Raw genomic sequence first — 57,671 nt, 5'->3', positions numbered from 1 at the left:
TCATTAAAAGCATATTTTGACCTTATAGTCCGGACGAAAAAAACCTTTGCCTATGGCACCGATGGAATAAAAGGGCTGCTGGCCGGTAAAAAAGCATATCTCATTACGGCACTGGGTATTCTTCAACCTGCTTCTCAGGAAAAAAATCCTATTGAAATTCAGGTCACAAGCATATTAAACCAACTGGGTATCTTAGATATAAGTTATTTTCCGATGGACGGAATGGTAGATCCCGAGCAAGCAGCTATAAAAATCCAACAACAAAGAAAGCGGATTAATCAACATTTAAATCAATCAGATTATGCAACAGATAAAACAGACTATAGAAAAATTCATTAAAGCAGGTGACACCAGTGATACGAATCTTATGGACGAAGTTCTTCACAAAGATTACCAGAATATTCAGGATGGATTTTTCGAACAAAAAGGGATTTTTATTATTTCCAAAGAACAATACATTGAGTACATCAGCAATAAAACCTTTGGCGGAAAACCTAGAACCCTTGCTTTTGACTCAATTGAGCAAAAAGGGAATATTGCTATTGCAAAACTCAGCCTGGAGAGCGATGTGCTCCGCTTTTCATCTACCATTACATGTGTACAGGAGGATGAAAAATGGCAGGTCATTACCAATATTCCGGTGATTGAAAAGAAGTAAATTTCACCGTAACCTTACTTACAGCCAGTGTAGAAAATATCGATACCGGCTGTAAGTATAATAATGGTTTTTAAACTATAGAAATTATCCGGGGCAATATGTTTAGGAATTAAAAAAAATTAAAGAGATTTGCAATAAAATTTACTCCATCATTTGAATGTTAAACTGAAATTATAATGACTGCCCAACCTGTTATAGCCATTCTTTTTCCCGGAGACATGGGAACACAAATCGCCAAAACCTTAATCAAAAATAAATATACGGTTATCACCGCAGGTGAAGGAAGATCGCAAGTGACGCTCCAAAATATTAAAGATTCGGGAATCCATGATGTGAATACTCTACAAAACATAGCAGAACAGGCAGATATTATTATTTCATTGGCAAATCCTGAAGCAAGTCCGAAGGTGGCAGAAAATATAATCGGCCATCTCAAAAACACGGATAACCGACCTGTCTTTATAGACCTCAATTCCAATACCCCTCAGATTGCTTTAGCTATTGAAAAAATGTGCAGTACGGGGAATATCAGATTTGTAAACGGAGCGGTAATGGGTGCTTCCAAAGATGTTCCGGACCAGGCAACGTTCGTTGTAAGCGGTATCTGGAGAAACTTATTTGCAGAACAATTCGGCGGGATATTTAAAATAAAAGATGCCGGTGAAAAAACAGAAGCAGCTTCAGCTTACAAGCTTCTGTTTTCAATGGTCAATAAAGGAATGAACGCTTTGTTTTTTGAAACAATGATCGCTGCAGCCCATTATGGCATTCTTGATGAACTGAATGAAAGCCTTCAGGCATTTCTTCCGGGAACCTATCAGGATCTGATTAAAACAACTCCTACTTACCCACAGCATATTTCAAGAAGGATTGATGAAATGAAAGGTCTGACCGATATGCTCAGAAGTGAAGGACTTCCCCATACAATTGCTGCCGGTACCGCTGAAACTTTTGAAAGGGTTGATGAATCCGGTATTTTTAAAAACGAAAAATTTGATGGTGTTACAGAAGCTTTTAGGAGTTTTAAAAAATTAAAATAAAATTCAACCAGCTGTCATTATTATTTATACGTCCCGAATATCCTGTCCCAGATGGAAGTGTAGAAACCAAAGTTTTTAGTTTCATCTACATGATGTTGGTTATGGAATTGTGTTGTTCCTACAAAATACTTGTTAAACTGAGGTGGGAAAAACTCTTTATTCAAATGACCGATTGTTCCCCAAATAAGATTGATAAAAAGATACAGACTAATGGAGAGAACAGAAAAATCGTAACACACCAATACGGCCAGTATCATCAATCCAAATCCTATTGTTTCTGCCGGATGCAATACAAAAAGGCTTAAGAAGTTGGTGTTAACATGTTCATGATGTCTTCCATGCAATCTTTTATAAAAGTAAGGTGTATGGGCAATGAAATGAAAAAAGTACATACAGAGATCCATTAATAGGATTAATACCAGGACCTCTAAAAAAACGGAAACCGCTGAAAACCTATTTCCTAACGTAATCCAATTATTTTTCCAAAGGAAAACACCGCACAGCATTACTAAGCAATTACAGAGAATGGTTACGAAGCTCAGATAATAATCCGACCGCATGACAGGATGATTATGCTCCTGGAGCTTATTTTTGGGACAGGTCTTTTCAATACACAGATAAAGACCTATTGAAAAAAGATACAAAGCGATATTTACAGCCAGGCTAGCCCCTACCCAATCCAACCAGGTCAACCGTTCCAATATTTTTATATATTCGGGAAATCCCAATCCGCTGAAATTCAAAAATCCGTTCTCTATCATGAAGTATAAAAGTATGAATTTCAGGGCAACGGACGAAATGAAATGCGTAGTAATTTTACTGCTGAAATATCGCTTCTTATATTAAGAATTTTTTATTTGCTTATTTCCCGAGCCAGCTTTCAAGATCATGTAAGCCAAACCTAAACCCAGTCCCGCTGCAATGGCTAATTTTGTCTTTTTGGAAGGGACGGGCAGCATGGTTTCCCCATAAATACGGTGAGGCTCTGACGAAGGCTTTAAAATATTACCCGAATCAGGTGGAGCATTTTTAGCTTTCATCATCATTCTCATCCCTGCAGAAGCTACATTAATGATCGGTTTCGGAAATAATCCGTAGATATTTTTAAGAAGTAAGGAGGTAAAATCGGGAAACAGGTCTTTTCTGGGGTTTTTAGCCAACTCCACAATTTTTTTGGCTGTGTCACGGGGATCTGCTGCAAACGGCGGAATTTTAAAATCCAGTCCGGAATATTTTGCCGAATGCATATTTCCGGTGGATCTTTGAATCTGAGGATAAATATTACAAATATGAATATCCGGATAATCGGAAATCTCTCCCTGAAGACAATCCATCATACCGCGAATTCCGAATTTTGTTGATGAATAAACAGCACTATACGGAGCCGGCATAAAACCACCGATAGAAACATTATTAATTAAGATTCCCTCCTGCTGCTTTTTGAAGATGGGGAGCGCACTGTAAGCCCCATGCATATATCCGAACAAATTTGTTTTGATGACCTGCTCATTGAGTTCCATGGGTATTTCTTCAAATTTTCCGCTTGCCATGACACCGGCATTATTTACCCAAATGTCAATTCTTCCGTTAAATTGAATGGCTGTTTCAGCAAGATGAGCAACTTCTTCAGCATTTGAAACATCTGTAGGCACCCCTATTACCGCCACTCCAAGATCCCTGCAAAGGCTCACGGTTTCATCCAGACCTTCTTTACCCCGGGCAGCAACTACAATATTACATCCTTCCAAAGCAAATGCTTCCGCAGTAGCTTTACCAACTCCACTACTTCCTCCGGTAATGACTACGGTTTTCCCTCTTATACTCTTTTTTAATTTAGTCTCAGATTTCATTTTGTAATTGATTTGGTTAATGCTTATAATCAACCTATTATCATGCCATAAAAGGTAATCTAGTCCATTAATATTACAATTTCTCTATGTTTTTTATAATTAAAAAGTTCAAAATAACTATACTACAACTATAGATTAAAATCGAGTAAAGCAGCTTTACTATAGTGTATACTGATATAAACAAAAGGTATAAAAACTTTTGTATCTTTTAATATACTACGTAATTGATTTTATCCACTCCGGTGTTTCCTGTTTTGGGATCAAAAGCATAAACAATGATCTCATAATTTCCCGGTGCAGAAATAGAAGTGTTCCCTTCAAAGAGGTTGGTAGAGACTAGTGATAAATTGATTTCACTTACCCGTTTTCCATCTTTATTAACTAAGGCTTTAGTTTCAAACTTATCGGAATCCCATACACCACCTTTATCGATGACACAACCGCACATCATAACAATATTGGCCTGTATCTGAAAAGGTTTTCCACTGATTGAGCTTAATCCGATATATTGATGCGTTCGGGGCTTTAAAATATCAATAATAAACCCGGGTATTTCCAGGATGATCCCGTCGCCCAGAATATCTTTTCCAGGAATAAGCCATATTTCTGTGCTTACTTTCGCCTGTGCCTGTTTATGATTGAATGGTGAAAACACTTCTATACTTACAAAAGTAGGTTCATCAATATTAACCGTGGCCAGAAATTTACCGGTTGCATCATCAACAATAGAACTATCTCTATGTTTTGGAGCTTTCATGATCAGATCAGTATTTCCTGTACTGCCACTGGTTTTTCCTTCAGCCAAAATGGTATTATTGATCTTATTCCTTACAATCACATACGCTCCTCCCAGAGAACTTCCGATGAATTTAGCATCTTTAGCCTTCGCTCTGATGGTTATTCTGGTCTCTTTTGCAAAGGAAAATACGCAAAATACCGAGAGAAGAATGATAAGGTATTTTTTCATGGGTTTTTATTTTAATTGGTTTTTATACTCGTGTTTGAAGCGATAATAAAAGGAGGTCTCCTCCAAAGAGGCTTCAATAGTATCAAGGTATTTTAAGATGGTGAGATCTTCCTGCAATACTTTGAGAATGGCAGCCTCACAGCTGTTCCAGAGCATTTCAAATTCGGGCATTAATCTTAATGCTTTGGGAGAAAGTGATACGATCTGTTTTCTTTTATCCGAATCATCTTTTTTTACATCCAGATAATCTTTGGCCGCCATTTTTTTTACCGTGACCACAACAGACGGATGGGAATACCCCAGACTTTCAGCAATATCTATCAGAGATAATTCTCCTTTATCCCTTAGGATCATAAATATCAGATACCAGTTGGGCTCTATGTCGTAATCAAGATCTTTATAAAGTTTCTTCACACTGTAAGCCATCTTTTCACTGATCCTTTTAAACCGGGAATCAAGTGCCTTATAGCCAAGCTCTTTTATGAAATCATTGTTCATGGAATTGTACATATTGGACATTCAAATATATAAAAAATATATACAACTATATAGGCGACTATATATTTTTTTTTTAAAAAAAGTACAAGACCATGAATAGAAATAAAAAAATCCTTACTTTGTCAGGTAAGGATTTTATACATCCGGTATGATAAACACGCTTTTTTATCCGGTTTATCCTTTCAGGTATTTAGCTACCTTTTCTTCAAGATCATCCAGGTTGAATGGCTTGGCAATATAATCATCAGCCTGAGCGCTTTCCGCCAACGCATTGATATCATTGTTAGCCGTTATGTAGATCACAGGGATCTTTTTGAACTCTTCATGGTTTTTTAGAAGTTTCGTCGCCTCTACTCCCCCGATATTGGGAATCCAGTTATCCATCAGAATCACATCCGGCTGAAACTGTGATACCTTATCGATGATATCATGCGACGTTTCTGAAATCCCTACTTCATAACCACTTTCTTCAAAAATGATGGTTGCAACGTCCAGGATCGTCTTGTCATCATCAAAAATTAAAATTTTCTTCTTACTCATATATATTAGCTTTAATTTAAAACCGGTTTAATTGATTAATGCACTCTGCAAGATTTTCAGGAGTAATGATGAGATCATAGCTCACTCCTTCCACTGCATGTTTGGGCATATAGTTAACCTCCGCGGTATCCGGATCCTGGATCCACACCCTTCCATGATTTTTTTTAATATACTGTAAACCTTCTACTCCATCGGCATTAGCACCGGATAACAATATTCCGACAAGACTTTTCCCATATATTTCTGCAGCTGACTTAAAGGTTACATCAATCGATGGACGTGAATAATTCATTTTTTCCGAACTATCAAGAGATACCAGCTCTTTGCTTTCAAATAAAAGATGATAGTCGGCCGGCACAATATAGATCTGATTCTTATTTATTTCTGTTTTATCTTCAATTTCCGTTACTTCTAAAGAAGAAAACTGCTGCAGCAAAGTCGGTAAAATGCTTACGGATTGAGATTTACGGTGAACAACCAATATAATGGGAAAGCTGATCTTATGATCCAGCTTTTTCACCATATCCAGTATCACCTCTAAGCTTCCCGCAGAACCTCCTATAACAACGAGTTCAATATTCTCTTCTATTTCTTTCATATAAATATTAATGATGGTCTACTTTCTTCCAGATCCGCTGATCATCGGCCTGATGATAATATCTGTTCAGATTCGAAAATCTAAGAGTTTCTTTCGAACCTAAAGCAAGATAGCCCAGATTTTCAAGGCTATCGTCAAACAGCTGAAAAACACGCTCCTGTAAAGCTTTATCAAAGTAGATGAGCACATTCCGACATATAATCAGCTGAAAACTGTTAAAGGAGCTGTCTGACACCAGATTATGGGTAGACAAAATCAACTTTTGCTTGAGACTTGAATCAAACATTGCACTATCATAATTGGCCGTATAATAATCTGAAAAATCTTTTTTACCTCCTGAAAGTATATAATTCTCTGAATACAATTTCATCTGTTGCAGAGGAAAAACTCCGGCACGAGCTGTTTCCAGCACAGAAGGGTTAATATCCGTAGCATAAATCAGTGATTTCTGATAAAGACCTGCCTCCTTCAATAATATGGCCATGGAATAAGCCTCTTCCCCGGTTGAACAACCTGCCACCCAGATTCTGATTAAAGGATAGGTTCCCAATTGGGGTAAAATATTTTCCCGTAATGCTTTGAAAAAATAGGGATCACGAAACATTTCCGTCACATTCACCGTAATTTCCTCGATGAAGTGCTTCAGATAATCCGGATCATTAAGCACAGTATATCTTAACTCTGCAAAACTTGTAAACTTATCGATCAGGCAGATCCTGTTTACCCTTCGTTTAAACGAAGCCCTGCTGTACATGGAAAAGTCATAACCATACAGTTCATAAACATCTTTTATCAGATGCTCTACCTCTTCATCCTTTACAATACTTGGTTCCAGCATCTACGACAGTTTTTCAATGGCAGTTAATAAAAGATCGACATCGATAGGCTTTTTCACATAATCCTGTGCTCCAACATCAAGACATTTCTGGCGGTCTTCCTTCATGGCTTGTGCCGTCACGGCAATAATGGGAACCTTACTGATCGAAGGCGTTTCGCGGATAATCCTGATAGCTTCATAACCATCCATTTCCGGCATCATCATATCCATCAATACAACCCCGATCCGGTCGTCTTTCTGTAAAAGTTCAATGGCTTCCTGCGCCATTGTACAGCTCTCCATTTGATATCCTCTGGCTTTCAGAGTAAGTTTAAGTGCAAATATGTTTCGCGGATCGTCATCCACGATCAAAATCTTTTTTTTCATCAGAAGTGAGTTTTTTTAACTTTCATATAACCAAACACGCAACAAAGATAATAACTGATCTACATCCACAGGCTTTGATATATAATCTGATGCCCCGGCGGTAATGCACTTTTCACGGTCGCCTATCATGGATTTTGCCGTAACGGCAATGATCGGTAATCTGCTGAACGCCTGTTTTTTTCTTATTTCCTGTATGGTTTCATAGCCATCCATTTCCGGCATCATCATGTCCATCAAAACAGCATCAATATCCGGATGCTCTTTAATCTGTTCTAAAGCCTGCTTCCCATCCATCGCCAGGATGACTTCTACTTTGTATTTTTCCAACGTTTTGGTCAGTGAAAATATATTCCGTACGTCATCATCCGTAATCAGAATCTTTTTTCCACTTAATACTTCAGTAAGTGATCCGAGATTTTTGTTTCGCGGTGCTTCGGTACTTTTCTCTTCAACCAAATGTAAGAATAAACCGACTTCATCCAATATCCTTTGGTATGAATGTGCCGTTTTAACAACAATAGAGTCAGCATATTGTTTGATCTTCAACTCATCAGAGGAAGACAGGTTGTTTTCTGTAAAAATAATGATCGGAAGGTTTTCAAGGCCTTCATAGCTTTTGATTGACTCTATGATCTTATATCCTTTTCCTCTTGCCGGTCCCACATCCAGGATCACACAATCTACCTCAGCTTCCGTAAGCGCCTTTATACTGTCCTCCACATTATCTTTCACCGCCAGAGAAATATCAAAATTGCTTAAGAAATATGACAATGCGCTGGCATGTTTAGCATTCTCCTCTACAATAAGAACTTTTTGAGGTGATTTTCGAAGGGCTTCTTCAATTTTTTTAAATACATCCGTCATCTGTTCAAGGGCCACAGGCTTGTTGATAAAGTCAATGGCTCCTCTCATGATACTTTCCTGCTTTTTAATATGCAACGAAGACATCATGTGCACCGGAATAGGTTTGGTTTTTGGGTTGGATTTCAACTCATGCATTACCTGCCATCCATCTTTGACCGGCAGCTGAATATCGAGTAAGATAGCTAAAGGATGATATTGTAATGCTGCAGAGAGCCCATGGTCTCCTCTTACAACCACTACTCCTTTATAATTTTGTCTGTGGGCATACTTCAGAAGTGCCTTTGCAAAGTTGGTATCGTCTTCGATGATCAATATAACTTTGTCATCCTCCGTAATATTATCCCGGTCATCTTCTATTTCTTCAGGAATTTCTAAAACCGTAAGCGGTTGTTCCGGTTCTTCTTCATATCCTGCAATGTTCTTAATCTCCTCTACATCTTCTTTTATGATCTCTACCAATTCTTTATCAAGTGATACCTGGACCGTTTCTGAGACCGCTTTTACCGGAATTGTTAAACTAAATTCACTTCCTTCGTTAACTGCACTGGTAAGCGATAATTCCCCACCCAATAATTTGGCAATCTCACGGCTTATGGATAATCCTAAACCTGTCCCACCGAATTTACGCTGGGTAGATCCGTCTGCCTGCTGGAATGCTTCAAAAATAATTCTTTGCTTATCTTCCGGAATTCCGATTCCCGTATCTTTTACGCTGAAGGTAATAAAGTCTTTATTTTTAGGATCTTTTTTAATATACAGCCCCACGCTTCCTTCCTGTGTAAATTTGAAAGCATTGGAAAGCAGGTTACGTAAAACCTGATCCAATCGTAACCGGTCCGTTTCTATAGACTTTTGAAGGCCTTGTTCTATTTCAAGATCAAATCTGATCCCTTTTTCATTAACCAAAGGATTGAACAGGTTTCGCAGGTCATTCACCACATCTTCCAGGGCAACGTCATCATATTCCAGAACCATTTTCCCGGATTCAATTTTAGCAAGATCCAGGATCTCATCGATCAATGTTAGCAAACTTCTTCCTGAACTCTGGATTACTTTCGCTGACTCTACCTGGTCCTCATTCAGATTTTCTTCCGGGTTCTCCACCATTAAACGGGAAAGAAGCAGGATAGAATTAAGAGGGGTCCTCAATTCATGCGACATATTGGCTAAGAATTCTGATTTGTACTGCGTACTTAAAGCCAGTTCTTCCGCTTTTTTCTGGATCTCTATATTACGTTCTGCAATGAGGTGATTTTTTTCTTCCAGTAACTTTGAGCGTTCTTCAAGTTCTGCATTCGTCTGCATAAGCTCTTCCTGCTGAACTTTCAGTTCTTCTTCTGAAGCCTGAAGCTTTTGTGTCTGCGCCTCGAGTTCAGTATTCAGGTTTTCAAGTTCTGCATGCTGTACCTGAAGTTCTTCTGATTGTGCCTGCGTCTCTTCCAATAAACGCTGTTCCTTTTCACGACCTTTTGCCGCACTTATGGCAGTTGCTATATTCCTGCAGCTATCTGCGAAATAATTGATTTTATCCTGATCGAAATTTGTGGTTGAGCCCACTTCCAAAACTCCGATACTCTGCCTGTCCAGAGTAATAGGAATTACTACGAGCCCATTAATCTTTAATTTGCTGCTGGCAAATGTTGCCGCAAAATCTTCGTCATTAAGGTCGTTATATATCTTTGTTTTCTTCTGAAGAAAGACCTGTCCTACCATTCCTTCTCCCGGTTCGAAAGATTTTTTCATATTATCTTCCAGCGCTACAGCACTGTTCAGGAATAATTTACCTTCATCAAGCAGGTAGATGGCACCATTGGTTCCTCCTCCGTATTCGATAATATGATTCAGGGAATTGGTAACAACCTCTTTAACAGACTTATTCCCAACCAGAGATTCATTCAGTAAAGCCAATCCTTTCTGGTGCCAGTCGCTTCTGTTTATTTTATCAAAGGATTTCTTTAGGGAGTCCGTCATATTATTCAGTGATTCCACAAGATCTCCAAGATCATCCTGTACATTATCCACAGCCCTTTGACTATAGTCTCCGTTGGCAACTCTATTGGCAATCTGCTGGATTGCACTTACCCGTTTTGTGATTTCCAGATCTTTTGCTTTCAGCTCTTTTTCAAGCTTATCTCTGCGGAGAAGGTCACTTCTTAATTTAAGATAAAAGAAAGTAGTTACCACTATGGCTGCAAGTGCTGAAAAAATGATAAAAATAACAGTGGTGTTTGAGGAACGGTTAAGATCTTTGTTTTTTATTTCAAGCTGAATTTCTTCATACCGTACAAAATCACGAACGATCTTTCTGCATTTGTCCATATAGGATTTGCTTAAAATAAGCTGATCCTGCGTCATTACGATTCCTTTGCTCCTGTTTTCAACAAATTGCTTAAGGTTACCGATATTCGTGTTCACATTATATTCCAGATCCGCCAAACGCTTTAGCTGTGCCTTATCTTTAATGTCTAAGGATTTAGCATAGGCAATTGCTTTAGGATAGGCTGCAACGCTTCTGTTATAGGGTTCCAGAAAATTTTGCTTGCCGGTAAGCTGGTATCCTCTGTTGGCAGTTTCTGCATCCAGAAGGGAAATTAATATATCTTTTACTGCAGTAATGGATCTTCTTGTACGGGAAAGGCTTTCGCGGTTTTCCATCTGTTTCTGAATGCTCCAGTACGATGCTACGGAACTTGCTATTAAAATTAACAGCGAAAGCCCGACTCCAAATTGCAGATTTCTTATAACTTTTTGTGGCATAAAAAATTAGTTTAAGGGTAAAGTGAAGTAAAATGTGGAACCTTCATTGACAATACTTGATAATCCGATTGTTCCATGGTGCTGCTTGATGATCTCTGAACAGATATACAAGCCTATTCCCATTCCCTGAAATTGTAGTGACGATTCTTCTACACGATAAAATTTCTGGAATACTGCCTTTTGTTTAAAATCAGGAATTCCGATTCCAAAATCGGTAACACTTACTTTTACCTGGTCATCATCTACAAATGTAGTAACAATAACCTGATTATTTTGTGGTGAATATTTGATGGCATTGGTCAGGAAATTGATCAATACCTGCTCTATACGAATTTCATCAAACGGAATAAGGATATCCGGTATTTCCCCGTGACGCTGGATTTTTACCTTATTTTCATCATGAGTCTGAAGTATCGTTTCGATAGCATTTTCAATTATCTTCTCAAGATTGGAAGGTTTCCTGTTGATCTTCAGCTTCCCGTTCTCAATTTTAGAGACATCCAGTAAGTCACTGATAAGGCTGTTCAATTTTTCGATCTGATCCTGGACCTTGGTTACATATCCTGCTTCTGCACTGTCTTTGTCAAGTTTTAGCTTGCGTTCCAACAACTGAACATACGCTTTAATGCTTGTAAGAGGAGTTTTCAGTTCATGACTGGCAATACTCAGGAATTCATCTTTCTCATTTTCTACCCTCTTCTGATCATCAATATCCGTAAATGTTCCTACCCAGTTTTTGACATGTTTACCTTCATAAACCGGTGATATTCTCAATAAATGATACCTGTATTCTCCGGATTCAATATTTTTTATCCGCGTCTCAAGTTGAAGTGATTTTCCATTTTTCCTTGAAATTTCAAATTGCTCTTTTATATCTAAATCATCAGGAAAAGTTTCGGGGAAGTTTTTATCAGATGTTGAATACTGATACCATCTGCCGTTGACAAAATCGATGATCCCTTTATCATTCAACGTAAATGCAATTTGCGGCAAGCCTTCCAGCATCAGATGAAAGTGATCAATCTGCGACTTCATAGTAACCTGTGACTCTCTTCTTCCTTTTACCTCAAGCTGTAAACTCTGCTGAGTTTTTTTCATTTCAATATTCTGCTCCTGCAGATTATAAAATGTTTTAACTTTCAGTAAAAGAATTTCGGGATCTACCGGCTTAGTGACATAGTCCTTACCTCCGGAAGCATATCCTTTGGTGATAAATCTCTTTTCTGTATTTACCGCTGAAAGAAATATAATAGGAATTTCTTTCGTTTTGCTATAACCTGCAAATATTTCAGCTACCTCAAAACCATCCATTCCCGGCATCTGAACATCGAGAATAATTAGGGCATAATCATTTTTCAATGCTTTCCCTAATGCTTCTTCACCGGAATTAGCAGTATCTACCTGAAAATCTTTGGATTCTAATAGTTTCTTTAATGAGTAAATATTGTTTTGGTTATCATCGACAATTAAGATCATAAAGCACAAATAATCTAATGGGAGTTAAGTCCTCAAAAGTACTCACAAAATCCCAAAAAATGATTGATTTTCTTAATAATGTTCTTAAAATCAATTATCCATTAAAAAACCAACCAATAATACAATTATCAGCACACATTCATCACAAAATACCAATTATTCCTTAATTAAAATACTATTTAACCGAATTTAACTCAATATAAAATCAAAAAAAACCTGTTTACTGAACCATTATAGATACCACATTTTTATCAATTAATTTTCCGGCTCAGGTTTTTATTCGTAAAAGTTGAGTCGCGGGACCCTATTTTTAAATAGGTACCCTTTATTTATTTTCGGTTAACCCTTTCCCGTTTAATCTTTCTAATATTATGGGTAAGGTGCTTTCTGATCTCAATATGTCTTGACCTGTAGAGTTTAATGCAGGTTTCCAATCTCTTTTTTATACTAAGATACTCTTCATACAGCGCTGATAATTCTGTGTTCATCATAACAATTTCATCTGTATAGGTCCTGTCCTGATCGGGAGATTGCTTTAAAAGCTGCTCCAGATCATTAATTCTCTTGATTACTTCCTGGTGTATTTTTGGCTCTATTCCCTGCATAGTGAATTCAATTTTAAAAAAATATAGTTTGATTTGGTTTTCTATTTTTAATATTTAGTGTTTACCCATAGAAAACGGCTTTTCACTTTCTGTAATTATTTTTACCTGGTGCGTAAAAGTTTCGAAATAAGCGGATTTAGACGACACCTTACCTAAAGCCGATTGCAATAATGTTTCATCAGCCTGCCCTAAAGGCTTCAGAGGCAAAGATGCATATTCATCTACAGGAAACTGCGGTGAAATTCCATTGCTGTATTCTCCCTGCCCGTTAGCATTATATACTTTATAGATGACCGGGTGAAGCTGCCAGGAAATCTTTTTAGGTTTCCGATCATCCGCAATGGCAAATCCGGCCATATCTTTTCCTAGTGTTTTCCCTCCCATCTGTATCACCTGCATATAAGGTTTTAGATTATTGATAACAATTTCCGAGGCCGAGGCCGTACTTCCCGAGGTAAGTATATATACTTTGGTCAGCTGCAGATTATTGGCATGGAGTGTTGTGAAATTCAGAGCGGCAGGGTCATAGGCAATTTGTTCGGCAAATGTTTTTTTCACCTCACCTCCATTTTTATTTCCTTTATAGGTTATAAAAGGAGAATTGCCCGTTATTCCGGAAGGGATCATTGCACATAATGCGGCCGCAGAAGCTACTGATCCTCCATAATTGTACCTGAGGTCCACGATAAGATCCTGTACACCATTAGCTTTAAATTCTGCAAACTTCTGATTGAGACTGTGAGACATGCCATCCGGAAAATCATAGATGTACAGATACCCTGTTTTTTTTCCGTTTTGTTCAAAAATTTTAGATATAACAGGCTGGCTGAGCGAAAATCCATAGTACACTTTTATATCTTTTTCATCAATTACGTTTCCGTTGTCCCAATTACCTACGCTCAGGTCCAGCGTAGTATTGTCCGGAATAGAATTTAAAAGACTTTCCGCATTCGATGCCGTAATCCCACTTCCATTGATCTTCTTAATGATCATCCCTCTTTTCAGGCCGGCATTCTGAGCCGGAGAATCCTGTAATACCAATTTTATCACAGCCGTTATCTGCCCGTTAGCAAGCTGCAATACTGCATAATCAAAGCCATACATGTTGCGGACCGTCCGCAGGTAAGTAGAAGCATCTTCCGTATTTACAATGCTTGAAAAACGGTCATTCTGAGATAGAAGGTTTGCAAAAAATTTCTTTACAGGAAGATGATAATCCGGTTTTGCAGGCATCTGATCCTCCCAGAAATAATAACGTTTCATGTTTTCATGAACCCAGACATTGACAGACTCTACGCTTCCGTCGGGAAAATCAGGAACAGATTCTTCCTCGGAACGGCAGGAAACGATAACTGCTGAGCTTAAAAATAATAAAACAAGTAGGTAGGATTTTAAAAATTTATGCATGATCTTATCCGAATGATTTTTTATTTTACAGGTAGTCTGCGATGTCAATATCACCAATAATCTGAACAGTACCGCCTTCCGCTTTTTCCTGCAGCACGATCATATTAGCTCCGATATCCTGTTTTATTTTTACTCTAATCGTTTGTGATCCAAAATAAGGGTCAGTACTTCCAGGCTTGTACAACTCCAGATAAACGGGAGCAGTAACACTGAAAAAGCTATACATTTTAAGTGAAGAGAAGTTATTTTTTTCAATATTTTCAAATTCAGCGAGAATATCTCCATTCTCTTTTTTAAGTATTCCTTTCACACTTTGTAATGTAGTATGGGAATATTGTCCCAAATTCGGAAAAATAAGTTCGAAACCTACCTTACCCAGGTTAACCTGTGGCTTTACTGCATAGGTCTGAAGATAGATCCCGGGCAGATTGAAGAAATTCAGATTTTTATACTGATCCACTGTATTAAAATCGATGTTATATTTTGCGATCTGTTTGCCGGTTTCATGGTTAAAGATCTCAATCTGATCTGTTTCCCCTTCGTCCACGACAAAGCTCAGCTTTGTTTCTATAGTATTGGTATAAGATGTGCTTCCATTGATACTTACCGGTTTTCCATTAAGCCGGAGCTGCAGTACATCCGGTTTTGAATATCCCTTGACACTGATTTCTGCAGGTTTCTGTGATTTATCATAAGGTTGCAGCACATCATCGGTACACGATATCAGACCTGTAAGAACAGCAAGGGCGATTATTTTTTTCATTGTATGATTCATTATAAAAATTCGATTTAGAAATATTGCCCTTAGCATGCAGAGGGCAATACTTTTAAATTCTATAGTAAGCAGGAAAGGCATATATCCTATGATGATGGTTTTGATATGGTTATTATTTTGCATTTGTAAAAATTGAAAATAAGAGACTGCCTTCCTGCATCTAAAACATTATTTTTTGATAAATTTCACTTTCTCAGAAAGCACTCCATCCGAAACCACGGCGATATAGCTTCCGGAAGATAAAGTCGTAACATTAATTTCTCTACGGTACTGCGTAGTAATAACAGATTGTCCGGCCATATTGAAAACAGTCACAGTAACATTGTTTTCTTTCAGGGCTGGATTAAGTTTTAACATCAGTGATGAGGATACGGGATTCTGCATCACCATAGTAAGATCTTTTGCTTTTTTTACATCCTGTGTTTTTAGAACTGAAGTATAGATCGCCATTTCGTTGATGTTGATATTCTGTACATTGGTATCATCAGCCGCATATCTGTTCGACCACAATCCGATGTAGATTTTTTTTCCTGCAAAAGCAGAGAGATTAACAAGGCTTTCAACAAACTGATTGAGGTCCGATGGGAAAGGATTAGCAGTTCCTCCTGCTGCAATCACATATGGGCTGGGAACATTATTGCCGTTTGCATCTACTGCCAATGCCTGAAAATCCGATAATTCAGGGACAGGCTTTTGTGCAGTACTTACATAGATGTACAGATATCTCTTTACCACCTGATGTGTTGTTCTCTGACGTCCTATGTATGCTGCTAATGTAATCGTTCCTGAAGATGAAGTGAGATCAATCTCCGGAGAAATGGCCCAGTCATTTTCTGTAGTGAAACCGGCCACATTTCCGGAAGGAACATTACTGATTGAGTAACGAAGAGAACCAGCCCCTCCATAAGCCAAAGAAGTACCGTTATGGTAGATGTTCGGTCCTTGTACCCATCCATTTCCGTTTCCGTTCAGATCATGGAAAGACCATCCCTGCATATCACTTGTTGAATTAAAAGAATTAGTCCATACAGGATATTGTGCAGACACTAATTTTGATAAAACCAAAACAGATAGTAAAATTACTTTTTTCATTCTATGAATTTTTAAAGTTGAATTAAAAAATGGGATGGCAGGTAATGCCACCCCATGTTGATCAATTATTGTACAATTGAGAAATTATATTTTGTCCATGTACCCTGGAAATCTCCACAGTTTCTTGGAGAAACGTTCCATGCTGTAGCCTCGTTAAAGAATGGCTGAGACATTCCCCAAAGGTTAGCAGGATTACTTGTAGAAGTAGTTACTCCAGGAATAGTAAGAGCAGCAGTGGTAGTACCGATCTTAGAAGCAGTAGCGAATGTAAATCCATGTGCCTGTACTCCTGTAAAGCTAAGGTCTGCAAGATTTACCGGAGCACTGCTCTGAGTTTCCAATAAAATTCCGATAGGATAACCTGTAACAGTAGCATTATCTAAATTCAATTTACCGTTTCTTCTTACGTGGATGGCATTTTCATATAATCCACCTTTTAATGGGCTTTTAGCACCAACAATTGTAAGATTTTTAACTGTAGGACGGGTAAATGGAGAAGCAGTAGAACCTGTTCCATCGTTATCAAGCTCGATACCGTTCGTATCAGAAACTCCACCACTTTGACTGTGCGTTGAGTTGTAATCAGCTAAAGCTAATGCACAAGTAATTGTTCCTGTATATCCGAAGTCAAAATCGAAGTTATCATCGTCCGGAGCGAAAGATACAAGGTTTGAAGCGTTTACAGTACCTCCGAAGAATTCAAAAGAATCATCTTTACCATAAGATACCTGGATGTGGTCTAGTGTAGTTCCGTTACCTACTCCACCTAATGTTAATCCGTTGATTTCGTTTCCTGAGTTAGGAGCGAAAAGGTCGAATCCACCGAATTCGATACGTGCATATTTAATAGTTCCCCCATTATGAGCGGCATTCGTACCTCCATATTGGTAATCTGCACCTGTTAACCCTTCGATAACAGTAGTTGTAGGCTTGTTTGTAGGAGCATCTCCCAACATGATAACCCCTCCGAAATCACCTGGAGTTGCTGTAGTATCTTCATCTCCGTCCAATAATCTGTAGCTTGTAAAGATGATCGGCTGAGAAGCAGTTCCTGTAGCGTTTATTTTCCCAGTTTTAGCAATAACCAAAACTCCTGTAGGTGTATTTGTTGTATTGGGTTTAGCTTTAATGAAAGTACCTGGCTGGATAGTCAAAGTAGCTCCACCTTTAACAGTTACGATTCCATCAATTTCAACCACTCCACTCCATGTAGTATTGGTAGTAATAGCACCACTTACTGTAGTCACAGGAAGTGCAGAAGCAGTTAAATATTCTGCAGAAGCAGATTGCATTTCAAATTTAGAAGAATCTGATAAAGAATCATTCTCACGACAAGCTGTTAAAGATAAAGCTGTTACAGCGATTAAAGTTAATTTTCTCATTGTTGTAAAATTTAGAAATATGGATCCGGTTATTTTGTTTTTTGGTCCGGATGATTCCTGTTTACGGGATATTCACCTTTATCTCCGTGATTTGGTTACACATTGTTTTTAAAACTCCATTTCACCCAGGGTGCAAGTGAATAAAGCTTCCCCTTAAAATCCTACCGTACGGGGAAATCCGGTATTTCCATTTTTTGACTGAAAGTTCACTGATGTGCGCATCAACAGATCTATCGATTCAGATTTCAGGCTATGGGAACCTGTGACATGGCTTATAAGATCTCATATATACTTTTGTTAAAGGTTCTTTTATATTTAAAAACTATAACTTACTGATAAACCGAACTGTCTACCATTGTAAGCCCGGAATAATATTTTATCAATTCCTTTATCATATTTATCCGTTGCTCCCGGTAAAAGCCCTAAAGATTCTCGCTGGGTATCAAAAGAACTTCCGTTTCCTTTAGATACTGAGTAAGAATTGAAATTATTATAATACTCCCTTACTCTGTTGAACAGGTTTCTGACATTCAATTTGATTTCCAGATTCTTATCTTTCAACAGCTTATAGGAAATCTGTGCATCCGCTACAGCATAAGGACGCTGGATCTCTTCTCCAATGTATGCATAGCCCACTGTAACGTACTGATCTCCTTTAGCATTGTACAGGAAACTAAGTCCTAAACGATCTCCATTGTACAGCAGCCCCAGATTATAGGCATACGGTGTCTGCCCGTAAAGGGGACGATCTACTTCATAAGTGTCATCGGTATCCTGAGTTTTATACCGGTCTTTAAAAGCTATAACCTTAGTATCGTTATACGTGAAATTTCCGCTGATAAAAAGATCTTTCAGGAAGCTTTCGGGTCTGATAAAGCCAAGGCTCTTTCTTACCTCTACTTCAAATCCTTTCAGCTTTGCATTTTTAGAGTTTCCGTTATAAAGGAAGAGGTTCCCCTCACTGGAAATATAACCTTCACGCTCTATCGGTCTGTCGATATTTTTATAATACAGACCTGCAGATATAATTTCTCCAAGACCCGGAAACCATTCAAACTTAAAATCGTAATTATTAATGACTGCTGATGTCATTTCCGTATTGTAAATAAGTCCGTTCGCCACAGGATCAAAATAAGGTAACCCTGTTCTTTCATTAAACTGAGGACGAATGACAGACCTGTTATAAGCCAGCCTTACATTGATACTGTTGGAAGGACTGTACGTAAAATTGGCTGATGGCATCCACTGCCATGGCTTTTCTTCAATCGGTTCTTTGGTAACGCTTTTAGGATCATTCGGATCCTGTTGCTGAGAAATAAGATCATACTTAAAATATTCTGCCCGTACTCCCCATACCAGCCTCAGCTTATTTTTCCAACGATTATCAAACATGATGAAAGGTGCGTGCTGGGAAACTTTCCCTTCATATTTATCATTTTTATACAATGCTTTGGTTTGCCACCCGATTCCTCCGGGTACATAATGAGATCCGTCAAACCATCCTGAAAGTGCTCCATACATGATCAGCATATTCTTTTCACTATTCGGAACATCGCGGTTTTCATCTACCCTCAGGAAAAACTTCTGTTGCTGGTTGGTATTGCTTTTTGAGGCCCCTGCATACCCCACCTTAATATCATTTTTAAAATTTCCGGCATCCATACTCCATTTAAAGGCAGCTCCATAATTATAATCCGTTTCCTTATTTGCAATATATCCCCTGGCGAAATTATTCCCGGAATTATAGATCTGGTTATAACTCAAAATTTCGTTGCCGATAAAATTATAATTGGTCTGATACTGTGTATAATCTTTTGTATCGGAAGTGACACCAGTTCTTGCTGCAAACCAGCTGATTTCTTTATTTCCTATTTTATGGTTCCCTTCCAGCTTGTTCTGTAATAAAGTCTGATAAACCGGATAATCCGTAGTTTCTGTTATAGGCTTATCTAAAAATTTAAGGTCTGTGTTAGGAGGAACGATCCCATGGTAAAAATAGTTATAAGCATCCGAGGCATCCCCGTTTCCGCCTGTATATTCATTCCATCCCGTAATCCTTGTCAGAGTCTGATCATAAATATGAGTATAGGAGTTGCGGAATGAAATCCTGTTTTTCCCAAGCTGTAATCCCAGATTCAACATGGCACCGATAGTGGAGTTATAGCTGTACGAGGCACCTTGATTCCTGAAATTAAAGGTATTGACCGGTGCTATTCCCAATTGTTCCCAGTTATTATTGACTCCTCCTACATTATCCAGCCAGCCACCTCTGGCTGTATTTTCAATATCCAGTTTATTCTGTTCATTTCTGGTGGTAATCGCAGCAGCAAATCCCCATTTATTATTATTTTTCAGTCTGTAATTTCTTCCCAAAGCAATCTGCATATTGGAATTCAGATCTGCTTTGGTAGCATAATTGGTAAAATTATCATTGGTAAACCTTTTGGATTGTTCAAAAAACAACGGATTATTCCAATCCATGGCTTCTAAACCTTTAGGGAAATCCCTGGTTCCATCATCATATCCCCAATAATCATATTTTCCTCTTTTCTTTGATAAAAACTCTTTGAACGTAGAAACGTCATTATATGAAGTTCCCAGATTTACCGTGGTAAAATTTTCGTTCGGAATATCTTTCGTTCTCACCTCCACATATCCTCCAGCAAAACTTGCATTCATATCCGGAGTGGCCGTCTTGCTGATCACCACGCTTTCCACCATGGCCGTGGGGATGATATCAAATGAAAAATTCTGGTTATAAGCTTCTGTACTAGGCAAATTGATTCCATCCATAGCAGCGGTATTCCAACGCTCCCCCATGGAGCGGACCACTACATATTTATTATCAATCGTGGTTACCCCGGTTACTCTTTTTAATGTTCCTCCTACATCATTGTCGGGTGTTTTTGAAATCTGTTCAGCAGAAATCCCGTCACTCATCTGTGCGGCTTTCTTTTGCTGAGCCAGAAGTCCTGCCTGGGTATCCGCTTTACGTGTTCCTTTAAGCACCACTTCCTTAATATTCATTTCTTTATCGGAAGAAATATGCTTCATGGCAAAAGAAACAGTACTGATATCGTCATTACTGATTTGCAGTTTCTCCACCCTTAATGAGCTGAATCCCGAAGCCTTTACACTAAGGGTATAAACTCCGGCAGGAATGCTGATACTAAAGTCCCCGTTGTTATCCGTTGCTGCCGTTTTACCTGCTACACTTACTTCTGCTTTTACAATGGGATTTCCTACCTCATCTACAATTTTTCCTGTAAGCCTTCCGTTTCCCCGGACAGAGGATATGGAAGTATTCTGGCCCTGATATTTTACTGAGATCAGTTCTCCCCTCTGCCGTACTGCAACAGGAAGATTGTCTGTAATATTTTTCAGGCAATCATTCACAGGAAGGTTATCACATTTTACCTCTCTCACTTTAAGATCATTTATGTCCGCTTTTGAATAGACCAGACGCATTCTTGTTTTATCTGCAAATTCTTCCAATGTATTGATCAAAGGCTTTCCGGTCGGGGCAGAAAAGGACACTTTCATCGTTAACTCCTGCGCGTCTACTGTCGTGGCAAAAAAGATCACCGCTACCGTAAGACTGCATTTCAAATTTCTCATGTTTTTAACACCACTTTTCATTATTGACTGACTCATAATTCTTCGTAAACTCTATCTAAATTAATCCGGTTGCTATTTTTTTAATATGTAAGTGGTATTGTTTTCTTTTTGTACCTCAAGCCCTGTGATAAATGCCAATGCTTCTACATTTTCATCCCAGTTGCTGCCGGTAAGGTCAGCAGTAATTTTTTTTTCTGCTATTTCTTCCGGATATCTGATACTTATTCCATAATTTTTATATAGTATTTCCATGATGCTCCTAAACGAAACATCATTGAAAGTCAGTGTCATTAGTACTGAAGTCTTTTTTCCCGATTGCTTATTTATTTTTTCATTTATCACAGCAGCAGTATGGGCCATTCCAAAATTTGTCCACCTTTGGTTTGGAGTCAGGTAAGAAACTGCAGTTCCGGGTGAAGAAACAGCCACTTTACCTTCATAAAGTTCCACGGTCTTGCGTTCTCCCCGCTGCATTACCTTAAATACCGTTCCCATTACCCTTGTGCTGAAGCCATCCGCACGAACTATGAATGGATGTTTTTTAGATTTAGCTACTTTAAATACAGCATCACCCTGCAAATCCACCACTCTGGTATCAGCGGGAAAAGATTTTTCGACAGTAAGCTTTGCACCCGGTAAAAGCATTACTAAAGATCCGTCCTGAAGTTTTATCGTTTGATTGTCATTGATCGCAACATATACATCCGGCTTTATAAAAAACATATACCCCAGGAAACCTGTAAGACTAAACAGCAGAAGCAATACAGCGGCAGCCCTGTACATATTTTTCTTAAGAGAAAATATATTCGCCTTATGAGATTGTTTAAAATAAGACTCAAGACCGGCCAATACTTTTAGCTTAGACTCCTGAATATGTTTTTTATCCAAATCTTTAATAGCTTCATTTTTCCATAGTTCAAGGATCACCGATTCTTTCTCTGAGATCTCATCACCAGACACTTCCCTGCTCCATAACTTAAAAACAAATGTCTGTGCCTTGCTGTATTTCAATTTCTTCACTGTATAATGTTGTTGTATTAGTTTTATATTTTTGTATTAATTCTAATCAATACCCTCACTTATAATACTGGGCAAAAAGACAAACTTCCCAAACCCTATTTAACATTTCCTTAATATCGCGTTTGTTTTTTCAACAAAAACACTTGCTTTATGAACAATTCGATACATTATAGGTGGAAAAATGAAAATATTTTCAGAAATATTTAATCTTATAGGTTATATAATTCACAAAACATTAATATTAGTTTAGGTAAATTTGTAACAGACATTATGAAACCTACAGACTATACTTTATTAAAAAAAATAAAATCGGGCGACCGGCCTGCTTTTGCGATATTGTATGAAAGATATTGGGATAGTTTCTATACAATGATCTTCACACGGACAAAGGACAGGGATGCTACTGAAGAGCTGTTGCAGAACCTGTGGATCAGGATTCTGGAAAATCCGGAGTTTGTACAGACAGATGAGGAGGAAAGTGCCAAAGGTTATTTATTTCGTTTCATCCATTACCGTATTTTGGACTATTATGCAAGCATCAGGAAGATCCAGGAAGTATATGTAGATGAAAGCGAAGATTTCTTAGCCGAAATCACAGACGCGGAATATGCGGAAATACTGGAGGAAAATGATATTACGGAACTGTTTGCTATGATCGATGAAGTGATTTCCCAACTTACTCCCACTGAACAAAAAGTATATGACCTTAGAATCCGCCAGAACATGTCTGTGGTAGAAACTGCTGAAGCCCTTAATTTAAGCAATAAAACGGTGAGTAATAATTTAAGTAAAACCCTGAATGAAATCCGGGAAAAGCTTAATCCCAATTATGAATCTTCCAAAAAACTTGTTTCCCTTCTGATTCTTATGGAAATGATGCCCAATCTGTATTCTTAAAATCATTTAAATCTGATATAAAAATCCGGTCCTGTTTCACAGGGCCGGATTTTGTTATACTTACTTGTTATTTCCTGTTGAAAAAAATCCAAGATCAATACCTGAAATCATTTTTTCATTTTACGATTCTCATTATTTAACCGATGAATTTGTGGACCCATTTGCTGTAAGGATCTCATTGAGGATTTTTTTTCCATATTCATTATCAGGATTCAGGTCTATTGATTTCCGGTACATTATGGCAGCCTGACTTTTATTTCCTAACTTTAATAATGCTTCTCCGTAACTATCGTACGCATTCCAGCTATTGGGAAACAAATAAACATTCAGTTTAAAAATTTCGGAAGCATTTTTAATATCATTTTCAGACATCATCCGATACCCCCAATTATTAAGTTCAGCTTCCTGAGGCTTGAAATCCGGATTCTTTTTCTTTTCCGAATTAACCAGTTCTATTGCCTTATCAAAACCAATCTTTTTTAGATGAAGTCTAAGATAAGTAAGCGGATCAGATTTAATAATTTCCGGATAATATACTCCGGCAAGCTCTTCCAGAAATTCTTCAGGATAACTTCCTGCTAAATTTGTGAGCACAATAATGGCAAGATGATCATCCGGATATACCAAAAATGCAGATCTTCCTCCTCCTGACATTCCGATAGCCTTGTGTTTTGTCCTGAATTTCGTCAATCCCCAACCGGGAGACCACATAGTCTGACTTCCATTGTTCATTTTTATAGGTTTCCACATTCTCTGCAGAGATTCTTCTGTCTTCAAAAGCTTTCCACTCTGCAGCGCAATGATCCACATGGCCAGATCCTCAGCCGTACTGTTCAGCCCAGCTCCGGTTCTGCTATAGGGAGGAAATATAAAATAGTCGTTGACTAGCTTTTGCCGATTCCCATTTTCTCCTTCGGTCATATTCCTGTAACGGTAAGTGGGTGCAAAGTGAGGAATAACATCCTTGGAATCTCCAAATAATGTATGCGGCATTCCGACTTTTTGAAACTGTTCCTCTTTAAAAAACTGATCAAAAGACTTCCCACTCAGTTTGTTTATAATCTTTCCCAGTAGATAATAGTTCGTTTGATTGTAGCTAAACTGCTCACCTGTCTTGAATTCCATAGGCAATCCCTTAAGTTCGTCCCAGATTTCTTTTTCAGTTTTCGATGTATCACCGGTAGCCGGATCAAATAACTTGAGTATCTCAGGAAAACCTGAAATATGAGTCATCATTTGTTCTATGGTCACTTTCTGCCATTGTTCCGGAAGATCATCCAGATACCGGGACACGGGTGCAGACAAATCAACTTTGCCTTGCTCAGCCAGCTGCATAATAGCGGTAGCGGTAAATACTTTCGTACAGGAGTTAATAGCAAAAACAGTCGTATCTGTAACCGGAACCTGATCCGGTACATTGGCAACTCCGAAAGATCTTTTCACTATCACCTTACCCTCCTTAACTACAGCGATTTGTAGGCCGGGAATTTTGCGTTCTGCCATTTCTCTTTTAATAATGGCTTCAATGGCTGAAGCTGTTTCCTGGCCATATCCATAGGAAGAAAATATACAAAGAATGAGTAAAAAGTAACTTTTCATTTCGAGGCATTTGTGATAAGACAATATAAACCTGCAATATATTACAAAAAAAGGCACCGGAATATGATTTTATAAAAGTCAAATCATAACCGGTGCCTTTAATTACAAAAAATAGTAGAAAGAATTACGGCTTATTCTTTAATAATTTTTTTAGAGATCGTTTCTTTATCTGTTTTTACCTCAATAATGTAAATACCATTGGCATTCGAAGACAAATCTACACTCGCTTCGTTGGTGTTTATCGTTCCGCTTTGTATCTTTTTACCTGAAAGATCATACACATTGAAGGTTGAGTTTTTAGGTGCTTTCAGTACTTTAACCACATCTTTGGTAATGGTAGGAGCAATGATTAAACTTTCGGTTTTTGCAATTCCTCTCTCACTTGTTGCGAGAACTTGTTCACTGTAGCCTGTAACAATAATCGAATAATCCTGAGGGGCCCCTGCTCCGGCACTGTTCACCAGATTCCCTTTATTTGTGATTTCTATCCTGTAATTTCTACCTGCAACCGGAGCATCAATGACTACCTGTTCCACGTTATCCACCGTGTTATCTCCTTTGGTTGCCGGGGTCATAGGACTAGCAGCATCAAGTTTCCATGGAGTATAAACCGTATTATTCGTCGTATCAATGATTCTCAGATCCAGATCATTCACCAATCTCGAGCTTCTGTTGTTATAAACTTGTCCCCAGGTTAGGTTCGCAGGAACATTGTAAGCAGGATCAATCCAGGATATGGTTACTTTTAGAGGTTCAGTTCCTGATGCTTTTATCACTTTTGTGTTGGCAACACCGTTATTGAGAGTTTCATTATTGAAAACTACAGTATTGTTTGCTTTTCCAACCAATAGCTCAGCGCCTTTTTTTGCATTGATATATCCCCAGCCAAACCATGGATCAGGACCTACATTACCTGCTTCAGAAGCAGAATGAACCATTAAAGTTTTAGCACTGGCAGCATTAAGAAGCTGATCAGAAAATAGATCTTTGTAAATCTGGGACCATAAACCGATTACTCCGGTTACCACCGGGGCGGAATAAGATGTTCCACTTCCATAATCATATTTCACACTTCCCGTAGTATCTTCTGCTGTAGAAGCTGAAAACACATTTGTACCCGTGGTTGTGATATCCGGTTTTATTCCACCGTCATCTCTTGGTCCTGCACTGCTGTAATCAGAATGCACCACATCCGAAGGAACAGAATATTTAAAGTTATTCGTAGAGATCACATCTGTAGCGCCTACCACAATAATATTTTTGGCTAATGAGCCCTGACCTATACAGTCATAGCCTTGTGCACAATTATTTGCAGGTAAAGTATCTGTAGAAGCAAACTGAACCAGATTACCATTGCTGTCTCTGTAATACTTTGGAAATGTTGTGGTTCCTGGCATTGTAGGGCCATATCCGAAAGAATTCCCTGCTGATTTTACTATAATATAAGAAGGATTACTGTATACGATCTGATCATAATTCTGATCATTGGATAAATAAGATCCCTGAGTATCAAAAGAGGTATCAGGACTATCATAAGCACCATTCCATAGCCAGACATTGCTTCCGTTAGCATCTTTTACTACATCCCAACCTGGATTAACCCCGTAAGAATGATTGGATATTTTAGGCTGTGCAATTAATATTTTTTGAAATACATTACTTGCCGCTGTATTTCCCGGTAGTACTGTTTGAGCAAATCTATATGAATCTATGGTTGAATTTACCGCAACTCCCTGGATATTTCCAGTAACTGCCGCACCATTTAAAGTTCCTGAAATGGTTAATGCCCTGCTTCCTATAAATCCGGCAACTCCTGTTGAATGTGCACTGTAGATCTGAGTTGAAGCTTCTCTATTGGTAATTCTACCAACTGCATTGTCAAATGCGGGATGAGCAACATAAACCCTTCCTCCGTCAAAGACCGTAAATTTAATATTCTCTCCTTTGTATGCATTGGTAAGTCCCGCTACACTACCCGCTGTGTTCAGAGCGTCAGCATTGGCATTCTGAACTTGTCTTATATCCTGCTGTTTGTAGAAGTAAGGCTTTCCATCAGGTAGAAATCCTGCCAGATTGCTTCTTTGCTCTTCAATTTCCTTTTGATTGGCTGCTCCTTTAGCGGAACCATATTGTTTGGCTACATATGAATCAAACCTGTCGTTGTTTTCTCTGTTTTGCTTTTCGAATTCTTTTTGTAAGATATCATTGGATTGAGCACTCGCAAGACTAACCATCAGGGTGCTGATTACAAGTAATTGTTTTTTCATTAGTGGTAAATTTAAATATGTTTTTTAAGTTAAAAATCAATCCAAAAAGAGCATCTTTTACAGCTCAGAAAAGCACTTCACCAAAATCCATCCTGCATTTAATTATTATCCTTTATTTTCTAATAATCCATGAATTATTTATTTTTTTTGAAAGGATCACGTTTTATTAATGCAATTTAATTGCAATAATAATAAAAAATTTTTAAAAAGCAACAAAGTTGCAATTAATATTCAATAAAAAATTTCCCTTCTTCCGGCTTATAAATGATTTATACATTACATAAGAATAAGTTGAATAAATTAAACACATAACATCAATTTTGTAAATTTATTATCTGAATATGGCTGCAAATATAAAATATACTTTCAATTAGTCTACTAAAATAGTAGACTTTTTTTATTATGTTAAGTACTTCTGTTTTTGATCAGCCTTAAAAGATCATAAAAACAGTAAATTCAGATTTTCATATATTCACAAAATGTTTGGACCTATAAAGACATCTTTTAAGTTTAAACTGACAGAAATAAAATTAATACGATGGAGATAAGATCAGCACAGTCATTTATTGATTATTACGAAAAAGTACGGTCCCGAACCCTTCGGCTGCTGGAAGTTATCCAGCCGGAACACCTTGATTTTTCATATAAACCGGGAAAGTTTACCGTAGGCGACCAGATCAGGCATATTGCAGCCATTGAACGTTATATGTACGGAGAAACCATTGCAGGAAGAAGGAGTGCTTATCAGGGCTGCGGAAAAGAGCTGGCAGATGGTTATGACAACATCCTGAAATATTTTAATGAAATGCACCGGCAGACTATCGATATTATAAGCCGGCTATCGGATGAAGACCTGTATAAGAAGTGTCTTACTCCCGCGAATCAGGAAATTACAATATGGAAATGGCTGCGGGCAATGCTGGAACATGAAATCCACCACAGAGGCGAACTTTATATTTACCTGAACCTGTTGGATGTAAAAACACCTCAGATTTATGGCTTTTCGGCAGAAGAAGTACAGGAAATGAGTGTGAAAATAGAATAAAGATATTTTTCTTAATTGCATATTGCCCTTATCCTCTCCTCCGATCAGGCTATTATACACTGATCTTATACACACATCTCTGAGCTCCGGACAGGATATGCTTTACCCTTTCTACTTTATAATCCAAACCTATCAGGTTCTGAAAATTGGATAATTCTGCCCGGCAAAACCCCTGGCATTCACTTGCAGCTGCACAGATCGGACAATGGTTTTCTATTAAAAAATAATCAGCTCCTTCCTTTGTCCATTCTGCCATATATCCTTCGTCATTCCTTATTTTTGATAGAATTTCCAGTCGGTCTTCCAACGATTTTGCTTTGGTAAGCGCTTTCTCGTACCTCTGATACGTCGTTTTTTCCCTGTCATTGATCAATAAATCCAGTGCATTATCTCCCAATAGGTCTTTTACAGACTTCAGAAGCTGTACGGTAACGTCAGCGTGGGTATCCGGGAATTGTGAAAGCCCCCTTCGGGTAAGGATATAATAAGTGGAAGGACGCCCCACTCCTTCACTCCTGATAACAGACTCAATAAGTCCTTCTTTAACAAGATTTAGCAAGTGCTTTCTCGCCCCTTCCTTTGTTATGGAGAGTTCTTCAGAGATCAAAAGCGAAGTAGCTTCCCCTCTCATCTTTAAAAACATCAGAATACGATCTGCTGCCGGTTTTTTCATTTGGCAATATATAGGTTGTTTTATTTCTTACAACAAAGATAGTCATTTTCTATTATATCGGCTTTATAACGACAAATCAGTCATTTATAATATATGGGAGGACTCAATAGGATCACCAATTAAACAACATAAAAGTTGTTTAATTGAAATAAATGTTTACCTTTGAAACACATTAATAAAAAATCAAAGTAATGAACGCATTTACCCTACCCCAGCTGCCGTATGCTTACGATGCATTAGAGCCTTTTATTGATAAAGCAACAATGACTATTCATCATCAAAAACATCATCAGGCATACGTTGATAATCTAAATGCTGCCTTAGAACAGGCCGAAGAAAAAGAGACTGATCTGGATTCTCTTCTACAGAGGATCAGTGAGTACAGCCCTGCTGTAAGAAATAACGGCGGTGGACATTTTAACCATTCTTTATTTTGGGAAATCCTCTCTCCTGAACCTAAACTTCTTCCTGAGGGAAAACTTGCAGAGGTAATCGACTCCACTTTTGGAAACCTTGATACCCTTAAAACTGAGATAAAAAAAGCAGGTCTGGGACAATTTGGGTCGGGATGGGTTTGGCTCTATGTAAAATTCAATGGTTCTATTGCCTTAAGCTCAACCCCTAATCAGGACAATCCTATGATGGATATTCAATCTGCCAACAGAGGGTTTCCAATATTGGGAATAGATGTTTGGGAGCATGCTTATTATTTAGCCTACCAAAATAAAAGAGCAGATTATCTGGATGCATTCTGGGCTGTTCTTGACTGGGCATCAGTAGAGAAAAAATATGAAGAAACTCTCTCAAAAATCAAATAACATTCCTCAGAACAGAACAGATTGCCTACTTATGAAACAGAATATTTTTATTAATAAAGCTGAGGCTTCGGGAATCATTCCATTTGATCTTTGGGATTATAAACCCACTATAGAGATTGTTGAGTTTGATCTTAAGGATCATCTCTTCATGGGAATGATCCTCAAAGAAAAAGAATTTAAAGAGTCCCTGTCATCTATTGATTTCTCGGTGTACACTGGAAAAGCCGTCGCTGTTATCTGCTCTACAGAGGCCATCATTCCACCGTGGGCATATATGTTACTGATGGATAAATTATCCGGGTATTCTGTTTATATAGATATATGCAGTTCAGAAGAGATCCTTCTGGATCTTTGGAAAAAAGAACTTCAAAATGTAGAACCGGAGCAGTATAAGGATCTTAAAATTGTTGTTAAAGCAAGATCCGAAACTTCTCCTGCTCTTTATCTTTTAATCACCCAGCTTATGAAACCATTTGTCAAAAGTCTGATGTATGGTGAAGTAGGCCTTCCTAAAGTCATATTAAAAAATTAAATAAAATGAAAGCAATTATCTTCAACGGCGCTTTGGAGAGAAGACCAAAATCCACTTCAGGGATCCTTTCCAAATATTTTACGGACAAACTTGAAGAGCTGGGCATCATTCATGAAACATTTGCCCTGGCTGATTCCGGTATTCCACTTTATGATATTACCCTTACCAAAACACCTTTGGCTGTAGAGCGTATGACCCAATTATTCCTGGGAGCAGATATTCACTTCTGGCTCGCTCCTCTCTATCATGGAAGTATTCCGGGTGTAATGAAAAACTGCCTGGACTGGCTTGAGGTAACCGCTGACAATGAACAGCCTTACCTTACAGATAAGACAGTAGGCCTTGTATGCTGGGCAGATGGTTTACAGGCCATGCAGGGAATCAACGCAATGGATTCTATTGCCAAATCGTTACGGGCATGGCCTCTGCCTTACAGTGTTCCTATGATCAGAACGTCCCTGTTTGATGCGGAAAATAAAATCTCTCCCCTTTATTCCGATAAGCTGGACAGATTGATCAGCATCGCAACCACAAACAGGATAGAAAAAATAATTTATTCCAAAGTATAAAGAAAACATCGGGATTGATAATATAAAATCCCGTACCTTTATTAAAGAATCTAAACGATTGATATCATGGCTATAACAATAACGGATGCGTGCATCAACTGTGGAGCCTGTGAGCCGGAATGCCCGAACTCTGCAATTTATGAAGGTGCCATCGACTGGCGTTGGCAGGATAAAACAAAGCTTTCCGGGAAAACTATTTTTCCTGACGGTACGGAAGTAGATGCCAATGCCTATAACCAGGCTATTTCTGATGATGTTTATTATATTGTCCCGGGAAAATGTACAGAATGTAAGGGTTTCCATGAAGAGCCTCAATGCAAAGCGGTTTGTCCGGTAGACTGTTGTGTTGATGATCCTGAACATCGGGAAAGCGAAGAAGTTTTATTTAGCCGTCAGCGGTTTTTGCATACCTGAGATTAACAAAACCATAATCTTTAACAGCTATTTCCTACATAAAGATTTGAATGTAAAATAAAAAGCCAACTCTACAGAGTTGGCTTTTAGTATAATGAGCATCTTAATGCATCTCTATTTTATTCCTTAATGATCTGGCTTACCTCATCAAATTCACGTTCAATAACCGGATCAGGTTTATAGGTAGCCAATGAAATAATAACATTGGTGATGAATGAAAGTGTAAATCCGGGAATCATTTCATACCAGTCTTTCAGTGGATGCTGAATATACACCCAGCATAGGATGGTTATACCTCCGGCCAGCATTCCTGCCAAACCACCCTGCCACGTTGTCTTTTTCCATAAAAGAGATAGTAAAATCAAAGGACCGAATGCAGACCCGAAACCTGCCCATGCATTTCCCACAAGATTAAGAATACTATCCTTTGGATTCAATGATAATAACATAGCAACAACAGCAACTAACAGAACGGAAAGCCTGCTGGCGATCAGTAATTGTTTTGAGGTTGCTTTTTTATTCAGAAAAGCTTTGTAAATGTCTTCTGTTAATGAGCTCGAAGTAACCAGCAACTGAGACGAAATCGTACTCATTACTGCTGCGAGAATCGCTGTAAGCAAAAATCCGGCAATAAACGGATGGAATAGTATCCTTGAGAAATAAATAAAAATAGTTTCTGCCTCAGTTTTTGAAGCATCAAATTTCATCATGGTATTTACATCAAACTTTTGCAGATAAGCAATTCCTACCAACCCTATTGCTAAAGCGCCAGCAACAGTAAAGATCATCCATGTGATTCCGATCCGTCTTGCTTTGATCAGATCTTTCGGCTTATCGATTGCCATAAAACGAACCAGGATATGTGGCTGCCCACAGTATCCTAATCCCCACGCAAGAAGGGAAACAATACTCACCGTGGTCGTTCCCTTAAACAGGTCCAGGTACTTTGGGTCTTTTGCTTCGATCAATGAAAAAGTTTCCTGAACACTTCCTATCTCAGAAATAGCGACAATCGGTACAATGACAAGCGCCAGTACCATAATTGTTCCCTGCACAAAGTCCGTTAAACTCACCGCAAGAAATCCTCCTAAAAATGTATATAATACCACAACCAAGCTCGTTAATAATAAACCGGCAGTATAGTCCATCCTGAATGCAGACTCGAATAATTTTCCCCCAGAAACCATTCCTGCAGAAGTATAGAGGGTAAAAAACACAAGAATAAAAATAGACGAAGTTATTTTGAGAAGGTGATTTTTGTTTTTAAATCTGTTTTCAAAAAATACCGGAAGTGTAATGGAATTCTGGGCAACCTCTGTATATACCCGGAGTCTGGGTGCGACAATAATATAATTGAGATAAGCTCCTATCGTGAGCCCTATCGCGATCCATGCACTGGAGATCCCGGTAAAATACATGGCCCCGGGAACTCCCATCAGCAACCAGCCACTCATATCGGCAGCCCCGGCGGATAGCGCGGTAACAGCTGCTCCCATTTTTCTTCCTCCTATTAAAAATTCCTCTGAATTACTGGTTGATTTCCTGTAAGAATAAATACCTATGCCAATCATCAGCAACAGGTATAATCCGACAGAAATAGCTTCATATACTTGCATATCATTTTTTTTACGACACCGAATATAACCATTTTCTGAAAAACAGATGTATACCTGTTCATACAAATCCTCCTGAACAAGCAGGAAAAGTGTTTATTTTACAAGTTTTTGGGCCCTTCTCAGATTATCAGAGGCCTGCAAAATCTTATTCTTCAGGATTTTATTATAATCCGGATTGTTCAAAAGGAACTGATTGACAATTTCAAGTGCCTTTGGATCCTGATAATTTCCGAATGCAGAACGAAGCCAGTTATCAGGAAAAAATATGTCTCCGGTTTTTTGTATTTCCTGTAACAATTCTAAAGTTTTTGGAAGATAGCTGATAGAAGTCTGCTGTCTCAATGGGTGATGTAAATATCCTACGGCAGCCCCCACGGCAGATTCATTGGTTCTGTTCTGCTTTTCGGATAAGCTTTTGAAAAAATCATCACGGGTTTTCTGATCTGAAGATGCCGCTTTCATGATGATCTTAAAACGGTTGATCCGGTCCGGATTTTTAATACGAGCTAACTGTTCCTGCAGGAGATCATTATTGTTGTTATTCCTTAATGATAAGGAAAGCGCAAGTCCTGTATAATCTTCATCATTCAAAGACACACCTTCCGGTGCAGTTTGTGATTTCCAGATGGTATACAAATTATCATACGCTTTTTTAGATTGAAAGATTCCCTGGTATCCGTCAAAAAGAATTTTTTTATTATTTTTTGTGGTTTGCACCTGTAACGCTTTCCATAAGGTATTTTCTAAATTTTCCGATTCTTTTATCCGCTGAGATTCCGGTAAAAATTCCCAGTAAATACCCGAAATATATCCCATGATAAGACGTAGATTCAGCTCAGAAGTTTCATTTTGAAGTTGTGCTGTAAAAAAATACAACAAATCCTGTGGACTAATACCCGTTCCTCCCAGCATATTTTCATATAATGAAATATAGGCGCTCGCTCTGTTGACAGGATCTTTAACCAGAGAAAAGTTGGACAGCATCCCTTTGTCTATACCGAATATGCCGTATCCAATACCGGAAGAGTTCTGAAGAATGAAAAGAGGTTTCATTTTTCCTTTTAATGCTGTAATTTCCTGCTGTCTTCCTGAAATTTTAACTTCTGTTTTTTCAACCCTGTCCGGATAAAATAAAGCAATCTGGAATTCCTGTGGCCAGGATTTATGCTCTTTTCCATGCTCGGGATGTTGTAAGATCGTAAATTGATCAATCATATTCCCTTTATATTGTACTTCATTATCAAAAACCGGTCTTCCGGGATCATTCACCCAAACTTTATTCCAGCTTTGTAAATCCTCATCTGTATATTGGTCCAGAATCCTGATAAGATCCGGCCAGGTTGCATTGCTGTATGCATATTTCTTAAGGTATTCATCAATTCCTTTCCTGAAATTCTCCTCTCCTGTTAACAGCTCCAGCTGTCTCATCATAATGGGTGCTTTGTTATAAATAATAGGACCGTACATCATTCCTGCATTTTTCAGATTATCCAGAGTCTGACGGATCGGATTCGCTCCCAGAGTCCTGTCTACTGAATAAGCAGCCGGAAAATGTGTCGTTAAAAACTTGAGATCATACACACTTTTATCTGATGCAGCTCCGGTACTTTTGTCTGCCATAAAATTGGCAAATACCTCTTTCATCCAGACATCATTGAACCAATCCATTGTCACCATATCTCCAAACCATAAATGGGCTACTTCATGGGCAATAAGATTGGAACGGCTGTTTAACTGATTTTGGGTGGCATTTTTATCTAAAAACAAGGTTGAGTTTTGAAATAGTATAGCCCCGGGATGTTCCATACCTCCAAACTGAAAATCGGGTACCGCAACCATTCCATGTTTTTGGAATGGATGTGGAATGTCAGTCCATTTCTCATAGTAAGCCAGGGAATTTCGGTAGAGTGTGAATACAGAGTCCATACTGTTCTTAATTTTCACAGAATCCGTTTCACGGTATAGGATTTTAGAATCTTCCTTTCCGATTTTTGCTGTAAAATCTTTAAAATCTCCGGCAGCAAAAGAAAATAAATAGGTTGGAAGCAGGTCTGAAGCTACAAAATTCAATGTTTTTGTTCCTTTCCGGATACTTGTTTCTTTCAGTTTTCCATTGGCTAAAGCATTCCATTTTTCAGGAATCGTAAGGGACAACGTGTAATTGGCTTTCAGATTGGGCTGATCAAAACAGGGAAACATAGTCCTCGCCCGGTCTGGAACAAAAAGAGTATACAGATAACCATCACGTCTGTTCAACGCTGCATCACCTGCGAGAAACGTAAAATGAATCTCGTTCGCTCCAGGTTGAAGAAATCTGGATTCAATTATTATATGTTCATTTTCCAGAACCGGTTTTACGGCCTTACCGTTTACAGATACAGAAATTAAAGATTCGGCTTCTTCCTTAAAGTCTATTTGTAACGGAACTTCATCCTGTTTTTTATAGGTAAATTGCAGAATTTCAGTTGCCTTTATCCTTTCGGATTTGCTTTCCGGAATGTTTAAACTAAGCTCATATCTGATGCCGCTTAATGTATTTTTTCTGAACTGTGCCAATTCGTAAGAGACTCCTTGTTCTACTCTTGGCGGCGATTTCATTTGTGCCTGAAAATAACTAGCAAATGCAACAATAAATAACGTCAATAATCCTTTTTTCATAGATCAAATATAAGAATTGATCGGAAATTAAATGCAGCTAAAAGATAACGGAACTATAATTTTACCCAAGCTATTCCCGTATTTCTATACCGACTGCAGGAAAATTGTAATAGAGTTTCTATCTTCCTTTCGCTTTATCTCCTCTCAATGTCATTACCGTACTGGTAACAGCTGCGACCATTTTACCTTCCGTGTTGGTGATCTCACAATGATAAACCGTGATCGTTTTGCCGGATTGTATGGGTCTTGCGTAAGCAACCAGCCTGTCCTTCCAGGTAGGCCTGAAGAAATTAATTTTCAATTCTATACTCGTAAAGCTTTCTCCTTCATTCATTAAAGTAGAATGAGCAGTCCCAATCGCAGCATCGGCTAACTCACAAAGCAGTCCACCATGTACAGTTCCCTGCTGGTTTCCATGAAACTCGGTATCAGCATCGATAGCTACTTTTGCTTCCCCCATTGATATTTCTTTAATCTGAAAACCTAAAGTTTTGGATATGGCGGTCGGATAGATCTGATACGTTTCGTATTCTTTCACATCTTCACCATTTACTACTTTTTTAAGATAGTCCAGAATTGGAATTTTTTGCATGCTTATTATTTTGGAAACTAAAAATACAGATAATGTCTATAAGACTTGTGCATACCGTATTTGGTTTTTTCCATACTTTCTATAGAAAAAAGGTATAAGATTACAACAATGAAATAATATGGACATAACAAAGTCGATGATGATCAATCCATACTACTCATACCTCAAAGGCGTTTTAATCGTGATTTTGCAGTTCCCTTATTTCAGCATAGCCATCAAATTCATAAATTGGGCAGGTTTTCATTATTTCTACCGCTTCGTCAAAATCAGTACACTTCAACAACAAATACCCTCCAACGATTTCATGATGATTCTTATAGATTTCATTGGTGACTGTATTTCCATTATCTTTTATCATTCTCCCTTCTAATGTTAAGCCGCTCCCACCTTCCAGTTTTCCCTTTTGTCCCCAAGTCGAAAACCAATTCTTCCAATTTTCCTGATGAGCTTTAATATCATCATCAGAATGTTGTATGGTCCTTCCATCAGGCTCTCTAAATAATACGATAAATTTTTTCATTGTTTTATATTTAAATGGAATGAGTGAATCATAGCATAACTTTTAAAATTAGCTCATCTTTTTCATGAAACTTATACTTTCTGCTGATATTTTAAAAGTAATAAAAAAACATATTATTATAAACAAAAATGTCTGGACACGAACTTGAGAGCTATCCCGCAGTCAACAATGATTTTTCGTACTGATAGTAATATTGGCTTCTTACTACACGAAAGATTCGTGCAGCAGTGGGGAAACTTAAAATATTTTTTTTAATAACCAATATAAAAGAGTCAATATTAAAGATCCTACTATTATTATAATCCACCAGTAGGGTAATACCCAAAAAATAAAATATTTTATTGAGCTTATTATATAAGATATTCCATTTAAAGAAGAATATTTTTTTTGGAAAGCACTGTCTGTAAGACCTACAAAGTAAGCTAGTAATGATAAAACAACAATATTAATAATAAATACACTAAAACCAGACTTTCTCATAATACATTATTGTGTTCAACGGGATTTTGATGGATATAATTAAGCTTCTGTTCAAATATCAAAATATTCTATTCTCGTAAAAACATCAATCCAGAATACCGTAGCAAAACTTATAAAATAAGCTCCTTCTTTTTCATGAAATTTATATTTTCTACTCATATTCTAAAATTAAGAGAATTGGGTAAAAAAACAAAGCCAACTATAAAAGTTAGCTTTGCTTTTTTATTATCTGCTTAAAGTTATAAGCTTTTTGTAGTTGGTTTCATTCTGAGCACGAGCAAGATGCTCGCGCCAGCGAGGGGATATTTATTTACCTAATCATCATCGAGACAATAAATATCTAAAATTAAAAATTTTATCATCTTTCTCATTGTAGAGTACTTTTCTTACTTCATCATATAAGTTATATTCTTCGTTGCTATCTAATAATTCTGGATAAAAAAATTTTTCTCCGAGTATATTTATCTCTTCCTTGAAAATCCATTTAGCATTAACATTTAATGCTTTAAAATATTCGCCTACTAAAATGATTATGGGAATTTCAAATTTATCAGATCCTTGATATGAAATTTCGTCATTTAAGCCATTAAATAATTGAAAAATATAAATTATATCTTTTAGTCTTTTCGTTTCTATATCGGAATCAATTATTTTTAAATAATAATTAATATTTTCATTTATATTTATTATTCTTGATTTATCCTTAATATAATTTTTTGCAAGCAAAAACTTTGTAGAACTAAATAACTCATCTAATGTACCCGGCAATACTATACGTTTGTTTAAGTTTTGGTAGTAATCTCTGAATGAATTATAATTTGTTAATTTTGCAATTACTTCTCCTGTTACATTATTTCTTTCAATAATTTCTCCATCATTTATAGAATAAAAATACTGATAATATTTATTACTTAGAGGTAAATTTAAATAATTCTCCATTTTAGTTTGTTGAGCGGTTATAACTTAAGAAAATAAAAGAATAAATACAATTCTATTTGAGATATATCTGTAATTCAGACTCTTTGAGTTGGCTTCGCTTGTTTTTTTATACAATCTCAGACTAATCCTTCACCTTAAAACTACAAAGGTTCCCATAACTCAATTTTATTTCCTTCCACATCCATGATATGGATAAATTTCCCATAATCATAGGTTGCGATATCATCAACAATAGTTACCCCTTCTTTTTTCAGTTCTTCCACCAGAGCTTCAAGATCTGCAACCCTGTAGTTGATCATAAATTCTTTCGAAGAAGGCTCAAAATACTTTGTCGTTTCAGAAAACGGACTCCATTGAGTAGCACCTTCTTTTGCAGTGTCATCTGCTTCCCGCCATTCAAATGTTGCCCCATAGTCATTGGTGTCAAGGCCCAGATGGGTTTTATACCATTCCTGCATTTGTTTAGGGTCTTTACATTTAAAAAAGATACCTCCGATGCCTGTTACTTTTTTCATGTTTATTGTTTTAGTGTTTAATAATTTGAAAAGTTTTTAAAATTATTAATTTTTTTAATCTGCTATCCAATATTTTTATCATTTCTCAGTTATTTTCATGAATAATAAACTATTAATCCTATAACAAGATGAATCAAATCCGGTAACTGGCCGATCCGTAAACCTAAGACCATGATGCAAAACTCACAATTGTTTGAAAATTAACAGTGATAAATGTATTTTACAAATCAAAATACCTATTTTCGCGATGCATATTTTCAAAGGACGTATTTCTAAGTTAAAAATATTCACTAAAAACTATAAAACTGTGACTTACCTATTCCTCAAAACCTCTTCCTGAGTTAAATTAAACTTCCTTTTCCACCCTTGTAACAATCAACCATTAAACCCTACTACTATATTTAAAAAATCTACTACTTAAATAATAAACCGAATGCAAACATCTTTTTTTAAAATTGCGGCTGCCTCAGCTGCACTCTGTTTCAGTACGGTCGTTTTAGCCCAACAAAAATACACGGTTAGCGGAACGATCAAGGATAAAAAAAACGGAGAATTGTTGATTGGGGTTACCGTAAAAGTAGCTGAAGATCCTTCGATAAATGTGGTTGCCAATGAATATGGCTTCTACTCTTTATCGCTACCGGAAGGAAATTACACCATGGTCATTTCATATCCGGGATACAGGGATTTTGAACAGAGCATCACGGTCGATAAGAATATCAAGCTGGACCTTCCGCTGAACCAGGAGGAAGAAGAGAGAACAGCAAAGATTGATGAAGTGATCATCTCCGGAGTAAAAAAAGATAAAAACCTTTCTACTGCCCAAATGGGTACCGAGACTTTAAGTATTAAAAATATCGAGAAGCTTCCGGTTTTATTCGGTGAAAAGGATGTTATGAAAACCATTCAGTTGTTGCCGGGGATCAAAAGTAATGGTGAGGGAAGCAGTGGATTCAGTGTTAGAGGTGGAGCTACCGATCAAAACTTAATTTTACTGGATGAAGCTCCTGTTTATAATGCTTCTCACCTGTTGGGCTTTTTCAGCACATTTAACAGTGATGCCTTAAAGGATGCCAGTATCATCAAAGGAAACAGCCCCGCACAATACGGTGGTCGCCTTTCTTCTGTCATGGACGTGAAAATGAAGGATGGAAATAATAAAGATTATAATATCAATGGAGGAATCGGTTTGATCAGCAGCAGATTAAGTGTGGAAGGTCCTATTCAAAAAGAAAAATCATCGTTTATAGTTTCCGGAAGAAGAACGTATGCGGATTTATTTCTAAAAGGAAGTGAAGATTTTAAGGACAGTAAGCTGTATTTCTATGATCTGAACTTAAAGGCTAATTATCAGATCAATGATAATAACCGACTGTATTTATCCGGATATTTTGGAAGAGACGTTTTGGGAATCGGGAAGACCTTTGCGACAGATTGGGGAAATACAACCGCTACTTTGCGATGGAACAGCATCATCAGCAGTAAATTATTCTCCAACACTTCCCTCATCTACAGCGACTATAATTATAAAGTAAGCCTGGAAAGTAATGATAATAAATTCGGACTGAACTCAGAGATCCAGGATTGGAACCTTAAACAGGATTTCACATGGTTTGCCGGAAACAAACATTCGGTTCGTTTTGGCCTACAGTCCATTTACCATACCCTGACACCGAGCAGTGCCTCAGGAACAAGTGTCAGCAGCTTTCCAAGAAATCCACGGTATTCGTGGGAGAATGCCATTTATATCAACGATGATTTCAAAGCAACCGAAAAGCTGACCATTAATTATGGTGTGCGGCTCTCTACATTCAGTGTTTTAGGTGGAGATACATTTAATAGTTATGATAACGGTGTTCTTACGGACAGCAGATATCTTGAAAAAGGAAAATTCGGGAAAACATATGTAAATCCGGAACCGCGTATTACAGCCAATTACAGGATCAATGAAGTGAGCAGTGTAAAAGGAGGATACTCCAGAAACACCCAGAATTTGCATCTTTTGAGCAATAGCAGCAGCGGAAACCCTACAGATCGGTGGATCGGAAGCAGCTATACGGTAAAGCCCGAAATTGCAGATCAGGTAAGTGTAGGCTACAGCAGAAATTTCAATAACAACAATTACGAGATTAATGCTGAGGTGTATTACAAATCAATGAAAAATCAGATCGACTTTAAAAACGGTGCGCAAATTACCTTTGATACTGCAGCAGATGTAGAAAGTGAGTTATTATTCGGAAAAGGAAGGGCTTATGGTCTGGAATTGATTGCAAAAAAGAAAAGCGGGAAATTAACAGGCTGGATCTCATATACATTGTCTAAAACAGAGAGAAAAATCAATGGGATCAATGATAACGAATGGTACAATGCAAGAATGGATAAAACCCACGACTTATCCATTGTGGCCACCTATCAGCTAAACCCCAAATGGTCCTTTTCCGGATTATTTGTTTACAGCACCGGAAATGCAGTAACTTTTCCTACCGGAAAATATGAGCTGAACGGACAAACCGTTTTCCAGTACAGCAGCAGGAATGCGGATAGAATGCCTGCTTACCACAGGATGGACCTAAGTGCTACTTATGAGCCTAATTCCACTAAACGCTTCCACGGATCTTGGTCATTTGGTATTTATAATATATATGGTCGAGAAAACGCCTATACTATTACTTTTGAAGACAATCCAAATAATCCGGGAACTACACGTGCTATGCAAACTTCATTATTCCGTTGGGTACCTAATATTACTTACAATTTCAAATTTTAAATCATGAAGAATATATTTTTTATCATATTATCCTTGTTTTTATTGACCTCTTGTCAAAAAGAAATAGACCTTGATCTGGCTGATCAGAGCGGAAAGATCGTCATTGAAGGAAACATTACAGATCAACCTGGTCCTTATATTGTAAGAATAACAAAATCAGTAGTGGTTACCGAAAATAATTTGTATCCTGCTGTTACCAATGCACAGGTGATTGTAAGCGATAACACGGGACAAACCGAAACCCTGCAATATATCGGAGACGGAAAATATCAGACGACCAACTTCAGCGGAGTATCAGGAAGGACCTATACTTTAAAAATACAGGCTGAGGGACAACAATATACTGCTCAAAGCACTATGCCTGCAGCTGTAAGTTTCGATGGTCTTACTCAGGATTCCTTTGTATTCGGAGGAGAGACCACTTATACCCTTTTGCCTCTTTTCACGGATCCTGTAGCTTTGGGAAACCGTTATCTTTTTAGCTTTACTATCAACAGCAAGCCTAAAAAGACGCTTGAAGTATTTTCAGATAATATCAATAACGGATTACTGAATCAGCGCCCTTTGTTTCTTCCCAATGATGACGAAGACGGAAACAGCCACAAGGTTGTAGTTGGTGACACCATCCATGTCGAAATGCAATCTATTGATAATAATGTATTCACGTACTACAGCGCATTGCTTCAAATCACTGATGGAAGTGGCCCCGGTGGTGGAGTAACTCCATCCAATCCGCCGAGTAACATCAGCAATGGTGCTTTAGGTTATTTTTCTGCTCACACTTTGAGTAAAAGAAATGCTGTAGTTCAATAATTTATAACGATTGAATTAAAAAAAGGCTATTCCGAAAATCCGGGATAGCCTTCAATATAATCAGTGTTAAATAGGTTTTTATTTTTCTGCTGACCCATTTTTATAAACCGGATTCCAGCACTTTTAATAATTCAGTCTGCTGAATAAGATCATTCTTACTGCTGATGAGATTATAATTGGCCTGGAGCCAACCGTTCCTTACAACGAAGAAGGTATAGGCATCCATTAAACCCTCTTTGTATTTTTCTTCCGATTTCTGAAATGACAGTTTCTGATTTTCAAAATTGAGATCCAGAAGATGGTATTTTTCCTGTGCATTCAGAAACTGGGCTTTTATGGAATTGATGGTTTGTGTGAGATTATTAATTACCAGTTCTTTGTCATAGTTTGAATTGATAGCATTCAGTTTTGCGATCTCAACATTTGTTTTTACCTGAAGTTTATTGAAAACGGGAATACTGAGGCCGAAACTAAGGGATTGATTCTTATTTTGTCCGAACTGATCAGAAAAACTAAGGGTCGACGCATTATCTTTTCCCAAAACCTTATTATAAAAAGTTGACCAGCTATAGGTTCCGTTCAAAGTTGGCCAATATCCGGCTCTTGCTACCTCTTCCTTTTTTTTCTGTGCATTAATCTCCGCCATCACCGACTGGTAAGCCGGATTCTTTTCTAAAAGCCTTTTTGTAAAGTCGGGATCCTGAAATTCACTTTCTGAAAGAGGATTCTCATTATCCATGACAAAATCTATTGAATCTTGTGTTACCGCCATAGCATTGAGAAGGTTAATCCTTGACAGGTCACGCTGGTTCTTGGCGGATACCCATTGCTCCTGTAAAGTTCCTAAATTGGCTTTTATATCATAGATATCGCTTTTGGGCCTGTTGCCAATCTCCACCTCCTTTTCAGTCCGTTTAATCTGCTCTTCAATGCCTGAGATCTGGGTTTCCAGCACTTCCAGCCAGCTTTTGCTGTTCTGATACGTGAAGAACATCTGTATAACATTCAGCTTTACTTCATTTTTAGCCTGCGCAAGCTTGTAGGTACTGGTTTCTTTATTCAATTTAGAAAGAGAGATATTCAGGAAATTTTTCCAGTTGAACAGTTCCCAATCCGCCCTTGCGTTGAATTGATCGTATTGTGTATTAAGAGCTTCACGCTGATTACTGGACTGGTTGATTGAAGATCCGAAACTATACGTGTGGTTTACCCCTGCTTCTATTGTTGGCAGGAGCATTCCTTTTGATCCGGTGATCAGCCTGTCATTCTTTTCTACGGCAACAGCGGCCTGTTTTATTGACGGATGATGCGTTGATGCATAATCCAGGCACTGTTGCAGGTTCCAGGTTTGCTGTCCCGGATACAGGCTGATAAAAAATATGAAAATGAAATTTTTCATGAGTTCGTTCTGATTTAAGTAGATTAAAAATATAGTATGATTGCGCTACTTATTCATATTTAAGGTACTTTACAAGATTGACTTTTGTAGCTTTGTACGCTTTTATACTTACCACGGCAAATGTCAATGCAAGCAATACACAGAAACTGACGATAAATGGCCATAACGGCATATCAATTCTGTAAGCAAAGTCTTTCAGCCATTCGTTCATCAGGTAGTAACATATAGGTACACTGATCAATACTGCAATTATGGCAATCCAAAGAAACTGTCTGGTCAGTCCGAAGACCAAAATACGGTCAGACGCACCTAAAGTTTTCCTGATCGCTACTTCTTTTAGCTTTTGTTCGATCATCAGGGAAGAGAGAGCAAAAAGCCCAAGCAGAGCCACCATAAGCACCATGGCATTGAGAATAGTAAATAAGGTCTGCTGTTTCTGATACTGTACAAAGGTTTTCGCAAATTTCTGATTTACAAAATAGTATTGGAACGGATATCCCGGCTCAGCTGAGTTTTCCCAGTATTTTTTTACCTTGTTTACTGTTCCTTCAATATCATCAGGTTTTACCTTTACCTGGATACTTTGCAGAGCATACCTGTTTGCGGCAGTTTCTTTGTAATGGAAAAATGCAATGGGCTCTACTTTAAATTTTAAACTTTTAAGATTAAAATCTTTAACGATCCCAACAATCCTATATTTTTTATTGTCATCGAATCCCGGATTTAAATTTCGCGCCAAAGCTTCCTCATCGGTCCAGCCAAACTTTTTAACAAATGCTTCATTTACGATCAGACTGTTAATTGTATCTGAGGCGAGATTAGGGTTTAGCCAGCGTCCTTTTAACAATTTCACTTCCATAAACTGCAGGTAGTTGTAATCCATGGAGCTGTAGTTTGTATTAATAGTCTCCTGCATATAATCGATATTAGCACTTTTCTTCCTGCTACTCCCTGCAACTGCATCTCCAAAGGAAACCGCTTCTACTCCATCAATTTTAGAAATTTCGGACTTCAGACGCTCATACTTCAGCCACGGTTTAGGATCGTTTTCATTGAAGGTTATCAGCATGATTTGCTTTCCATTAAAACCAAGATCTTTGTTCATCATATATTTTACCTGACTGTTTACAATAAGCCCACCGATGATAAAAAACGAAGAGATCATCAACTGAAGGGTAAGAATTCCGTTTCTTAACCATATCCCGTGCTTACTTCGTGAAAAATTCCCTTTCAGTGTTTCAATAGCTTTAAAGCTGGAGAGATAAAAAGCCGGAATAAGTCCTGACAGCAAAGTAACCAAAAGTACCATGATCAGGGAATAAAGAAAGACATGCCAGTCATTCAGCTTTATTTCTTTATCAAAAAACTTATTAAAGTTCGGAAGCAGGAGTTCCGTAAGTACCAGAGAAATAAAATAGGATACCATGCAAATTATAAAAGTCTCTAAAAGAAATTGTCTCATCAGTGAAGACCTTGTTCCTCCGATTGCCTTTCTCACTCCTACTTCTTTGCCTCTTTGAGATGCTTCTGCTGTTTTTAGGTTAATAAAATTAATAGCAGATAAAACAACGATCAGTACAGATAAAATAAACAAGATCAGTACAGTTTTAAAATCTCCTGCAGCCAGCGGGGAAGATTTCGCATGGAGTTTTATCTTATCAAGTGGAGTCAGTAACACGGTGTTGGGGCCATATTTTTCGAGAAATTGCTGGGTGCTGATTCCAGAATCTTTTGCGTCTACCGCTGCCCTTACTTCAATGATGTCTCTTTTAAATTTCTCACTGAAAACCGACGGATCCACTCCCTTTTTTAACATGAAGAAACATGCATAACGATAGTCGTTCCAGTGGTCACGGTCACTTCTGAACTGTTCCACAGGATTAATGATAAACTCCGGTTTTATCTGCGTATTTCCTTCCGGAAGTTCGTATACCGCGGTAACGATATAGTCTTTATTTTCAATCTTTACAGATTCCCCCGCAACATTTGTCTTTCCGAACAGCCTGATAGCCGTCTGTTTGGAAATAGCAATAGAGGTTTCTGTTTTTAAAGCATCTTTTGCTCCTCCTGAAATAATCTTAAAAGGAAAAAAATGAAAGAAGCTTTCAGATGCCAGAAGACCGTCCTGCTGAAATGCTGTATGGTATTTTGTAGTCATTTTATTACCAATTCCGGTACCAAAGAAAAGAACGTAATCCTGAACTTCGGGAATTTTCTTAAGGGCATTGAATGCCATAGGATAAGAAATACTGCTACGGTAAGAGTTCTCTGCCTTAGAATAGGTTTGAAAGGCATAGATATCATCTTTTTTAGGATTCCATTTTTCATAGGATTCCTCATCATTCCAATGCATCAGGATCAGCATAAATCCTGTAAGCCCTATCGTAAGTCCAAATATATTGATAATGGTGGACAGCGCATTTTTTTTATAATTGACGAAAGCAATTTTAAGCCAGTTCTTGAACATAATTCTGTTGTTATTAATAATGAATGGTACAGATCATTTCCATGATCTTCATGGGTACACTGAAGGATTTTGATTTATCCGAATTCTTTAGCATCCGCCTTAGCGAATACATCTTTTCTCTGAGAAGCATGTTCCTCATTAAAAATCTCTCCGTCTTTCATGGTGATGATTCGGGAAGCGTATCCGGCATCATAGGAAGAGTGTGTTACCATAACAATGGTAGAGCCTTCTCTGTGAAGTTCTGCCAACAGGTTCATCACTTCGTTTCCATTAGAACTGTCCAGATTCCCCGTAGGCTCATCGGCAAGGATCAGTTTTGGCTTGGTGACAAGGGCCCTGGCTACGGCTGCTCTTTGCTGCTGCCCTCCCGAAAGCTGTTGGGGATAATGTTTCGCCCGGTGGCTGATATTTATCTTTTCCATAATTTCTTCCACCTTCTTTTTTCTTTCTGAGTAGGAAACCCCATTATAGATCAAGGGCAGTTCAATATTTTCATAGACGGTAAGCTCATCTATCAGATTAAAATTCTGAAAAATAAAACCTATATTCTTTTTACGGACATCCGATTTACCTTTTTCGCTAAGTCCCACCATTTCCACTCCTGAAAACTGATAGGAACCGGCTGAAGCGGAATCCAGAAGTCCGAGAATATTGAGAAAAGTAGATTTTCCACAGCCTGAAGGTCCCATTACAGCAAGGAATTCTCCTTCTTTAATGCCCAGGCTTACCTTATTTAATGCATGGGTCTGAACATCTTCTGATATATAAATTTTTGAAAGGTTATGAATATTGATCATGATAATTTGATATTTAATTGTATTATGTATTGTTGATAAATCCCTGATATCAGGTTCATTAGAGAAGCTTTTTGCCTAAATTGATGAATCGGCTTCATCTCTGTAACAATATGAATTAAAAGTATTCATATTTTTACTTTTTTATGGTGAGTATCTCATATTTTTTAAGATCTGCATAATCTGATATGATTACCGTTTCTCCTTCATGAAGCCCCGATTTCACTTCATAATATAAAGGGTTTTCCCTACCCAGGCTTACGTTTCTCCGTTCCGCTTTATTTCCTTTAACCACAAACACCCATTTCCCATTGGTATCTTTATAAAAATTCCCTTTTGGAATCATGGTACTCTGTGTATCTGCCGAAAGTTTTAGTTTTACTCCGAATGTCATCCCTATTTTGAGGTTTTCAGGCTTTTTGTCCGTGAAATTAAGCTCTGCTGAAAACTGCCCGTCTTTTACTTCAGGAAGTATTTTGGTAATCACCACCTCATCTTCCTGTCCGTTATTATCCAGAACTCCCTTAATTCCGTTTTGCAGTTTGTTGATGTAATATTCGTCTACTTTAGCTACCAGCTTATAGCCGTCCATCAGATCTATTTTTCCAATGCTTTGGCCATTCGTAAGGTTCTCACCTACCGATATTGTGAAAGATGAAAGTCTTCCGGAAGCCGGAGCCATGATCAGGAAATTATTTTTGTTGGAATGCAAGATTTGTAAGCTTTTATCCATCTGGTTTATCGATGTATTAATTGCCGATATTTGAGCGCTTCTGGAATTTTTTTCACTGGAATAGCCTTTTTCTACAATTGATTTCCTTTGTTTCTGGTACGTAAGATTCTGCACACTGATGTCATAATCTGTTTTCTTCCCGATCTCTGCATCATAGAGACGCTTTTGAAGGTTAAAATTCTGTAGGGCTGTATTATAATCATTCTGTGCCTGCAGCAATTCCTTATCCTGAGCCAGCTCCTGATTTTTCAGTTCCAGAAGTGTACTCCTCATCTGGCTGATCTGCTGCATGATCCCTGTTTCCTGATTCATATAGCTGAATTCGGTATTCGGATTGTAGACTCTTGCTATCGGCTGACCTTTGGTGACCATCTGACCGTCTTCAGCAAATATTTCCTTAACCGCTCCTCCTTCCAGAACATTTACAAATGAAGATTTAAGCGATTGTGTCTGCGCATTCACCATCAGCATATCTTCAAATTTCCCTCTCGTAACCTTATCAGTCTGGATATCTTCAGCCGAAACATTATAGGTCTTTTTCTGACTGCTGAAATACATCCCGGAAAGCGACAAAACAGCTATAGCTCCCAATCCCCCTAAAACAAATTTTAATTTCGATTTCTTTTTTACTATTTTCGTATCCATAATAAAGATAACTCTTTTTGTTACAGCAAATTACACAACACAGATGCCAGAAAATTATACTTTTATAAGTGTCTGATAATCTGAAATAATATTAATAAGAGGAGTTGATCAGGTGTTCATTATCGGACACTTTTTGTCCGATAATGAACATTTTTAATAGAAAAGAATGAGTTTTAATACAATCAACAAATACCGATATGCGAAAAAAAGAAGCGCACATTCTCATTGTAGATGACGACGAAGACATTTTGTTTTCTGCAAGAGTCTGGCTTAAAAAATTTTTCACAGAGGTCAGCTGTCTTAGTAAGCCCGTACAGATTATGAAATTCATGACTGAAAACCAGTTTGATGCAGTAGTACTGGATATGAACTTCAGAAAAGGTTTTGAAAGCGGCCAGGATGGTTTGTACTGGATGAAGGAGATCAAAACACTTGAACCTCAGCTTCCCATTATTCTTATGACCGCTTACGGCGAAGTAGAACTTGCGGTTGAAGCTTTAAAAAACGGTGCGTCGGATTTCATCCTGAAGCCGTGGAATAATGAAAAGCTCTATGCCTCTGTGAATCTCGCTGTAGATATTTCCAGAAAAAATAAAAAGCTGAGTCAGTGGGAAAATATAAATCAGAAAAACCATCAGTATCAGCTTGATAGTCATTCTCCGAAAATGCAGGAGGTCTTAGAACAAATCGAAAAAGTGGCCCCTACGGATGCCAATGTTCTGCTTCTGGGAGAAAACGGAACGGGAAAATATGTCCTTGCCGAGTCTATTCATGAACAATCGGAGAGAAAAAATCAGCCTTTTGTGCATATTGATCTTGGAAGTATTTCCGAAAGCCTTTTTGAATCAGAATTATTCGGTTATAAAAAAGGAGCATTTACTGATGCCCACCAGGATTACGCCGGAAAAATAGAAAATGCACAAAATGGAACAGTTTTTCTTGATGAGATCGGAAATCTACCGCTACAGTTGCAGACAAAATTATTAAGCCTTATTCAGAACCGGAAATTATCGAGATTAGGTGAAACCAAGGAACGCTTACTGGATGTCCGTTTTATTTTTGCCACTAATGAAAACCTTAAAAAAGCGGTTGCTGAAAATCGCTTTCGCCAGGATCTTTACTACCGTATCAATACCGTGGAAATTCATATCCCTGCTTTAAGGGAAAGACAGGAAGATATAGGTCTTCTGGCTCAGTATTTTCTGGACCGCTATAAACAGAAATACCATAAACCGAACCTGGAACTTACGGAAGGTTTAATGCTTACCCTTATCAATTATTCCTGGCCGGGAAATATCCGGGAGCTGGATCATTGTCTTGAAAGAAGTGTTATCCTGTCCACCGATCATCATCTCCAATTGCTGATGCCTCAGCCGGAGGAGCAAGAGCAAACCATTATCAATCTTAATATCGAGGAAATGGAAGAAGTACTGATCAAAAAGGCATTGAAAAAACATACCGGGAATATTTCTCTGGCAGCCGAAGATTTAGGTCTTTCCCGGGCTGCACTTTACAGGAGAATGGAGAAATTTGGGATATGAGTGGTAGATGGTAGAAATTAGAGGTTAGAAGTTAGAAAGTAGATTTTAGATTTTAGACAATGTATTAAAATTATGAATAAATATAAATATTGGTGGTTGCTTTACCACTTTCTGGCAATCATGAGTGGAATTGCTACCTATCATTTTTTTTTACAGGAAAAATGGTTTAATGCGAGTCTTTTTGCCGGAATAATGGTGCTCTTTGTTATTTTGATCAACCAATCGCAGATTGCTTTAGCATCAAAAACAGAGAAGATTATATCTTCTATCAGAAAAAAAGATTTTTCATTATTTCCCAAAGAGGAAGGAACAGCGCTTTTGGATAGCAGCATCCGTTTGTACTACCAAAGCAAGGAAGAACAATTTTCCCTATCGTCCTATAAGCTTCTGTACGAAAGTATTCTGGATCAGATGGAAACAGGACTTATGATCCTTTCCGAGGAAAATAAAAACTGGGAAGTATTTTATGTGAATGAAGCTTTTCTTACAAGCCTCCAGGTTCCAAGATACAACAGCTGGAGCCTGTATGCATCTAAAGCTCCTGAATTTTTTAAAATTATTGAGGATACAGGATACAGCAATTCTCAGGAATTTTTTGATATTTCTATTCGTGGAAATTCCAAGCAGTCTTTTTCATTAAGAACAAAACAGGTAAAAAATCCGCAACACCGTTTTTACATCATCACCCTGGAATCCGTTCAGAAGATCATAGAACAAAAAGAGAAGCTCGCATGGAATAACCTGATGAAGGTGATTTCACACGAACTCCTCAATACACTGACCCCCGTAAACAGCCTGATCCAAAGCCTGGAATACATCAGTAATCAGGAAACCGTAGATAAAGAAGACCAGCAGGAAATGAAAGAAAGCCTGATGATCATTAATTCCAAATCAAAACAGTTACTAAGCTTTGTTGATGATTACCGCCAGGTTGCAGAATTACCCAAACCCGTTCTGGCTTCTGTTTCCCTGAAAAAAATAGTAGAATCTGCATTAAATTTCCTGAAACCGGAATTTGAAAAGCAAAATATTTCAATCGTCCGCGAAATTGAAGATTTCAGGGTTCTGGCGGATGAGAAAATGATAGAACGCAGTCTTATCAATTTGTATCTCAATGCGATATTTGCCGTTTCTGAAAAACCAAATAAAACCATCACAACCACTGTCCGATCTCAAAATAACCGCATCATTATCGCTATTACCGACAACGGATCAGGCATTACTCCTGAAATTAAAGACAAGATCTTCCTTCCTTTCTTTACAACCAGAGCCAGTGGTTCCGGAATCGGGCTCACACTTACCAAAAGTATAATGGAAGCGCATGGAGGGTATCTCAATTACCAGGCACTGAATGAGGGCAGCAGTTTTGAATTATGGTTTTTAGTATAACTGCTTTTCAATTGTAATTGGAAAACCTAAAATACTCTGCTTTATTCAACCAGGCTTATCTGCTCAAAGATTTGCCTTTTGGACTTTTCAAATATCTCTCCGCCGAACTCTTCATTGTCCAGAGAAAAAAGGGTTATATCTTTTACTCCCATAATCCCGAATATAAACTCCAGATACGTGGTCTGAAAATTCATATGAGCATTTTTCTCTCCTGCTCCATAGCCTGTATCTCCCCTGCTGGACAGTATAAATATCTTTTTATTTTCAAGTAAGCCTACATAATCCCCATCAGGAACTCCTGATCGGAATTTCCAGGTTTTATTGAATCTCATCACCTGGTCGATATAGGCTTTCAAACCACTGGGAAGCGACCAATTATACATTGGTGTGGCAATGACATAAATATCATGTTCTTTCAGTTCATCCACCAGTTCATCACTCAGCTCCAAGGCTTTATGATCCGCTTCTGTCCTGTCTGCAGGCTTGGTAAACGCCCCGGCAATCCAGGATTCATCAATTCCGGGAATCAACTCTGTTCCTACTTCCCTGTAGGTAAATATATCATGAGGATATTTTGATGTCCAGTTGTCTGCAAAAAGCTTTGACAGTTTTCGGCTGTGTGATCTTTCATTTCTTACGCTTGCGTTGATGATCAATACTTTTTTCATATGCTTCGTTATTATAATGAAGCAAAATTCCAGATTATAAAAGAGAGAAAAATTGACCTAGTTCAAGAGGATTTATTTTTTTTTCGCAATCTGCTAATAAATTCTGCCGACACTCCCAGATAGGAAGCAATCAGATACTGCGGAACCCTGGAAGCGATATCAGGATATCTTTCAAGAAAATCAAAATACCTGTATTCTGCATCATATACATTATGGTAGATCAGTCTTTTTTGCAGGACCCCAAGGTAACTTTCAAGGATAAGCCGGAAATAACGCTCAAGTTGTGGAATAGCCCGCAACAGATTTTGAAATGAATGGTAATTGATCTGTAAGACCTTGGTTTTTTCAAGAGCCTGGATATTGTAAATAGAAGTTTTCTGTTTAGAAAAACTATCGATATCACTGGCCCACCAATCGTCAATAGAGAAATAAAGAATTTCTTCATTACCATTCTCGGAATTGATATAAAATGCTTTCACGAGACCAGAAACCACATAATTATCATACCGGCAGACATCCCCGTTTCTCAAAAGATAATCTCCCTTTTCCAAAATTTTCTCTGTCCAGAAACTCTCAAAAATTTCAGTCTCTTCCTCTGTTAAAGTAACATATCTGGAAATATTTTTCAGTAAAGGGTTTTCCTTCATAAGCGATCTTTAATGAAATGATCAACAAATGTACAGAATATTCCAATCTATTCATGGTTAATAAAAGATCAGGTAATGAGTTAATACATGAGCACTCTCCATTTCATTTATCCCAGGAAAAAAATTACCGCGAATTGTGCTATCATCCCTGTAAGTTCTTCATTGATTCCGTACCTTTAGTATTCTATTTTTGTGGCAATAAAATCCTTTTACAATGAGAATAGTAACAATAGAGGAACACGTGTCCTTTCCTGAAATGTCCCACTTTCTTCCTGACGGTATAACGGATAAAAAGCAGCCATCGGGTCCGGCAATGAGACTGATGCCTATGTTGTCGGATATTTCCGGACAACGACTGGAATCGATGGATCAATCGGGTATATCCATGCAGGTCCTTTCTGTAGAAAATACCGATGTCAATTTACTGGATCAGTCATCTGCTCCTGCATTTGCTTCGCAATATAATGATTTGCTGGCGGAGAGAATAAAAGATCATCCTGACAGGTTTGCGGCATTTGCCCATCTTCCGATGGTGGCTCCCTCTGCTGCGGCTGATGAGCTTGAACGCACCGTAAAGACTTATGGTTTCCGCGGTGCTATGATCCGCGGACTTACCTGTGGAGAATTCCTGGACGCTCCTAAATTTGCACCTGTTTTTGAAAGAGCTGAAAAGTTAGGAGTTCCCCTATATATACACCCCGGAATCCCACCAAAACCTGTCATGGATGCTTACTACAGCAATATAGGCACAACCTCCGGTTCTTTTGATGCTCTTGCCTGCTGGGGTTGGGGCTGGCACTCAGAAACAGCTATTCATGTACTGCGACTTCTGATAGCCGGAGTTTTTGATGATTATCCCAAACTGAAAATAATCATAGGACATATGGGCGAAATGTTGCCGATCATGTGGGACAGGTCCAATAAGGCTTTTCAGCCGGGTAATGGAGGCCGTAATCAAAGAACAATGGCTGATACATTCAGAGAGCAGCTTTATATAACAACGAGTGGTTTCTTCACCCAACCTCCTTTGCAAATAGCATTGGATGCGATAGGCATAGATCATATTATTCTATCGGTAGATTATCCTTTCAGTGATAATCAGATGGGTATTGATTTCTTACACGGCATAAATCTTCCAGCTGAACAGATCGCAAAGATTGCCCATGGAAATGCAGACCGCATCCTTGGACTTTAATAATTGATTACATTCTCTATGCAAAATATTCCCATCCATCAATTACAGGAAAAAACTGATCATAGTTTTTTAATTTCACGATTTGGCCCTGAGCAGATCAGTCGGAAGCATTCCAGAGATCTTGGGGCACACCGTGACGATCATTATATATTTTTTATGATGCTGAAAGGCTCCGGATCCACAATTGTAGACTTTGAAAATAAAATTATCCGTGAAAAACAGCTGTACTACATTTTACCGGAACAGGTTCATTACCGGATTCAGTCGAGAAAAGCCGAAGGATGGTATATCGCTGTAGATCCTTCATTGGTGGACCTATCATGCCGGAATACTTTTGAAAGCTGGCTGGGCTTTCAGGAACCTATTGATCTTCGTCCGGAAGATGCGGAAGATATGGATCAGCTATTGAGTATTTTACATAGAAAAACAGATCATTCTTCCGGGGATAAACTCAATTTAAACATAGCTTACTCATTACTGCGTTCCTTTTTTGAAATGGCAGCAGATGTTGTTCGTATCCGGGAGAATTCTGATGCCAATTCAAGAACCACTGAACTGTCCTTTCAATTCAAAAATCTTCTTAACAAAAATATCAGGAAATATAAAAGTCCTTCAGATTACGCAAAAATGCTCCATATTTCAGAGTCATACCTGAATGAATGCCTGAAAAAATATACGGGTTCCCCTGTTTCATTCTGGATCAGGTACAATATAATTCTTGAAGCTAAACGGCTTTTATACTTCAGTGACCTCAATGTAAAACAGATTGCAAATGACCTGGGCTTCGAAGATCATTCCTATTTCTCACGCTTTTTCTCTAAAGAAACGGGAATGACAGCCCTTAATTTCCGTAAAAAATTCAGAGATTAATTTTTCTACTGACATACTCTTGTCACAACCTGAGCTTACTTTTGTTCCAGGATATTATTAAATTCAACAAACATGAAATTAACATCATTAAGAATTATCACAAAGGACATTAAGCAATCCGTGCAGTTTTATGAGAATGCAATGGGACTGACAGCTCAATGGTATACAGAAGATTTTGCAGAGCTCTCTACAAGTTCTATCACTTTAGCTATAGGAAGCACACGCACCATGACGCTCTTCAGTGAAAACCTCACAGCATCTACCGGAAGCAAAAGCAGCATAATAGAATTTATTGTCGACAATGTAGACGATGAATATGAGAGAATTAAAGGAATTACAAGCGAAATTGTCCAGGAGCCCACCACCATGCCGTGGGGTAACCGGTCACTTTTATTCTGTGATCCTGACGGAAATCTGATCAATTTTTTCACACCTGTTTCTCCGGAAGCAATTAAAAAGTTCAGCTAAAAATTTATATTGAATCATCATATCCTTCATTTTCTAACTAACAGCAAACTCCTGCTTCTTCGAAGCAGGAGTTTTTTATTGATCCGATGTGTAAATTCAGTACGGCTTACTTAATCAGCCACATGGTCTCATTAATATTATCACCAGCCGGATACTGCTTGGTGATGGCATTGTTAAGATTGGTATTGTTATTATTGATTTCCGAAGAAGGATACATCCATCTTTTAGGAATCTTGCCGTTGTTCAGAATTCCGGGACCATCAGTATTGAAGTGAGGAAAACCTGTTCTTCTCTGATCATAGAATATTTGCCATCCCGTATTAAAAAACAAGGCCGTATGCTTCTGATCCATGATCTGTTCGATCTCTTTTCCAGGCTGCAGATTAATGGTTGGCTGAGCCAGATAAGCTGCTACATCTGTAGGACTTATTTTATAGAAAGTCATGGATGCATTAATGGCATTCAGGTAGTATGTATTTGCGTTTGCATTGATCCAGCCTCTTACGGCCGCTTCGGCCAAAACAAATTGGAGTTCAGCATATCCCATTAATAAAGAAGGCTCATTGATCGGATCATTAAAATATCTCGGATTAATTCTTGATGCCAGACCATTGGATGCTTTGGTAGAATTCTGCCCCAGATCCCCACTTCCATATAATCCGTCATAAAAGCTAAACGGATCTGAAGGACTTGTCCCAACTGTACTTGTTTTCTTTTCAGCCATTTTAAATAACCTTGGATCTTTGGAAGTCCTGAGTTTATCTACAAAACTTTGCTCCATATAATAGGCCGTCTGCAGATCATTACTATTAAAAAACGGATACCGGTTATTTACAAGATTATAAAACGGTAATGCACCACTGTCATTGCTGGATTCCATCACAGGATTTTGGGCCGGATTATTGATAATATTGGCAAAAGTCTGTTTTACATTCAGATCCGGATCATCTGCTTTTTTAGAAAGATCCATCAAGATCCTTAATCTGTAGGAATTGATCAGTTTTCTCCACTTAAGTAAATCTCCATTATAGATTATGTCCCCACGGATTGGAGTATTCAGATTGGAAAGCTCGGTATTGGCTAATGCCAGCTCATTAAGGACGTTTCTATAAATGCTTTTCTGGTCATCATATTTCGGATAAAAATTAGCCGTGTTTATCGCCTCACTATAAGGAATATCACCAAATGTCTCGGTTAAGGAGATAAAATAATAGGATTTAAAGAAGCGAGCCAGTGCAATATATTCCTTTCCTCCTTTTTTATTGGCTTCCTCCACCATCTTTTCCACCTGCTTGATGTTGTCATAAACACCAAATGATCCTCTTTGCCAGTTGTAATACTGCTGCGCATTAACTCCGTTGATATAGGTAAGTTGTCTAGATGCAAGAGCTGCTTCCGCCTTAATCGTACTGAATGCATTCACTTCGATTCCCGGAAGGATGTTTTCCGCATCTACACTTTTAGGGCGGTTGGGATCATCATGGAAATCATCTACCCTGCTGCAGCCCGTAAGTCCTATTAAAGCAGTCAGCAACACTATATATATTTTAGCTACTTTCATTTCTATCGTATTTTTATCATTAGAATTTTACATTGAGATTAACTCCAAAACTTCTTGTTGCAGGAGTCTGAAGCTGGTCGACACCAGAATCGGGATCTACATTTTTAATCTTTGAAGCCAGCCAAAGGTTTCTACCGATTAACGAAACACTCGCTGATGATACTCCTAATTTTTCGGCAAAAGATTTTTCAAAATTATAAGTAACCGTGATCTCTCTCAATTTGATAAAGGTTTGCTTATAATAATGGTAATTGCTTTCAAAAGCATTGCTGGTACTCTGCATATAAGCATTGTAGTTTACAGCAACATCATTGGGAACAAAAACGCGGGTATCAGATTTTATATTACCATTCTGGTCATATGTTATAGAACCGCTTACCACTCTTACACCCGGTGCTATATAAGTATTGTTTCCGGCATTGGCATCATCCCTATACTGATTAACTGTTCCCGGGGCAATCCCTCCCCACCACATTTTCTGATTGGTAGTGGAATACATGGTTCCTCCAAGTCGGCCATCAAATAATAAGGAAAGTGAGAAGTTCTTGTAGCTGAAATTATTGGATAAACCATAAGTCCAGTCCGGATCAGAATATCCCATATTGCTTTCAAAGGGTGCTGTGGAATTCACAGGATATCCGTTTTGAAGGACCAATTGCCCTTCCGGTGAAGTTTCATAAGGCATGGCAGTCAGTTTATCAGCTCTCTCTCCTACCCGGATGAAATTGTTCCTTCCGTTGGCAGCGTTATAGATTGTTGTATAATCTTTACCGCCATAAGCTTCTTTTAAATACTTCCGGTAGTGGCTCAAATTCAGCTGTGTACTCCATCTGAAATCCGATTTCTTAATGACATCCGCATTCAGGGTAAATTCCACTCCTTTTCTTTGAAATACATTTCCGTTGGTTAGGTACGTTTTATATCCTACTCCCTCAGACAGAGGAATACTCGCCAGATTATTATAATCCCGGGTTTGGTAATAAGCAACGTCTAAATTAATTCTGTTTTTTAGAAATGAAATGTTCGTTCCTACCTCCCATGAGTTCGATGTTTCCGGCTTTATATTACTGTCGATCAACACGTCCCCGAAAACAAATGTTGATTGTCCGTTCCAGCTGATATCACTTTTTTCAAATGCAGAGATATAACCATACGTATCGTTGGCCAGCTTACCATTGGAAACCTGGGCCAATGATCCGCGAAGTTTGGCAAAACTGATCCAATCCGGA

50 protein-coding genes and 1 pseudogene (2 of these 51 running past the window's edge) are annotated in these 57,671 nt (G+C 38.0%); 16 read left to right on the top strand and 35 right to left on the bottom strand.

Features of this window, described 5'->3' with window-relative positions; genetic code table 11:
- From G9C87_RS03380 to G9C87_RS03370, 3 genes are all read left to right on the top strand, one after another.
- Nucleotides 1-339: the 3' portion of an FMN-dependent NADH-azoreductase gene (locus G9C87_RS03380; RefSeq protein WP_172278106.1), read on the top strand. 294 nt of this gene lie to the left of the window's left edge; the window shows 339 of its 633 coding nt (coding positions 295-633); the start codon falls outside the window, past its left edge; the stop codon is at nucleotides 337-339.
- Nucleotides 302-658: a nuclear transport factor 2 family protein gene (locus tag G9C87_RS03375; protein ID WP_172278104.1), complete on the top strand. Its 357-nt coding sequence runs from the start codon at nucleotides 302-304 to the stop codon at nucleotides 656-658. Before G9C87_RS03380 ends, G9C87_RS03375 begins: the two co-directional genes overlap by 38 nt.
- Before the next feature lie 176 nt (nucleotides 659-834).
- Nucleotides 835-1,698, top strand: coding sequence for an NAD(P)-dependent oxidoreductase (locus G9C87_RS03370; RefSeq protein ID WP_172278102.1), 864 nt, complete (start codon nucleotides 835-837; stop codon nucleotides 1,696-1,698).
- Nucleotides 1,699-1,718: 20 nt separating this feature from the next.
- Here the strand turns inward: G9C87_RS03370 and G9C87_RS03365 are convergent, their stop codons facing one another.
- From G9C87_RS03365 to G9C87_RS03285, 17 genes are all read right to left on the bottom strand, one after another.
- Complete coding sequence (locus G9C87_RS03365; RefSeq protein WP_172278100.1) at nucleotides 1,719-2,459, bottom strand: sterol desaturase family protein; 741 nt, start codon at nucleotides 2,457-2,459, stop codon at nucleotides 1,719-1,721.
- An 81-nt stretch (nucleotides 2,460-2,540) separates the two neighbouring features.
- Complete coding sequence (locus G9C87_RS03360; RefSeq protein WP_172278098.1) at nucleotides 2,541-3,548, bottom strand: SDR family oxidoreductase; 1,008 nt, start codon at nucleotides 3,546-3,548, stop codon at nucleotides 2,541-2,543.
- A 208-nt stretch (nucleotides 3,549-3,756) separates the two neighbouring features.
- Nucleotides 3,757-4,515 (bottom strand): hypothetical protein, encoded by a 759-nt coding sequence (locus G9C87_RS03355; RefSeq protein ID WP_172278096.1) that lies wholly within the window; start codon nucleotides 4,513-4,515, stop codon nucleotides 3,757-3,759.
- Between the two features lie 6 nt (nucleotides 4,516-4,521).
- Nucleotides 4,522-5,013, bottom strand: coding sequence for a MarR family winged helix-turn-helix transcriptional regulator (locus G9C87_RS03350; RefSeq protein WP_172278094.1), 492 nt, complete (start codon nucleotides 5,011-5,013; stop codon nucleotides 4,522-4,524).
- 174 nt (nucleotides 5,014-5,187) lie between these two features.
- Complete coding sequence (locus tag G9C87_RS03345) at nucleotides 5,188-5,553, bottom strand: response regulator (RefSeq protein ID WP_172278092.1); 366 nt, start codon at nucleotides 5,551-5,553, stop codon at nucleotides 5,188-5,190.
- A 16-nt stretch (nucleotides 5,554-5,569) separates the two neighbouring features.
- Nucleotides 5,570-6,151, bottom strand: coding sequence for a chemotaxis protein CheB (locus G9C87_RS03340; RefSeq protein ID WP_172278091.1), 582 nt, complete (start codon nucleotides 6,149-6,151; stop codon nucleotides 5,570-5,572).
- Nucleotides 6,152-6,158: 7 nt separating this feature from the next.
- A complete protein-coding gene (locus G9C87_RS03335; RefSeq protein WP_172278089.1) occupies nucleotides 6,159-6,989 on the bottom strand; it encodes a CheR family methyltransferase in 831 nt (276 codons plus the stop codon).
- Nucleotides 6,990-7,355, bottom strand: a complete 366-nt coding sequence (locus tag G9C87_RS03330) for a response regulator (protein WP_172278087.1) — start codon at nucleotides 7,353-7,355, stop codon at nucleotides 6,990-6,992. It abuts the gene before it with no gap.
- Nucleotides 7,356-7,370: 15 nt separating this feature from the next.
- Nucleotides 7,371-10,976 (bottom strand): response regulator, encoded by a 3,606-nt coding sequence (locus G9C87_RS03325; RefSeq protein ID WP_172278085.1) that lies wholly within the window; start codon nucleotides 10,974-10,976, stop codon nucleotides 7,371-7,373.
- A gap of 6 nt (nucleotides 10,977-10,982) precedes the next feature.
- Nucleotides 10,983-12,452 (bottom strand): ATP-binding protein, encoded by a 1,470-nt coding sequence (locus G9C87_RS03320; RefSeq protein WP_172278083.1) that lies wholly within the window; start codon nucleotides 12,450-12,452, stop codon nucleotides 10,983-10,985.
- A gap of 329 nt (nucleotides 12,453-12,781) precedes the next feature.
- A complete protein-coding gene (locus G9C87_RS03315) occupies nucleotides 12,782-13,057 on the bottom strand; it encodes a hypothetical protein (RefSeq protein ID WP_172278081.1) in 276 nt (91 codons plus the stop codon).
- Nucleotides 13,058-13,111: 54 nt separating this feature from the next.
- Complete coding sequence (locus G9C87_RS03310) at nucleotides 13,112-14,464, bottom strand: S41 family peptidase (protein ID WP_172278079.1); 1,353 nt, start codon at nucleotides 14,462-14,464, stop codon at nucleotides 13,112-13,114.
- A 25-nt stretch (nucleotides 14,465-14,489) separates the two neighbouring features.
- Nucleotides 14,490-15,227: a hypothetical protein gene (locus G9C87_RS03305; protein WP_172278076.1), complete on the bottom strand. Its 738-nt coding sequence runs from the start codon at nucleotides 15,225-15,227 to the stop codon at nucleotides 14,490-14,492.
- A gap of 180 nt (nucleotides 15,228-15,407) precedes the next feature.
- The gene (locus G9C87_RS03300) at nucleotides 15,408-16,331 is read right to left on the bottom strand and encodes a T9SS-dependent choice-of-anchor J family protein (protein WP_172278074.1); all 924 of its coding nucleotides are present in this window, start codon (nucleotides 16,329-16,331) and stop codon (nucleotides 15,408-15,410) included.
- 65 nt (nucleotides 16,332-16,396) lie between these two features.
- Nucleotides 16,397-17,713 (bottom strand): hypothetical protein, encoded by a 1,317-nt coding sequence (locus G9C87_RS03295; RefSeq protein ID WP_172278072.1) that lies wholly within the window; start codon nucleotides 17,711-17,713, stop codon nucleotides 16,397-16,399.
- 315 nt (nucleotides 17,714-18,028) lie between these two features.
- The gene (locus G9C87_RS03290) at nucleotides 18,029-21,331 is read right to left on the bottom strand and encodes a TonB-dependent receptor (RefSeq protein WP_172278070.1); all 3,303 of its coding nucleotides are present in this window, start codon (nucleotides 21,329-21,331) and stop codon (nucleotides 18,029-18,031) included.
- Between the two features lie 72 nt (nucleotides 21,332-21,403).
- Nucleotides 21,404-22,351: a FecR family protein gene (locus tag G9C87_RS03285; protein ID WP_317168524.1), complete on the bottom strand. Its 948-nt coding sequence runs from the start codon at nucleotides 22,349-22,351 to the stop codon at nucleotides 21,404-21,406.
- 270 nt (nucleotides 22,352-22,621) lie between these two features.
- Here G9C87_RS03285 and G9C87_RS03280 point away from each other — a divergent pair, with 270 nt between their 5' ends.
- Nucleotides 22,622-23,248, top strand: coding sequence for an RNA polymerase sigma factor (locus tag G9C87_RS03280; protein ID WP_172278067.1), 627 nt, complete (start codon nucleotides 22,622-22,624; stop codon nucleotides 23,246-23,248).
- 132 nt (nucleotides 23,249-23,380) lie between these two features.
- Here the strand turns inward: G9C87_RS03280 and G9C87_RS03275 are convergent, their stop codons facing one another.
- Nucleotides 23,381-24,847 carry a serine hydrolase gene (locus G9C87_RS03275; RefSeq protein WP_172278065.1) on the bottom strand — a complete coding sequence of 489 codons (1,467 nt, stop codon included), beginning with the start codon at nucleotides 24,845-24,847 and terminating at the stop codon, nucleotides 23,381-23,383.
- Nucleotides 24,848-24,978: 131 nt separating this feature from the next.
- Nucleotides 24,979-27,114 (bottom strand): S8 family peptidase, encoded by a 2,136-nt coding sequence (locus G9C87_RS03270; protein WP_172278063.1) that lies wholly within the window; start codon nucleotides 27,112-27,114, stop codon nucleotides 24,979-24,981.
- A gap of 538 nt (nucleotides 27,115-27,652) precedes the next feature.
- On the opposite strand from G9C87_RS03270, the gene G9C87_RS03265 reads away from it, so the two are divergent.
- Nucleotides 27,653-28,159 (top strand): DinB family protein, encoded by a 507-nt coding sequence (locus G9C87_RS03265; protein WP_172278060.1) that lies wholly within the window; start codon nucleotides 27,653-27,655, stop codon nucleotides 28,157-28,159.
- Between the two features lie 52 nt (nucleotides 28,160-28,211).
- Here G9C87_RS03265 and G9C87_RS03260 read toward each other — a convergent pair whose 3' ends face one another.
- Nucleotides 28,212-28,832, bottom strand: a complete 621-nt coding sequence (locus G9C87_RS03260; RefSeq protein ID WP_172278058.1) for a helix-turn-helix transcriptional regulator — start codon at nucleotides 28,830-28,832, stop codon at nucleotides 28,212-28,214.
- A 191-nt stretch (nucleotides 28,833-29,023) separates the two neighbouring features.
- Between G9C87_RS03260 and G9C87_RS03255 the strand changes: the two genes are divergently transcribed.
- From G9C87_RS03255 to G9C87_RS03240, 4 genes are all read left to right on the top strand, one after another.
- Nucleotides 29,024-29,650: a superoxide dismutase gene (locus tag G9C87_RS03255; protein WP_172278056.1), complete on the top strand. Its 627-nt coding sequence runs from the start codon at nucleotides 29,024-29,026 to the stop codon at nucleotides 29,648-29,650.
- A gap of 31 nt (nucleotides 29,651-29,681) precedes the next feature.
- Complete coding sequence (locus tag G9C87_RS03250) at nucleotides 29,682-30,182, top strand: DUF2480 family protein (protein WP_172278054.1); 501 nt, start codon at nucleotides 29,682-29,684, stop codon at nucleotides 30,180-30,182.
- 5 nt (nucleotides 30,183-30,187) lie between these two features.
- Nucleotides 30,188-30,751, top strand: coding sequence for an NADPH-dependent FMN reductase (locus G9C87_RS03245; protein WP_172278052.1), 564 nt, complete (start codon nucleotides 30,188-30,190; stop codon nucleotides 30,749-30,751).
- 66 nt (nucleotides 30,752-30,817) lie between these two features.
- Complete coding sequence (locus tag G9C87_RS03240; RefSeq protein ID WP_172278050.1) at nucleotides 30,818-31,165, top strand: 4Fe-4S dicluster domain-containing protein; 348 nt, start codon at nucleotides 30,818-30,820, stop codon at nucleotides 31,163-31,165.
- 119 nt (nucleotides 31,166-31,284) lie between these two features.
- On the opposite strand, the gene putP is transcribed toward G9C87_RS03240, so the two are convergent.
- From putP to G9C87_RS03205, 7 genes and pseudogenes are all read right to left on the bottom strand, one after another.
- A complete protein-coding gene (putP, locus tag G9C87_RS03235; protein WP_172278048.1) occupies nucleotides 31,285-32,781 on the bottom strand; it encodes a sodium/proline symporter PutP in 1,497 nt (498 codons plus the stop codon).
- Between the two features lie 93 nt (nucleotides 32,782-32,874).
- Nucleotides 32,875-35,439: a M1 family metallopeptidase gene (locus G9C87_RS03230; RefSeq protein WP_172278046.1), complete on the bottom strand. Its 2,565-nt coding sequence runs from the start codon at nucleotides 35,437-35,439 to the stop codon at nucleotides 32,875-32,877.
- A 118-nt stretch (nucleotides 35,440-35,557) separates the two neighbouring features.
- Nucleotides 35,558-36,031 carry a PaaI family thioesterase gene (locus G9C87_RS03225; RefSeq protein ID WP_172278044.1) on the bottom strand — a complete coding sequence of 158 codons (474 nt, stop codon included), beginning with the start codon at nucleotides 36,029-36,031 and terminating at the stop codon, nucleotides 35,558-35,560.
- Between the two features lie 175 nt (nucleotides 36,032-36,206).
- Nucleotides 36,207-36,551, bottom strand: coding sequence for a YciI family protein (locus G9C87_RS03220; protein WP_172278042.1), 345 nt, complete (start codon nucleotides 36,549-36,551; stop codon nucleotides 36,207-36,209).
- Between the two features lie 540 nt (nucleotides 36,552-37,091).
- Nucleotides 37,092-37,190: pseudogene (locus tag G9C87_RS03215) on the bottom strand (transposase); the annotation flags it as partial.
- A 162-nt stretch (nucleotides 37,191-37,352) separates the two neighbouring features.
- Entirely contained in the window at nucleotides 37,353-37,970 is a 618-nt protein-coding gene (locus G9C87_RS03210) for a hypothetical protein (protein WP_172278040.1), read from the bottom strand.
- A gap of 140 nt (nucleotides 37,971-38,110) precedes the next feature.
- Nucleotides 38,111-38,485, bottom strand: a complete 375-nt coding sequence (locus G9C87_RS03205) for a VOC family protein (protein ID WP_172278038.1) — start codon at nucleotides 38,483-38,485, stop codon at nucleotides 38,111-38,113.
- 433 nt (nucleotides 38,486-38,918) lie between these two features.
- Here G9C87_RS03205 and G9C87_RS03200 point away from each other — a divergent pair, with 433 nt between their 5' ends.
- Nucleotides 38,919-41,252: a TonB-dependent receptor gene (locus G9C87_RS03200; RefSeq protein WP_172278036.1), complete on the top strand. Its 2,334-nt coding sequence runs from the start codon at nucleotides 38,919-38,921 to the stop codon at nucleotides 41,250-41,252.
- A 3-nt stretch (nucleotides 41,253-41,255) separates the two neighbouring features.
- Nucleotides 41,256-42,065, top strand: coding sequence for a DUF4249 domain-containing protein (locus tag G9C87_RS03195; protein ID WP_172278033.1), 810 nt, complete (start codon nucleotides 41,256-41,258; stop codon nucleotides 42,063-42,065).
- A gap of 100 nt (nucleotides 42,066-42,165) precedes the next feature.
- Here G9C87_RS03195 and G9C87_RS03190 read toward each other — a convergent pair whose 3' ends face one another.
- The 4 genes from G9C87_RS03190 to G9C87_RS03175 form a co-directional block, all read right to left on the bottom strand.
- Nucleotides 42,166-43,464, bottom strand: a complete 1,299-nt coding sequence (locus tag G9C87_RS03190; RefSeq protein WP_172278031.1) for a TolC family protein — start codon at nucleotides 43,462-43,464, stop codon at nucleotides 42,166-42,168.
- A 49-nt stretch (nucleotides 43,465-43,513) separates the two neighbouring features.
- Nucleotides 43,514-45,931 carry an ABC transporter permease gene (locus G9C87_RS03185; RefSeq protein WP_172278029.1) on the bottom strand — a complete coding sequence of 806 codons (2,418 nt, stop codon included), beginning with the start codon at nucleotides 45,929-45,931 and terminating at the stop codon, nucleotides 43,514-43,516.
- Between the two features lie 74 nt (nucleotides 45,932-46,005).
- The gene (locus G9C87_RS03180; RefSeq protein WP_172278027.1) at nucleotides 46,006-46,728 is read right to left on the bottom strand and encodes an ABC transporter ATP-binding protein; all 723 of its coding nucleotides are present in this window, start codon (nucleotides 46,726-46,728) and stop codon (nucleotides 46,006-46,008) included.
- Nucleotides 46,729-46,861: 133 nt separating this feature from the next.
- Nucleotides 46,862-48,103 (bottom strand): efflux RND transporter periplasmic adaptor subunit, encoded by a 1,242-nt coding sequence (locus G9C87_RS03175; protein ID WP_172278025.1) that lies wholly within the window; start codon nucleotides 48,101-48,103, stop codon nucleotides 46,862-46,864.
- Between the two features lie 197 nt (nucleotides 48,104-48,300).
- Here G9C87_RS03175 and G9C87_RS03170 point away from each other — a divergent pair, with 197 nt between their 5' ends.
- Together G9C87_RS03170 and G9C87_RS03165 are read left to right on the top strand one after the other, a co-directional pair.
- On the top strand, nucleotides 48,301-49,644 hold the full coding sequence (locus G9C87_RS03170; RefSeq protein WP_172278023.1) for a sigma-54-dependent transcriptional regulator: 1,344 nt from the start codon (nucleotides 48,301-48,303) through the stop codon (nucleotides 49,642-49,644).
- 72 nt (nucleotides 49,645-49,716) lie between these two features.
- Nucleotides 49,717-51,033, top strand: a complete 1,317-nt coding sequence (locus G9C87_RS03165) for a sensor histidine kinase (RefSeq protein ID WP_172278022.1) — start codon at nucleotides 49,717-49,719, stop codon at nucleotides 51,031-51,033.
- Between the two features lie 41 nt (nucleotides 51,034-51,074).
- Here G9C87_RS03165 and G9C87_RS03160 read toward each other — a convergent pair whose 3' ends face one another.
- A complete protein-coding gene (locus tag G9C87_RS03160; protein ID WP_172278020.1) occupies nucleotides 51,075-51,701 on the bottom strand; it encodes an FMN-dependent NADH-azoreductase in 627 nt (208 codons plus the stop codon).
- 62 nt (nucleotides 51,702-51,763) lie between these two features.
- Nucleotides 51,764-52,348, bottom strand: a complete 585-nt coding sequence (locus G9C87_RS03155; protein WP_172278018.1) for a Crp/Fnr family transcriptional regulator — start codon at nucleotides 52,346-52,348, stop codon at nucleotides 51,764-51,766.
- 214 nt (nucleotides 52,349-52,562) lie between these two features.
- Between G9C87_RS03155 and G9C87_RS03150 the strand changes: the two genes are divergently transcribed.
- The 3 genes from G9C87_RS03150 to G9C87_RS03140 all read left to right on the top strand — a co-directional run bounded on the left by G9C87_RS03150 (nucleotide 52,563) and on the right by G9C87_RS03140 (nucleotide 54,881).
- The gene (locus G9C87_RS03150; protein WP_172278016.1) at nucleotides 52,563-53,543 is read left to right on the top strand and encodes an amidohydrolase family protein; all 981 of its coding nucleotides are present in this window, start codon (nucleotides 52,563-52,565) and stop codon (nucleotides 53,541-53,543) included.
- Nucleotides 53,544-53,561: 18 nt separating this feature from the next.
- On the top strand, nucleotides 53,562-54,413 hold the full coding sequence (locus tag G9C87_RS03145) for a helix-turn-helix domain-containing protein (protein ID WP_172278014.1): 852 nt from the start codon (nucleotides 53,562-53,564) through the stop codon (nucleotides 54,411-54,413).
- Between the two features lie 72 nt (nucleotides 54,414-54,485).
- Nucleotides 54,486-54,881, top strand: coding sequence for a VOC family protein (locus G9C87_RS03140; protein ID WP_172278012.1), 396 nt, complete (start codon nucleotides 54,486-54,488; stop codon nucleotides 54,879-54,881).
- 106 nt (nucleotides 54,882-54,987) lie between these two features.
- On the opposite strand, the gene G9C87_RS03135 is transcribed toward G9C87_RS03140, so the two are convergent.
- Both G9C87_RS03135 and G9C87_RS03130 read right to left on the bottom strand, forming a co-directional pair.
- Nucleotides 54,988-56,442 (bottom strand): SusD/RagB family nutrient-binding outer membrane lipoprotein, encoded by a 1,455-nt coding sequence (locus tag G9C87_RS03135; protein ID WP_172278010.1) that lies wholly within the window; start codon nucleotides 56,440-56,442, stop codon nucleotides 54,988-54,990.
- A 19-nt stretch (nucleotides 56,443-56,461) separates the two neighbouring features.
- A protein-coding gene (locus G9C87_RS03130) for a SusC/RagA family TonB-linked outer membrane protein (RefSeq protein WP_172278008.1) crosses the window boundary here: on the bottom strand, nucleotides 56,462-57,671 show its end. Its footprint extends 1,748 nt past the window's final position; 1,210 of the gene's 2,958 nt are visible here — the last part of the coding sequence; the start codon falls outside the window, past its right edge; its stop codon occupies nucleotides 56,462-56,464.

The organism is Chryseobacterium sp. LAM-KRS1 (assembly GCF_013184525.1).
GTDB lineage: Bacteria > Bacteroidota > Bacteroidia > Flavobacteriales > Weeksellaceae > Chryseobacterium > Chryseobacterium proteolyticum.
Note: the sequence above shows the minus strand (reverse complement) of the source record. Positions and strands in the feature narration are given on the sequence as shown.

What these genes read in the sequence shown, in the direction of transcription:
- G9C87_RS03375 (WP_172278104.1), top strand. Translation starts at nt 302, where the DNA reads ATGCAACAGATAAAACAGACTATAGAAAAATTCATTAAAGCAGGTGAC.
- G9C87_RS03370 (WP_172278102.1), top strand. Translation starts at nt 835, where the DNA reads ATGACTGCCCAACCTGTTATAGCCATTCTTTTTCCCGGAGACATGGGA.
- G9C87_RS03365 (WP_172278100.1), bottom strand. Translation starts at nt 2,459, where the DNA reads ATGATAGAGAACGGATTTTTGAATTTCAGCGGATTGGGATTTCCCGAA.
- G9C87_RS03360 (WP_172278098.1), bottom strand. Translation starts at nt 3,548, where the DNA reads ATGAAATCTGAGACTAAATTAAAAAAGAGTATAAGAGGGAAAACCGTA.
- G9C87_RS03355 (WP_172278096.1), bottom strand. Translation starts at nt 4,515, where the DNA reads ATGAAAAAATACCTTATCATTCTTCTCTCGGTATTTTGCGTATTTTCC.
- G9C87_RS03350 (WP_172278094.1), bottom strand. Translation starts at nt 5,013, where the DNA reads ATGAACAATGATTTCATAAAAGAGCTTGGCTATAAGGCACTTGATTCC.
- G9C87_RS03345 (WP_172278092.1), bottom strand. Translation starts at nt 5,553, where the DNA reads ATGAGTAAGAAGAAAATTTTAATTTTTGATGATGACAAGACGATCCTG.
- G9C87_RS03340 (WP_172278091.1), bottom strand. Translation starts at nt 6,151, where the DNA reads ATGAAAGAAATAGAAGAGAATATTGAACTCGTTGTTATAGGAGGTTCT.
- G9C87_RS03335 (WP_172278089.1), bottom strand. Translation starts at nt 6,989, where the DNA reads ATGCTGGAACCAAGTATTGTAAAGGATGAAGAGGTAGAGCATCTGATA.
- G9C87_RS03330 (WP_172278087.1), bottom strand. Translation starts at nt 7,355, where the DNA reads ATGAAAAAAAAGATTTTGATCGTGGATGACGATCCGCGAAACATATTT.
- G9C87_RS03325 (WP_172278085.1), bottom strand. Translation starts at nt 10,976, where the DNA reads ATGCCACAAAAAGTTATAAGAAATCTGCAATTTGGAGTCGGGCTTTCG.
- G9C87_RS03320 (WP_172278083.1), bottom strand. Translation starts at nt 12,452, where the DNA reads ATGATCTTAATTGTCGATGATAACCAAAACAATATTTACTCATTAAAG.
- G9C87_RS03315 (WP_172278081.1), bottom strand. Translation starts at nt 13,057, where the DNA reads ATGCAGGGAATAGAGCCAAAAATACACCAGGAAGTAATCAAGAGAATT.
- G9C87_RS03310 (WP_172278079.1), bottom strand. Translation starts at nt 14,464, where the DNA reads ATGCATAAATTTTTAAAATCCTACCTACTTGTTTTATTATTTTTAAGC.
- G9C87_RS03305 (WP_172278076.1), bottom strand. Translation starts at nt 15,227, where the DNA reads ATGAAAAAAATAATCGCCCTTGCTGTTCTTACAGGTCTGATATCGTGT.
- G9C87_RS03300 (WP_172278074.1), bottom strand. Translation starts at nt 16,331, where the DNA reads ATGAAAAAAGTAATTTTACTATCTGTTTTGGTTTTATCAAAATTAGTG.
- G9C87_RS03295 (WP_172278072.1), bottom strand. Translation starts at nt 17,713, where the DNA reads ATGAGAAAATTAACTTTAATCGCTGTAACAGCTTTATCTTTAACAGCT.
- G9C87_RS03290 (WP_172278070.1), bottom strand. Translation starts at nt 21,331, where the DNA reads ATGAGAAATTTGAAATGCAGTCTTACGGTAGCGGTGATCTTTTTTGCC.
- G9C87_RS03280 (WP_172278067.1), top strand. Translation starts at nt 22,622, where the DNA reads ATGAAACCTACAGACTATACTTTATTAAAAAAAATAAAATCGGGCGAC.
- G9C87_RS03275 (WP_172278065.1), bottom strand. Translation starts at nt 24,847, where the DNA reads ATGAAAAGTTACTTTTTACTCATTCTTTGTATATTTTCTTCCTATGGA.
- G9C87_RS03270 (WP_172278063.1), bottom strand. Translation starts at nt 27,114, where the DNA reads ATGAAAAAACAATTACTTGTAATCAGCACCCTGATGGTTAGTCTTGCG.
- G9C87_RS03265 (WP_172278060.1), top strand. Translation starts at nt 27,653, where the DNA reads ATGGAGATAAGATCAGCACAGTCATTTATTGATTATTACGAAAAAGTA.
- G9C87_RS03260 (WP_172278058.1), bottom strand. Translation starts at nt 28,832, where the DNA reads ATGAAAAAACCGGCAGCAGATCGTATTCTGATGTTTTTAAAGATGAGA.
- G9C87_RS03255 (WP_172278056.1), top strand. Translation starts at nt 29,024, where the DNA reads ATGAACGCATTTACCCTACCCCAGCTGCCGTATGCTTACGATGCATTA.
- G9C87_RS03250 (WP_172278054.1), top strand. Translation starts at nt 29,682, where the DNA reads ATGAAACAGAATATTTTTATTAATAAAGCTGAGGCTTCGGGAATCATT.
- G9C87_RS03245 (WP_172278052.1), top strand. Translation starts at nt 30,188, where the DNA reads ATGAAAGCAATTATCTTCAACGGCGCTTTGGAGAGAAGACCAAAATCC.
- G9C87_RS03240 (WP_172278050.1), top strand. Translation starts at nt 30,818, where the DNA reads ATGGCTATAACAATAACGGATGCGTGCATCAACTGTGGAGCCTGTGAG.
- putP (WP_172278048.1), bottom strand. Translation starts at nt 32,781, where the DNA reads ATGCAAGTATATGAAGCTATTTCTGTCGGATTATACCTGTTGCTGATG.
- G9C87_RS03230 (WP_172278046.1), bottom strand. Translation starts at nt 35,439, where the DNA reads ATGAAAAAAGGATTATTGACGTTATTTATTGTTGCATTTGCTAGTTAT.
- G9C87_RS03225 (WP_172278044.1), bottom strand. Translation starts at nt 36,031, where the DNA reads ATGCAAAAAATTCCAATTCTGGACTATCTTAAAAAAGTAGTAAATGGT.
- G9C87_RS03220 (WP_172278042.1), bottom strand. Translation starts at nt 36,551, where the DNA reads ATGAAAAAATTTATCGTATTATTTAGAGAGCCTGATGGAAGGACCATA.
- G9C87_RS03210 (WP_172278040.1), bottom strand. Translation starts at nt 37,970, where the DNA reads ATGGAGAATTATTTAAATTTACCTCTAAGTAATAAATATTATCAGTAT.
- G9C87_RS03205 (WP_172278038.1), bottom strand. Translation starts at nt 38,485, where the DNA reads ATGAAAAAAGTAACAGGCATCGGAGGTATCTTTTTTAAATGTAAAGAC.
- G9C87_RS03200 (WP_172278036.1), top strand. Translation starts at nt 38,919, where the DNA reads ATGCAAACATCTTTTTTTAAAATTGCGGCTGCCTCAGCTGCACTCTGT.
- G9C87_RS03195 (WP_172278033.1), top strand. Translation starts at nt 41,256, where the DNA reads ATGAAGAATATATTTTTTATCATATTATCCTTGTTTTTATTGACCTCT.
- G9C87_RS03190 (WP_172278031.1), bottom strand. Translation starts at nt 43,464, where the DNA reads ATGAAAAATTTCATTTTCATATTTTTTATCAGCCTGTATCCGGGACAG.
- G9C87_RS03185 (WP_172278029.1), bottom strand. Translation starts at nt 45,931, where the DNA reads ATGTTCAAGAACTGGCTTAAAATTGCTTTCGTCAATTATAAAAAAAAT.
- G9C87_RS03180 (WP_172278027.1), bottom strand. Translation starts at nt 46,728, where the DNA reads ATGATCAATATTCATAACCTTTCAAAAATTTATATATCAGAAGATGTT.
- G9C87_RS03175 (WP_172278025.1), bottom strand. Translation starts at nt 48,103, where the DNA reads ATGGATACGAAAATAGTAAAAAAGAAATCGAAATTAAAATTTGTTTTA.
- G9C87_RS03170 (WP_172278023.1), top strand. Translation starts at nt 48,301, where the DNA reads ATGCGAAAAAAAGAAGCGCACATTCTCATTGTAGATGACGACGAAGAC.
- G9C87_RS03165 (WP_172278022.1), top strand. Translation starts at nt 49,717, where the DNA reads ATGAATAAATATAAATATTGGTGGTTGCTTTACCACTTTCTGGCAATC.
- G9C87_RS03160 (WP_172278020.1), bottom strand. Translation starts at nt 51,701, where the DNA reads ATGAAAAAAGTATTGATCATCAACGCAAGCGTAAGAAATGAAAGATCA.
- G9C87_RS03155 (WP_172278018.1), bottom strand. Translation starts at nt 52,348, where the DNA reads ATGAAGGAAAACCCTTTACTGAAAAATATTTCCAGATATGTTACTTTA.
- G9C87_RS03150 (WP_172278016.1), top strand. Translation starts at nt 52,563, where the DNA reads ATGAGAATAGTAACAATAGAGGAACACGTGTCCTTTCCTGAAATGTCC.
- G9C87_RS03145 (WP_172278014.1), top strand. Translation starts at nt 53,562, where the DNA reads ATGCAAAATATTCCCATCCATCAATTACAGGAAAAAACTGATCATAGT.
- G9C87_RS03140 (WP_172278012.1), top strand. Translation starts at nt 54,486, where the DNA reads ATGAAATTAACATCATTAAGAATTATCACAAAGGACATTAAGCAATCC.
- G9C87_RS03135 (WP_172278010.1), bottom strand. Translation starts at nt 56,442, where the DNA reads ATGAAAGTAGCTAAAATATATATAGTGTTGCTGACTGCTTTAATAGGA.